The 57,671-nt window shown below is 68.2% G+C and carries 49 protein-coding genes and 1 riboswitch (2 of these 50 running past the window's edge); of the genes, 37 read left to right on the top strand and 12 right to left on the bottom strand.

What is annotated here, in order from left to right:
* The 9 genes from JI752_RS11870 to JI752_RS11830 form a co-directional block, all read left to right on the top strand.
* Positions 1 to 340, top strand: the end of a protein-coding gene (locus tag JI752_RS11870; protein ID WP_216964100.1) for a TonB-dependent receptor. It extends 2,072 nt beyond the left edge of the window; only the last 340 of its 2,412 coding nucleotides appear in the window; the start codon falls outside the window, past its left edge; it ends in the stop codon at positions 338 to 340.
* A gap of 197 nt (positions 341 to 537) precedes the next feature.
* Entirely contained in the window at positions 538 to 2,673 is a 2,136-nt protein-coding gene (recG, locus tag JI752_RS11865; protein ID WP_216964092.1) for an ATP-dependent DNA helicase RecG, read from the top strand.
* Positions 2,674 to 2,797: 124 nt separating this feature from the next.
* On the top strand, positions 2,798 to 3,829 hold the full coding sequence (locus tag JI752_RS11860; RefSeq protein ID WP_216964090.1) for a glucokinase: 1,032 nt from the start codon (positions 2,798 to 2,800) through the stop codon (positions 3,827 to 3,829).
* Positions 3,830 to 3,851: 22 nt separating this feature from the next.
* On the top strand, positions 3,852 to 4,856 hold the full coding sequence (locus JI752_RS11855; protein ID WP_216964088.1) for a N(4)-(beta-N-acetylglucosaminyl)-L-asparaginase: 1,005 nt from the start codon (positions 3,852 to 3,854) through the stop codon (positions 4,854 to 4,856).
* Positions 4,853 to 5,584, top strand: coding sequence for a copper homeostasis protein CutC (locus tag JI752_RS11850; protein WP_345777345.1), 732 nt, complete (start codon positions 4,853 to 4,855; stop codon positions 5,582 to 5,584). The genes JI752_RS11855 and JI752_RS11850 overlap by 4 nt, the downstream gene beginning before the upstream one ends.
* Positions 5,585 to 5,620: 36 nt before the next feature.
* Positions 5,621 to 6,553 (top strand): nucleoside hydrolase, encoded by a 933-nt coding sequence (locus JI752_RS11845; RefSeq protein WP_216964086.1) that lies wholly within the window; start codon positions 5,621 to 5,623, stop codon positions 6,551 to 6,553.
* A 71-nt stretch (positions 6,554 to 6,624) separates the two neighbouring features.
* A complete protein-coding gene (locus JI752_RS11840; RefSeq protein WP_216964337.1) occupies positions 6,625 to 6,870 on the top strand; it encodes a type B 50S ribosomal protein L31 in 246 nt (81 codons plus the stop codon).
* Positions 6,871 to 7,321: 451 nt separating this feature from the next.
* Positions 7,322 to 8,626 carry a citrate synthase gene (locus JI752_RS11835; RefSeq protein WP_216964084.1) on the top strand — a complete coding sequence of 435 codons (1,305 nt, stop codon included), beginning with the start codon at positions 7,322 to 7,324 and terminating at the stop codon, positions 8,624 to 8,626.
* 9 nt (positions 8,627 to 8,635) lie between these two features.
* Complete coding sequence (locus JI752_RS11830; RefSeq protein WP_216964076.1) at positions 8,636 to 9,247, top strand: hypothetical protein; 612 nt, start codon at positions 8,636 to 8,638, stop codon at positions 9,245 to 9,247.
* Between the two features lie 3 nt (positions 9,248 to 9,250).
* On the opposite strand, the gene JI752_RS11825 is transcribed toward JI752_RS11830, so the two are convergent.
* Both JI752_RS11825 and JI752_RS11820 read right to left on the bottom strand, forming a co-directional pair.
* On the bottom strand, positions 9,251 to 9,919 hold the full coding sequence (locus JI752_RS11825; protein WP_216964074.1) for a hypothetical protein: 669 nt from the start codon (positions 9,917 to 9,919) through the stop codon (positions 9,251 to 9,253).
* Positions 9,920 to 10,141: 222 nt separating this feature from the next.
* Positions 10,142 to 12,634 (bottom strand): penicillin-binding protein 1A, encoded by a 2,493-nt coding sequence (locus JI752_RS11820; RefSeq protein WP_216964072.1) that lies wholly within the window; start codon positions 12,632 to 12,634, stop codon positions 10,142 to 10,144.
* A 246-nt stretch (positions 12,635 to 12,880) separates the two neighbouring features.
* Between JI752_RS11820 and JI752_RS11815 the strand changes: the two genes are divergently transcribed.
* The 14 genes from JI752_RS11815 (at position 12,881) to JI752_RS11750 (ending at position 29,890) form a co-directional block, all read left to right on the top strand.
* Positions 12,881 to 13,939 carry a pilus assembly protein PilM gene (locus tag JI752_RS11815; RefSeq protein WP_216964071.1) on the top strand — a complete coding sequence of 353 codons (1,059 nt, stop codon included), beginning with the start codon at positions 12,881 to 12,883 and terminating at the stop codon, positions 13,937 to 13,939.
* Complete coding sequence (locus JI752_RS11810; protein ID WP_216964069.1) at positions 13,939 to 14,721, top strand: PilN domain-containing protein; 783 nt, start codon at positions 13,939 to 13,941, stop codon at positions 14,719 to 14,721. The genes JI752_RS11815 and JI752_RS11810 overlap by 1 nt, the downstream gene beginning before the upstream one ends.
* Complete coding sequence (gene pilO / locus JI752_RS11805) at positions 14,718 to 15,392, top strand: type 4a pilus biogenesis protein PilO (protein ID WP_216964067.1); 675 nt, start codon at positions 14,718 to 14,720, stop codon at positions 15,390 to 15,392. Before JI752_RS11810 ends, pilO begins: the two co-directional genes overlap by 4 nt.
* A 1-nt stretch (position 15,393) precedes the next feature.
* The gene (locus JI752_RS11800; RefSeq protein ID WP_216964066.1) at positions 15,394 to 15,948 is read left to right on the top strand and encodes a pilus assembly protein PilP; all 555 of its coding nucleotides are present in this window, start codon (positions 15,394 to 15,396) and stop codon (positions 15,946 to 15,948) included.
* Between the two features lie 19 nt (positions 15,949 to 15,967).
* Positions 15,968 to 17,902, top strand: coding sequence for a type IV pilus secretin PilQ family protein (locus JI752_RS11795; RefSeq protein ID WP_216964064.1), 1,935 nt, complete (start codon positions 15,968 to 15,970; stop codon positions 17,900 to 17,902).
* Between the two features lie 544 nt (positions 17,903 to 18,446).
* Positions 18,447 to 19,439, top strand: a complete 993-nt coding sequence (locus JI752_RS11790) for a MoxR family ATPase (RefSeq protein ID WP_216964062.1) — start codon at positions 18,447 to 18,449, stop codon at positions 19,437 to 19,439.
* Positions 19,440 to 19,607: 168 nt separating this feature from the next.
* The gene (locus JI752_RS11785) at positions 19,608 to 20,537 is read left to right on the top strand and encodes a DUF58 domain-containing protein (protein ID WP_216964060.1); all 930 of its coding nucleotides are present in this window, start codon (positions 19,608 to 19,610) and stop codon (positions 20,535 to 20,537) included.
* Positions 20,537 to 21,013 carry a DUF4381 domain-containing protein gene (locus JI752_RS11780; RefSeq protein ID WP_216964335.1) on the top strand — a complete coding sequence of 159 codons (477 nt, stop codon included), beginning with the start codon at positions 20,537 to 20,539 and terminating at the stop codon, positions 21,011 to 21,013. Before JI752_RS11785 ends, JI752_RS11780 begins: the two co-directional genes overlap by 1 nt.
* Positions 21,013 to 22,032: a VWA domain-containing protein gene (locus JI752_RS11775; RefSeq protein ID WP_216964058.1), complete on the top strand. Its 1,020-nt coding sequence runs from the start codon at positions 21,013 to 21,015 to the stop codon at positions 22,030 to 22,032. The genes JI752_RS11780 and JI752_RS11775 overlap by 1 nt, the downstream gene beginning before the upstream one ends.
* Positions 22,029 to 23,759, top strand: coding sequence for a VWA domain-containing protein (locus tag JI752_RS11770; protein WP_216964056.1), 1,731 nt, complete (start codon positions 22,029 to 22,031; stop codon positions 23,757 to 23,759). The genes JI752_RS11775 and JI752_RS11770 overlap by 4 nt, the downstream gene beginning before the upstream one ends.
* A complete protein-coding gene (locus JI752_RS11765) occupies positions 23,756 to 25,474 on the top strand; it encodes a BatD family protein (protein WP_216964054.1) in 1,719 nt (572 codons plus the stop codon). The genes JI752_RS11770 and JI752_RS11765 overlap by 4 nt, the downstream gene beginning before the upstream one ends.
* A gap of 86 nt (positions 25,475 to 25,560) precedes the next feature.
* A complete protein-coding gene (locus tag JI752_RS11760; protein WP_216964052.1) occupies positions 25,561 to 26,883 on the top strand; it encodes a dicarboxylate/amino acid:cation symporter in 1,323 nt (440 codons plus the stop codon).
* Positions 26,884 to 27,022: 139 nt separating this feature from the next.
* A complete protein-coding gene (tkt, locus tag JI752_RS11755; protein WP_216964050.1) occupies positions 27,023 to 29,008 on the top strand; it encodes a transketolase in 1,986 nt (661 codons plus the stop codon).
* Positions 29,009 to 29,170: 162 nt separating this feature from the next.
* A complete protein-coding gene (locus JI752_RS11750) occupies positions 29,171 to 29,890 on the top strand; it encodes a GAP family protein (RefSeq protein WP_216964048.1) in 720 nt (239 codons plus the stop codon).
* On the opposite strand, the gene JI752_RS11745 is transcribed toward JI752_RS11750, so the two are convergent.
* The 6 genes from JI752_RS11745 to JI752_RS11720 form a co-directional block, all read right to left on the bottom strand.
* Positions 29,862 to 31,796: an acetyl-CoA hydrolase/transferase C-terminal domain-containing protein gene (locus tag JI752_RS11745; RefSeq protein WP_216964046.1), complete on the bottom strand. Its 1,935-nt coding sequence runs from the start codon at positions 31,794 to 31,796 to the stop codon at positions 29,862 to 29,864. The two genes, JI752_RS11750 and JI752_RS11745, sit on opposite strands and share 29 nt — an antisense overlap.
* Before the next feature lie 121 nt (positions 31,797 to 31,917).
* A complete protein-coding gene (locus JI752_RS11740; RefSeq protein ID WP_345777344.1) occupies positions 31,918 to 32,337 on the bottom strand; it encodes a YeeE/YedE family protein in 420 nt (139 codons plus the stop codon).
* Complete coding sequence (locus tag JI752_RS11735) at positions 32,334 to 32,759, bottom strand: YeeE/YedE family protein (protein WP_216964044.1); 426 nt, start codon at positions 32,757 to 32,759, stop codon at positions 32,334 to 32,336. Before JI752_RS11735 ends, JI752_RS11740 begins: the two co-directional genes overlap by 4 nt.
* Positions 32,760 to 32,766: 7 nt before the next feature.
* Positions 32,767 to 33,633 (bottom strand): MBL fold metallo-hydrolase, encoded by an 867-nt coding sequence (locus JI752_RS11730; RefSeq protein WP_216964042.1) that lies wholly within the window; start codon positions 33,631 to 33,633, stop codon positions 32,767 to 32,769.
* A gap of 86 nt (positions 33,634 to 33,719) precedes the next feature.
* Positions 33,720 to 34,520: a S1/P1 nuclease gene (locus JI752_RS11725; RefSeq protein ID WP_216964040.1), complete on the bottom strand. Its 801-nt coding sequence runs from the start codon at positions 34,518 to 34,520 to the stop codon at positions 33,720 to 33,722.
* A gap of 82 nt (positions 34,521 to 34,602) precedes the next feature.
* Positions 34,603 to 35,226, bottom strand: coding sequence for an OmpW family outer membrane protein (locus JI752_RS11720; protein WP_216964038.1), 624 nt, complete (start codon positions 35,224 to 35,226; stop codon positions 34,603 to 34,605).
* A 211-nt stretch (positions 35,227 to 35,437) separates the two neighbouring features.
* Here JI752_RS11720 and gap point away from each other — a divergent pair, with 211 nt between their 5' ends.
* From gap to JI752_RS11700, 4 genes are all read left to right on the top strand, one after another.
* The gene (gene gap / locus JI752_RS11715; protein WP_216964036.1) at positions 35,438 to 36,439 is read left to right on the top strand and encodes a type I glyceraldehyde-3-phosphate dehydrogenase; all 1,002 of its coding nucleotides are present in this window, start codon (positions 35,438 to 35,440) and stop codon (positions 36,437 to 36,439) included.
* A gap of 78 nt (positions 36,440 to 36,517) precedes the next feature.
* A complete protein-coding gene (locus tag JI752_RS11710) occupies positions 36,518 to 36,946 on the top strand; it encodes a group III truncated hemoglobin (protein WP_216964035.1) in 429 nt (142 codons plus the stop codon).
* Positions 36,947 to 37,118: 172 nt separating this feature from the next.
* Complete coding sequence (locus JI752_RS11705; RefSeq protein WP_216964033.1) at positions 37,119 to 39,770, top strand: DUF2339 domain-containing protein; 2,652 nt, start codon at positions 37,119 to 37,121, stop codon at positions 39,768 to 39,770.
* The gene (locus tag JI752_RS11700; protein WP_254200567.1) at positions 39,767 to 41,125 is read left to right on the top strand and encodes a DUF3999 domain-containing protein; all 1,359 of its coding nucleotides are present in this window, start codon (positions 39,767 to 39,769) and stop codon (positions 41,123 to 41,125) included. The genes JI752_RS11705 and JI752_RS11700 overlap by 4 nt, the downstream gene beginning before the upstream one ends.
* Positions 41,126 to 41,143: 18 nt before the next feature.
* Here the strand turns inward: JI752_RS11700 and JI752_RS11695 are convergent, their stop codons facing one another.
* From JI752_RS11695 to JI752_RS11685, 3 genes are all read right to left on the bottom strand, one after another.
* A complete protein-coding gene (locus tag JI752_RS11695) occupies positions 41,144 to 41,617 on the bottom strand; it encodes a DUF4019 domain-containing protein (protein ID WP_216964031.1) in 474 nt (157 codons plus the stop codon).
* Between the two features lie 68 nt (positions 41,618 to 41,685).
* Positions 41,686 to 42,699 carry a ribonucleotide-diphosphate reductase subunit beta gene (locus JI752_RS11690; RefSeq protein WP_216964030.1) on the bottom strand — a complete coding sequence of 338 codons (1,014 nt, stop codon included), beginning with the start codon at positions 42,697 to 42,699 and terminating at the stop codon, positions 41,686 to 41,688.
* 361 nt (positions 42,700 to 43,060) lie between these two features.
* On the bottom strand, positions 43,061 to 45,424 hold the full coding sequence (locus JI752_RS11685; RefSeq protein WP_254200710.1) for a ribonucleoside-diphosphate reductase subunit alpha: 2,364 nt from the start codon (positions 45,422 to 45,424) through the stop codon (positions 43,061 to 43,063).
* 311 nt (positions 45,425 to 45,735) lie between these two features.
* A riboswitch (cobalamin riboswitch) is annotated at positions 45,736 to 45,947 on the bottom strand.
* Positions 45,948 to 46,132: 185 nt separating this feature from the next.
* Here JI752_RS11685 and JI752_RS11680 point away from each other — a divergent pair.
* The 5 genes from JI752_RS11680 (at position 46,133) to JI752_RS11660 (ending at position 51,796) form a co-directional block, all read left to right on the top strand.
* Positions 46,133 to 47,308, top strand: a complete 1,176-nt coding sequence (locus JI752_RS11680; protein ID WP_216964026.1) for a phosphoglycerate kinase — start codon at positions 46,133 to 46,135, stop codon at positions 47,306 to 47,308.
* Between the two features lie 192 nt (positions 47,309 to 47,500).
* Complete coding sequence (locus JI752_RS11675) at positions 47,501 to 48,139, top strand: HAD hydrolase-like protein (protein WP_216964024.1); 639 nt, start codon at positions 47,501 to 47,503, stop codon at positions 48,137 to 48,139.
* Between the two features lie 208 nt (positions 48,140 to 48,347).
* On the top strand, positions 48,348 to 49,814 hold the full coding sequence (gene pyk / locus JI752_RS11670; protein WP_216964022.1) for a pyruvate kinase: 1,467 nt from the start codon (positions 48,348 to 48,350) through the stop codon (positions 49,812 to 49,814).
* A gap of 156 nt (positions 49,815 to 49,970) precedes the next feature.
* Positions 49,971 to 50,618, top strand: coding sequence for a hypothetical protein (locus JI752_RS11665; protein WP_216964020.1), 648 nt, complete (start codon positions 49,971 to 49,973; stop codon positions 50,616 to 50,618).
* Between the two features lie 167 nt (positions 50,619 to 50,785).
* Positions 50,786 to 51,796 (top strand): class I fructose-bisphosphate aldolase, encoded by a 1,011-nt coding sequence (locus JI752_RS11660; RefSeq protein ID WP_216964019.1) that lies wholly within the window; start codon positions 50,786 to 50,788, stop codon positions 51,794 to 51,796.
* A 55-nt stretch (positions 51,797 to 51,851) separates the two neighbouring features.
* Here the strand turns inward: JI752_RS11660 and JI752_RS11655 are convergent, their stop codons facing one another.
* The gene (locus JI752_RS11655) at positions 51,852 to 53,519 is read right to left on the bottom strand and encodes a M14 family zinc carboxypeptidase (RefSeq protein ID WP_216964018.1); all 1,668 of its coding nucleotides are present in this window, start codon (positions 53,517 to 53,519) and stop codon (positions 51,852 to 51,854) included.
* A gap of 252 nt (positions 53,520 to 53,771) precedes the next feature.
* On the opposite strand from JI752_RS11655, the gene JI752_RS11650 reads away from it, so the two are divergent.
* The 5 genes in view from JI752_RS11650 to JI752_RS11630 are tightly spaced (at most 10 nt apart) and all read left to right on the top strand, a layout consistent with a single transcriptional unit that may run on beyond the window.
* Positions 53,772 to 53,936 (top strand): periplasmic nitrate reductase, NapE protein, encoded by a 165-nt coding sequence (locus tag JI752_RS11650; protein ID WP_216964017.1) that lies wholly within the window; start codon positions 53,772 to 53,774, stop codon positions 53,934 to 53,936.
* Position 53,937: 1 nt separating this feature from the next.
* Positions 53,938 to 54,441 carry a ferredoxin-type protein NapF gene (napF, locus tag JI752_RS11645; protein ID WP_216964015.1) on the top strand — a complete coding sequence of 168 codons (504 nt, stop codon included), beginning with the start codon at positions 53,938 to 53,940 and terminating at the stop codon, positions 54,439 to 54,441.
* Positions 54,438 to 54,752, top strand: coding sequence for a chaperone NapD (locus JI752_RS11640; protein ID WP_216964013.1), 315 nt, complete (start codon positions 54,438 to 54,440; stop codon positions 54,750 to 54,752). Before napF ends, JI752_RS11640 begins: the two co-directional genes overlap by 4 nt.
* Positions 54,749 to 57,241, top strand: a complete 2,493-nt coding sequence (napA, locus tag JI752_RS11635) for a periplasmic nitrate reductase subunit alpha (protein WP_216964011.1) — start codon at positions 54,749 to 54,751, stop codon at positions 57,239 to 57,241. Before JI752_RS11640 ends, napA begins: the two co-directional genes overlap by 4 nt.
* Positions 57,242 to 57,251: 10 nt before the next feature.
* On the top strand, positions 57,252 to 57,671 hold the 5' portion of the coding sequence (locus JI752_RS11630; RefSeq protein WP_254200564.1) for a nitrate reductase cytochrome c-type subunit. It continues 192 nt past the right edge of the window; 420 of the gene's 612 nt are visible here — the first part of the coding sequence; the start codon lies at positions 57,252 to 57,254; its stop codon lies off the right edge, out of view.

Here is a 57,671-nt window from a genome sequence, read left to right as displayed (position 1 = left end):
TGCGAACTACGTCTGGCGTCTGGCGGATGCGGGCGACGTGCGTGCGGCGATGCGCTACTCGTACGTGGGCAAGTGCCGCAGCAACGATGAGTCGGTGTCGGTGCTGGGTTGCGGCCGCTTCGGCCAGGCCGAGGCGGGCGAGGCGCAGGAGATCCTCGATGCGCGCATCGGCTGGACCTCGGCGAACGGCCACTGGGGCTTCGCGGTGTACGGGAACAACCTGCTCGACAACCAGTACGTGAATTCCTTCGGCACCTACGGCATGACCGTGCTGGGCGCCGTCGGCGCGCGCCTGACGCAGCCGCGCACGTACGGCGTGGAGTTCTCGGCGAACTTCTGATCGGGTGTTTGGCTCCTCCCCCTGCTTGCAGGGGGAGGTCGGGAGGGGGCAGTAAGGCGCGACAGCGCCGAGCTCGCCGCGATGCGGCTTCGCACTCCTCCCCAACCCTCCCCTGCACGCAGGGGAGGGAGTAACCGACACCCCACCGCGCCATTCCCCTCTTTGTCGAACCGCGCCTTTCACGGCATCCTTTCGCGATGCCGATTCGCAAGGGCGGGCTGTCCGTCGATCTCCAGCAGCAGCCGATCAGCGCCCTGAAGGGCGTCGGGCCGCGCGTGGCCGAGAAGCTCGCCGCACGCGGGCTGGCCACGCTGCAGGACCTGTGGCTGCAGCTTCCCCGCCAGTACGAGGACCGCACGGCGATCACGCCGGTCAGCCTGCTGCAGCCCGGTGTAGCGGCGCAGGTGGAAGGTCGCGTGGAGGCGGTCGAGCGTGGCTTCCGCTACCGGCCGATGCTGCGCGTGGCGATCGGCGACGACTCGCACGGCACGCTCGTCCTGCGCTTCTTCCACTTCCGCGCGGCGCAGGTGGCGCAATTCCAGGTCGGTGCGCGCGTGCGCTGCTACGGCACGCCGCGGCCGGGCCAGCACGGGCTGGAGATCGTGCATCCCAGCTATCGCCTGCTCGACGACGCCGGCGACGATGCGCTCGGGAGCAGCCTGGACCCGGTGTATCCGGCGATCGAAGGGCTCGGTCCGGTGTCGCTGCGGCGACTGATCGGCCAGGCACTCGACCGCCTGCCCGACGAGGATGCGCTGGAATTGTTGCCGCGCGAACTGCGCGACGCCTTCCGCCTGCCCGGCGGCGGACGCGTGCCGTCGCTGCGAGAAGCGCTGCTGACCGTGCATCGCCCGCCGCAGGACGCCGATGTCGCCGCGCTGCTGGCCGGACGTCATCCCGCACAGCGCCGGCTGGCGCTGGAAGAACTGCTCGCCCACCACCTGAGCCTGCGTCGCCAGCGCATCGCACAACAGGCGCACGCCGCGCCCGTGCTTCGCGACGTCGTACTGGCCGGCAAGCTGCGCGAGCGCCTTCCGTTCGCGCTGACCGGCGCGCAGGAGCGCGTGTTCGCGCAGATTCAGGCCGATCTCACCCAGCCGCATCCGATGCTGCGCCTCGTGCAGGGCGACGTGGGCAGCGGCAAGACCGTCGTCGCCGCGCTGGCCGCGATGAACGCCGTGGACGCCGGCAAGCAGGCCGCGCTGATGGCGCCCACCGAACTGCTCGCCGAGCAGCACCTCAACAACCTGCGCGGATGGCTGGAACCGCTGGGCGTGCGTGTGGCGTGGCTGGCCGGCAAGGTCACCGGCAAGGCGCGCGCGAAGGTGTTGGAGGAAGTGGCTTCCGGTGAGGCGCAGGTCGTCGTGGGCACGCACGCGCTGATGCAGGAAGGCGTGGCGTTCCGCGATCTTGCCCTCGCCATCGTCGACGAACAGCACCGCTTCGGCGTGCACCAGCGCCTGGCGCTGCGCGACAAGGGCACCGGGGGCGGCGGCAACGGCGACGCCATCGTTCCGCACCAGCTGGTGATGACCGCCACGCCGATCCCGCGAACGCTGGCGATGGCCGCGTATGCGGACCTGGACGTTTCGGCCATCGACGAACTCCCGCCCGGCCGCACGCCGGTGCAGACGGTGGCGCTGAGCGCCGAGCGCCGGCCGGAACTGGTCGAACGCATCCGCAAGGCCTGCGCCGAGGGCCGCCAGGCGTACTGGGTCTGCACGTTGATCGACGACAGCGACGAAGTCGTCGCGCAGGCCGCGCAGTCCACCTTCGAGGATCTGTCCAAGCGCCTGCCCGAGCTGCGCGTCGGCCTCGTCCACGGCCGCATGAAAGCCGCCGAGAAGCAGGCGACCATGCGCGCGTTCAAGGACGGGGAGATCGGCCTGCTCGTGGCGACGACCGTCATCGAAGTCGGCGTCGACGTGCCCAATGCCTCGCTGATGATCATCGAGAACGCCGAGCGCCTGGGCCTGGCGCAGCTGCACCAGTTGCGCGGGCGCGTCGGCCGCGGCAGCGCGGCGTCGAGCTGCGTGATGCTCTACCAGGCGCCGCTGTCGCAGATGGCGCGGCAGCGTCTGGAGACGATGCGGGAGACCAACGACGGCTTCGTCATCGCCGAGAAGGACCTGGAACTGCGCGGCCCCGGCGAACTGCTCGGCACGCGCCAGACCGGCCTGGCGCAATTCCGCGTGGCGGACCTGGCGCGCGATGCGGACCTGCTTCCGCAGGTGCATGAGCTGGGCGAGCGGCTGCTGCGCGAATCGCCGGAACTGGCCGAGCGCATCGTCGCGCGCTGGGTCGGCGGCGCGGTCCGCTTCGCCTCGGCGTAAGGCGCGCTGCGCTGTTTGGAGGCAGCCGGGCCGAGAATCGGGCCTCTCCTCGCCCGTCGTGTGAAGGCCCGGACTGACGCCCCCTCGCCGAATTGGGCATCATGAACGCCCTCCGTCCGTTCCGATGCCGCCGATCGTGATTCCCGCTCCAACCGAACATCCCGTCGGGCGGCACGATGCCCAACCCTTCATCGCCGCCGATGTCGGCGGTACGCACGCCCGCCTGGGTCTCGTCCAGGTCCGGCCCGGCGGCAAAGTCGACGTGCTTGCCTACCATCGCTATGCCTGCGGCGAATTCCCCTCGCTCGCGGCGATCATCGACGACTTCGTTACCGCCCACGGCGCTGACAGGACCCACGCCGTGGTCGCCATCGCCGGTCGGCTGGAAGGCGACACGCTGATCAACAGCAACCTGCAGTGGCCGGTGTCGGTGGAGCGCACGCGCCGCGAGGCACGGATCGCCTACCTCGCGCTGCTGAACGATTTCGAGGCCGTGGCCTGCGCCATGCCTTACATCGACGTGGCCGCCATGACGCGCGTCTGCGGCCCGCTGCAGGCGGGCGAGGGGCCGGCGCTGGTGCTGGGCCCGGGCACCGGTTTCGGTGCATCGCTGTGCCTGCCCCGCACGTTGCAGCAGGGCGTTCCGCTGCGCGTGCTCGCCAGCGAGGCCGGGCATGCCTCGCTCGCCGCCGGCAACGCGCGCGAACTCGCCCTGATCGCGCGCCTGCTCGAACGTTGGCCGCACGTCGACAACGAACGTGTCCTCTCCGGACCCGGACTGGTCAACACCTACACCGCGTTGTGCGAGATCGACGGCGCCACGCCGCGCCTGGACACGCCGGAAGCGATCGTCACGGCCGCCCAGGCCGGCGGCGATCGGCACGCGCAGGAGGCGCTGCGCATGTTCTGCGGCCTGCTGGGCAGCCTGGCAGGCGACCTCGCGCTGACCTTCGGCGCCGACGCGGTGTATCTGGCCGGCGGCATTCCCGCGCAGATCCGTCCCTTCCTGCTCGAAAGCGACTTCGCGCAGCGTTTCCGCAACAAGGGCGTGCTGGGCGAAGTGCTGGCGCGCGTGCCGGTGTGGCTGGTGGACCATGGGCAGCTCGGACTGGTGGGCGCGGCGGCCTGGTATTACGAGCGTCACTCCGGCTTCTGACCCGACTTCGCGGACATCATTGATGGGCAATCGCCGACAGCTCCTCCAGGCATCGTTGCTTGCGGCCGGCGCGGCCGCGCTTCCCCGCGTCGAAAGCGCTCCTGCCGTCGGCGCGCGTGTCGTGTCGACCTGGGACTTCGGCGTAGGCGCCAATGCCGTGGCGTGGCCTGTGCTCGCACGCGGCGGCAGCGCACTGGACGCGGTGGAGGCCGGCGCGCGCTGGGCCGAAGCCGACCTGTGCAATCCCACCGTCGGCCGTTGCGGCAATCCGGATCGCGACGGCGTGCTGACGCTGGACGCCAGCATCATGGACGGCGACGGCCGCTGCGGCGCGGTCGCGGCGCTGCAGGACATCGCGCATCCGGTGTCCGTCGCGCGCGCGGTGATGGAGAAGACGCCGCACGTCATGCTGGTGGGCGAGGGCGCGCAGCAGTTCGCCATCGCGCAGGGTTTCGAGAAGACGCCGCTGCTCACCGAGCAGGCCCGCGCTGCCTGGCGCGAATGGCTGAAGACGTCGAAGTACGAACCGCAGATCAACGCCGAACGGCGCATGCGCCCGGGCGATTCGAGCAACCACGACACGCTGGGCATCCTCGCGCGTGACGCGCAGGGTCGGCTTGCTGGCGCGTGCACGACCAGCGGCATGGCGTGGAAGCTGCACGGCCGCGTGGGCGACAGCCCGATCGTCGGCGCGGGGCTGTACGTCGACAACGATGTCGGCGCCGCCACCGCCTCGGGCGTGGGCGAGGAGATGATCCGCAACGCCGCCAGCTTCCTGGTCGTGGAACTGATGCGTCAGGGGCGTTCGCCGGTGGATGCATGCCGCGAGGCGATCGACCGCGTGGTGCGCAAGCGGCCGGAGGCGAGCAAGCGTCTGCAGGTGTGCTTCCTCGCGATGAACAAGGCCGGCGAAGTCGGCGCGTTCGCGTTGCATCGCGGCTTCGTCTACGCGGTGCAGGACGGCACGCCCGGCCCGCACGATCGCCTGCACGATGCGGCTTCGGTGTATCGGACCGAACAGACGTGAGCCAGGCGCGCGTGCGGCTGGAGATCGCGGCCAACTCGCTGGCCTCGGCGCTGGCCGCGCAGGAAGGCGGCGCGGACCGCATCGAACTGTGCGAGAACCTCGGCGAAGGCGGCTGCACACCGTCCTACGGCACGTTGGCAATGGCGCGCGAACGACTGCGCATTGCGCTGTACGTGCTGATCCGGCCGCGCGCCGGCGACTTCCTCTACGACACGCTCGAGCGCGAGACGATGCTGCGCGACGTCGAGATGTGCGCGCGGCTGGGCTGCGACGGCATCGTCATCGGTGCGCTGGATGCAGACGGTGTGGTCGACGCCCCGCTGTGCCGCGAACTGATAGCCGCGGCCGGAACGCTCGGCGTCACGTTCCACCGTGCGCTCGACGTCGCGCGCGATCCGTGCGAAGCCCTGGAAAGCGCCATCGCGCTGGGCTGCGAGCGCGTGCTCACATCAGGCGCGAGCGCCAGCGCGATCGACGGCGTCGACACCATCGCCGGCCTCGTGCAGCGGGCCGCAGGCCGCATCGGCGTCATGGCCGGGGCAGGGGTGACCTCGGCCAACGTCGGCGAACTGGTGCGACGCACCGGCGTGCAGGACGTACACGCCTCGGCGAAGGCGCTGCGCCCATCGCACATGCGCCTGCACCGCGAACTGCCTGGCCTGGCGCCGGAACACTGGCGCAGCGATGCCGCCGTCGTGCGCGCGCTGCGCGAAGCGCTGGGAAACTGAAAAGCGAACGCAACCGTTCATGGAGATAATCGGTCGATGGACAAGATTCCCCTGCTGATCGACACCGACCCCGGCGTGGACGACGCGCTGGCCCTGCTGATGGCTTTCAACGACCCGCGCCATCAGGTCGTCGGACTGACCATCGCCGCCGGCAACGTCGGCCTCAGGCACACCGTCGCCAACGCACTGAAGCTGTGCGAAGTGGCCGGAGTGGACGCGCCGGTATTCGCCGGCTGCCCGGGCCCGCTGCTGCACCCCGCGCCGGATGCCGGCTACGTGCACGGGCAGGACGGTTTCGGCGATGTCGGTTACGAGCCGGCGCAACGCACCGCGCAAGCCGAACACGCCGCGCAGGCGATCCTGCGCCTGTCGCACGAGCACGCCGGCAGGCTGCTGCTGGTTGCACTGGGGCCGCTGACCAACGTCGCGCTCGCGCTGAAGCTGGATCCGACATTGCCCGAGCGTGTCGCCCGGCTGGTCGTGATGGCCGGTGCGGTGACGGGCCACGGCAACATCACACCGGCGGCGGAGTTCAACGTGTTCTTCGATCCGGAAGCGGCGCACATCGTGTTCGAGGGGTTCCCGCAGATCGATCTGGCCGACTGGGAAGGCACCATCGCGCACGGCCTGCTGCACGACAGCGTGCTGGAATGGCTGGCCGCGGATTCGCCGCGCGCGCGCTTCTACGAACGCATTTCGAAGAAGACCCGCGAGTGGTCGGCCGATCGCCGTGGCGAGTACTGGCACTCCGCCGATGCACTGGCGATGGCCTTCGCGCTGGAACCCGACGGTGTGACGCAGGACGTGCATCGGCCGGTGGTCGTGGAACTCGGCCATGGCCACGCGCGTGGCATGACCGTGGTCGACTGGAACCGGCAGAGCGGCCAGGCGGACCGGTTCAGGATCCTCATGCGCTACGACCAGGACCGACTGGACGGACTGATCCGCGCGGCATTGGCCGGTCGGTGAGCAGAGAGCTTGCGCGAGGCGGGGACCGTCGCTATACTTCCGCGCTTTCCCCGAATCCTTTGGTGAGTGCCATGAAGGCCGGCATCCATCCCGACTACCGCGACGTCATTTTCCAGGACGTCACCACCGACTTCCAGTTCCTGACGCGTTCGACCCTTGGCAGCAAGGAGACGATCAAGTGGGAAGACGGTAACGAGTACCCGCTGATCAAGGTCGATATCAGCTCTGCTTCGCATCCGTTCTACACGGGCAAGCACAAGATCGTCGACACCAGCGGTCGCGTCGACAAGTTCCGCAAGCGCTACGCGCAGAAGTAAGGTTCGGTCCGCGCTCAGGCGCGGTCCTTCCCGATTTCTGCCGCGTCGCAATCGCATCACGCGATTCGCGCCGCTAAGCGATCCCCGACGGCTGCCGAAAGGCGGCCGTTGGCGTTTCCGGTGTTTTCGCGAAAGTTGGCATGCCTGGGCGCATGTCGGCGACGCGGAGTAATACCTGCCCGGAAGAGTCCCTGACGGCTGCCGAAAGGCAGCCGTTGGCGTATCCGGGCGTCCTCTCGCGGACCCGCTCGGCCTGGTCAGATTTTTCGGTTTCTGGCGGTTCCATTCGTGGAATGGTCCGGCCCGCCGCCCGAGGCGCCTGCCACCAAAGTCCGAGTCAGCGCTCGGGGACGTTGTGCGATAATTCACGGTTCGCGGCCCTGCCCGCGAACCCCGTCCCCGCCTCCTGCCGCGGCCCGCTCCGCCGGCATGCTGACATGAGGAGTGTTTCGTGTCCGATTCGACCAAACCTGGCTTCGACCAGGTCACCCTGACCGCCGGCGACAAGAGCGCCACCCTTCCGGTCCAGTATCCGACGCTCGGCACGCCGTGCATCGACATCGCCAAGCTGACCAAGGAAACCGGCTGCTTCACCTACGACCCCGGTTTCGGTGCCACCGCCAGCTGCAAGTCGGCGATCACCTACATCGACGGCGACGCCGGCGTGCTGCTGTACCGCGGCTACCCGATCGAGCAGCTGGCCGAGAAGTCCAACTTCCTCGAAGTCGCCTACCTGCTCATGAACGGTGAGCTGCCGAACAAGGACGAGTTCTCCGCGTTCGAGCACGAGGTCACGCATCACACGATGATGCACGAGGCCTTCCGCACCTTCCTGTACGGCTTCCGCCACGACGCCCACCCGATGGCGATGCTGACCGGCATGCTCGGTTCGCTGGCGAGCTTCTACCACAACGATCTCGACCTCGAGGATCCGGAACAGCGCCGTCTGGCCGCGATCCGCCTGATCGCCAAGGTGCCGACGATCGCCGCCGCCTGCTACCGCTATTCCATCGGCTGGCCGATCCGCTACCCGCGCAACAACCTCGAATACACCACGCGCTTCCTGCACATGCTGAAGGAAGTGCCGAGCGAGCCGCTGGAGCTGAGTCCGGTCGCCGCCAAGGCGATGGACCTGCTCTTCATCCTGCACGCCGATCACGAGCAGAACGCCTCGACCTCGACCGTGCGTCTGGTCGGTTCCACCGGCGCCAACCCGTACGTGAGCGTCGCCGCCGGCGTCGCCGCGCTGTGGGGCCCGGCGCACGGCGGTGCCAACGAAGCCGTGCTGAAGATGCTGGAAGAGATCGGCCGTCCGGAGAACGTCAATTCCGCCATCGCCAAGGCGAAGGACAAGGAATCGGGCTTCCGCCTGATGGGCTTCGGCCACCGCGTCTACAAGAACTTCGACCCGCGCGCCAAGATCATCCGCGAGATGACCCACAAGGTGCTGGGCGAGCTGGGCATCAACGACCCGCTGCTCGAAGTGGCGATGAAGCTGGAAGAGGCCGCGCTGAAGGACGAGTACTTCGTGCAGCGCAAGCTCTACCCGAACGTCGACTTCTACTCCGGCATCATCTACAAGGCGCTGGGCATTCCGGTGGAGATGTTCACCGTGATGTTCGCCATCGCCCGCACCGCCGGCTGGGTCTCGCACTGGCTGGAACAGCAGAACGATCCGGAAAACCGCATCGGTCGCCCGCGCCAGATCTACACCGGTTCGGCGCAGCGCGACTACGTCGATTTCGGCAAGCGCTGAGGTCTACGCGTGGCCGGCGTCCGCGCCGACACACCTTCGAAGCCGCGGCCCCGCCGCGGCTTCGTCGTATTCAAATGGACGATCTACGCGCTGCTGGCCCTCGACGTCGCGCTGTACGCACGCTACGGCCGCCTCACCGAGCTGATCGACACCGCCGCGTGGCTGGTCCTGCTGCTCTTGTTCGAATGGGAAACCGGCGGCTGGCGGCTCCCCGCGCGCTGGGTGCCGGCGCTGCACGGCGTCCGCCTGCTGGCGAGCGCGGCGGTCGTCGTCGCCGTGGCCGGCTACGCGCTGGAGCGCGTGTGGCTGGACTTCTTCAATGAAATGACCTGGCTCGGCGTGGTCGCGCTGCTGGAGCTGGAAGTCCGCCTGCCGCCGAACGCCATGCGCCTGCACCGGCTGCGCCGCATGGCCGCCGCGGCGCTGTACCTGGCGCTGGTCGGATTCCTACTGACCTGGGCCGTGATGGGCTTCGGCGATGACGACCCGCGTGCCGCGTGGCTCGATACCTGGGATGCGTTGCTGTGGCTGGTTGCCTTCGTGGTGATCGAGCTCAACGTCTTCGGCGCCGATACGGACCGACGTGCGCGACGGGCCCGCGCGATCGAACCGTCGCGCTGACCTTCAGCGCGACGCGTCGTTTCCGGCCTCGTAGCCCAGGATTTCTTCCTGCGCGAGCAGCTCCCGCAGTTGCGCAGCGCTGGCGCGCTTCATCGGCTTCTCGTCGGTGTTCGACAGCGGTGCCTGGCGCAGGCCATCCAGCGGCAGGATGGTGAGGTCGAAGGCCAGATCCTCGGCGGTGAATACCCAGACCGGCACTTCGGCCACGCGCTCCCGATCCAGCCGCAGGCGGCGGCTGCGCGCCTCGGCCGGAATGCCGTGCTGTTCGAGATAGCGTGGCGCCGCATCCGGGTCGTCGCTGAAAAGGTGCAACGCGACCGGGCTTCGCGTGTCGGCGGTGCCATCGAGCACTGTGCCGACCAGGCGCGGCTGGAACTGCCGGAAGAACTCCATCGCGCGCAGCGCGGCCTCGCGCCGGTGGCGCAGCGCGGGCACGTTCTCGCGCTGGAACAGGCGCTGGTACTCGCGCAACGCATCTTCGATCTCGCGGTTACGCGGCAGCGATGCGTCGTCGAAGATGCCCAGTCGCTCGGCGGCCTTGAGCTTGGCCTGGTGGTAATCGCGAATGCCACCTTCGGCCATCAGGCGGGCGGCTTCGTTGGCGAGACGGTGCCGGCGTTCGCGGGTACGCGTGAGTGCATGCTGATGAGCGTGCTGTCGGTCGTGGGGCATGAGAACCTCCGCGGCTGGCACGACGGCGGGATTTCGCCGCGGCCGGTATCACCGGCACGGCGAAACTAGCATGTTTCTTTGGGCCCGGACGTTACGCCGCGTGGCGTGTCGGAAACGTGGATGCGGCGCCTGCTGCATGAACGCCGGCCATCCGGCCCCCGGCATACGAAAAACGCCGGGCAGGGCCCGGCGTTTTCGTGTGTCGCGGATGGCGCGAAAGCGTCAGAAGATGTCGAAGGCTTCTTCGGCCGGCGCGGCTTCCTGCGGGCCGTAGTCGACATAGGTCTGCATGCGGTCCAGGTCCTCGGCCTTGACCCACTCGACGATGCCACCTTCGCCCCCCGGGATCAGCGCGCCGTTGCCCGACACCGAGACCTTGATCATGCCCTCCGGCGGATCGTTCGCCGCCAGCGGCTGGTCCTTCAGTGCCACGCGCATGTAGTCGATCCAGATCGGCAGCGCGGCCTTGCCGCCGTATTCGCGGTAGCCCAGCGACTTGTAGTTGTCGCGGCCCACCCAGACCGTGGTGACGTACGGGCCGCCCACACCGGAAAACCACGCGTCGCGGTGGTCGTTGGTCGAACCGGTCTTGCCGCCGATGTCGTCGCGTTCGAGCACCTTCGCCGGCGTGCCCGTACCGCGCTTCACCACGTCGCGCAGCATCGAGACGATCTGGTAGGCGATGCGGCCGTCGATCGCGCGCGGCGCGAGCACCATGTTGCTGGTGTCGATGGCCGGCTTCTTCGGCTCGTCCTTCGGTGCTTCCGGCTTCTGTTCCGGCGTGCCCGATGCGGTCGGGCCAAGGTTGAAGCCGTCGACCACGGCGGTGTTCTGCACCGCGCGGCTGACGCCGCCGGCCGTGCCGCATTCCGGGCAGGCCACGGCCGGCTTTTCCTTGAACACCACCGCGCCCTCGCGGTCCTTCACTTCGTCGATGAACCACGGCGTGATGCGGAAGCCGCCATTGGCGAACGCGGCGAAACCGCGCGCCACCGACAGCGGCGTGAGCGAGGCGGTGCCCAGCGACATCGACAGGTTCGGCGGCAGCTCGGCTTCGTCGAAACCGAAGTGGCTGATGTACTTGCGCGCGTAGTCCACGCCGATGGCGTCGAGCAGGCGCACCGAGACCAGGTTGCGCGACTGCACCATCGCCTCGCGCAGGCGCATGGGGCCGGCGAAGTTGCCGGTGTCGTTCTGCGGGCGCCAGATGTGGCCGCGACGGTCCTTGAACACTACCGGCGCATCCAGCACCACCGAAGCCGGGTTGAAGCCGCGTTCGAACGAGGCCGCGTAGACGAACGGCTTGAAGCTCGAGCCCGGCTGGCGGCGTGCCTGCGTGGCGCGGTTGAACTTGGCGCCGGCGTAGCTGTAACCGCCGGACAGGGCGCGCAGCGCACCGTTGGACGGTTCCAGCGAAACCAGCGCGGCCTGTGCCTGCGGCACCTGGTCCAGGCGGTAGCGCGCCGGCGGCGGAACCTCGCCCGGCTTGGGCGGATTGGCCGGTTCGATGCGGCTCACGCGCACCAGATCGCCGCGCTTGACCAGGCTGGCCGGCGCGCGGCCGCCCCAACCCTGATCGCCGCCCAGCTCGACCGGCGTGCCGTCGGCCAGCACCAACTGCACCTGGCTGCCGCTCACGCCCAGCACGATCGCCGGCTGCAGGGCGGCCTGCGCCGGAACGTTGCGCAGGCGCGCGCGCACGGTGGCAGCGTCCTCGTTCGGGGCGAGGTCGAAATGCTGTTCGACGCCGTGCCAGCCGTGGCGACGGTCGTACACCGCCAGGCCGTCGCGCACCGCCTTGTCGGCCGCGGTCTGCAGCACCGGATCGATGGTGGTGGTGACGTGGTAGCCCTTGGTCAGGGCTTCGTTGCCGAAGCGGGCGACCATCTCCTGGCGCACCATCTCCGCCACGTACGGCGCGTAGACCTCAACCGGCCGCTCGTGCGGCGTGGCGTGCATCGGCACGGCCTTGGCCTGCGCCGCTTCGTCGGGGCTGATGTACTTCAGCTCCACCATGCGATCGAGGATGTAGTCGCGACGCACTTTCGCGCGTTCGGGATTGCTCAGCGGATTGCCGCTGGACGGGAACTTCGGAATGCCGGCAAGCGACGCCATTTCGTCCAGCGAAAGCTCGCCCAGCTTCTTGCCGTAATAGAACTCCGCCGCCGCGCCGACGCCGTAGGCGCGGTTGCCGAAGAAGCTCTTGTTCAAGTACAGCTCGAAGATCTCGTCCTTGCTCAGCTCACGCTCCATGCGCATCGCCGTGAGCATCTCGGCCAGCTTGCGCGTGTAGCTGTATTCGTTGCTGAGGAAGAACTGGCGCGCGACCTGCTGGGTGATCGTCGAGCCGCCCGGCACGCGCTTGGCATCGGTGGTGGCGATCAGCCACACCGCACGCGCCACGCCCTTGAAGTCCACGCCGTGGTGCTTGTAGAAGCGCGCGTCCTCGATGGCGAGGAAAGCCTGCTTCAGGCGCTCGGGGACGTCCTGGATGGAAACGGGGTAGCGGCGGGTCTCGCCGAACAGCGCCATCAGGCGACCGTCCTTGGCGTAGACGTACATCGGCTCCTGCATTTCGACCGCGCGAAGGGTCTCCACGTCAGGCAGCTTGGGGGCGACCAGGTAGTACAAAGTGCCCAGCGCAATGGCGCCAAGCAGGGCCAGGCCGGCCAGCGCGAACAGCGCCCAGCGCAGCAGGCGGCGTAAACGGGGCATCAAGCAGATTCCGATTGCGGGTGTAGTGGGCGTGGAGTATAGAGGAGCCGGGGATAGGGAATTTTAGCGGTGGCACACCGGGGATCCGGGGGACGGATCGACCCACCCGAGGGGCGCCGCGGCAGGTTGGAAAGTGACGCAGTAAGGCAATTCCGAATGAAAAGGTTGCCAGCCTGTGCAAACTTGGTTATTTAAAGCGGGGTCACACGAAGCGCATGTAAGCGCCTGTGACAAGGGGAGAATATCGTGGGGATCGTCACAAAAAGCCAGCCGGCAGTCGTCGGCGTGGACATCAGTTCGACTGCCGTAAAGCTGTTGCAGCTCTCCCGGGCCGGCAACCGCTACCGCGTCGAGCATTACGCGGTCGAACCGCTGCCGCCGAACGCCGTCGTCGAGAAGAGCATCGTCGAGGTCGAGGCCGTGGGCGAGGCGATCCGGCGCGCCGTTGCGCGGTCGGGCACGCGGGCCAAGCACGCCGCCGCCGCCGTGGCCGGCTCGTCGGTCATCACCAAGGTCATCCCGATGCCGGGCGACCTGGATGACGACGACCTGGAGTCGCAGGTCGAGCTGGAGGCGGTGAACTACGTCCCGTACCCCATCGAGGAAGTCAATCACGATTTCGAGGTGCTGGGCCCGATGCCCGGCAGCCCGGACATGCTGCAGGTCCTGCTCGCCGCCTCACGTTCGGAGAACGTGGAAGTGCGCGCCTCGGCGCTGGAGATCGGCGGCCTCACCCCGAAGGTGATGGACGTTGAAGCCTTCGCGCTGGAGAACGCCTTCGCGCTGGTCGCCGACCAGCTCGGCGGTCCGCGCGATGGCCTGGTCGCCCTGGTCGATTCCGGCGCGACGATGACCACGCTCAACGTGCTTCGCAACGGCCGCAGCCTGTACGCCCGCGAGCAGGTGTTCGGCGGCAAGCAGCTCACCGACGAAGTCATGCGCCGCTACGGCCTGAGCTACGAGGAAGCCGGTCTGGCCAAGCGCCAGGGCGGACTGCCGGAGAGCTACGAAGCCGAAGTCCTGGAGCCCTTCAAGGAGGCGATGGTCCAGCAGATCAGCCGCCTGCTGCAGTTCTTCTACGCCGGCAGCGAGTTCAACCGCGTCGACCAGATCGTGCTGGCCGGCGGTTGCGCCTCCATCGCCGGCATCGCCGAGATGGTCGAGGAGCAGCTCGGCGTGCCGACCACCATCGCCAACCCGCTCGCCCACATGACCCTCGGGCCGCGCGTGCAGGCACATGCTTTGGCCCAGGACGCACCGGCGCTGATGATCGCCTGCGGTCTCGCCCTGAGGAGCTTCGACTGATGGCACGCATCAACCTCCTCCCGTGGCGCGAAGAGCGCCGCAAGCAGCGGCAGAAGGAAACCGGGCTGATGCTCGGCGCGGCGGCCATCGGCGCGCTCCTGCTGTCGTTCATCATCGTCAGCTACTACAACGGCCAGATCGACGGCCAGAACGAGCGCAACACGTTCCTCCAGGACCAGATCGCCGAGGTCAAGAAGAAGAACGAGGAGATCAAGCAGCTCGAAGAGAAGAAGGCCAAGCTGCTGGCGCGCAAGGAAGTGATCGAGAAGCTGCAGGCGAACCGCTCGCAGATGGTGCACTTGTTCGATTCGCTGGTGCGCACGATCCCCGACGGCGCGGTGCTGACCTCGATCAAGCAGGACAACGAGACGCTCACGCTGGAAGGCCGCGCGCAGTCCAACGCCCGCGTCAGTACCTACATGCGCAACCTCGAAGGCTCGGGCTGGATGACCAATCCGGACCTGTCGATCATCGAAGCCAAGGGTGGCGACAAGGGCCTGCCGTACCAGTTCAAGTTGCAGGTCAAGCTGGCCAATCCGAACGCACCGAAGGACGAGGACGGCGACGGCGTGCCTGACGCGCCGGTCGCACCGGCAGCGCAGATCGCCCAGTCGGGCGAAGCCGCCACCGCAGGTGCCGCACCGGCTGCCGGCACGCCGGTGACCACGCCCGTCACGCCGTCCGGCGCTGCCGCGCCGGCGCCGGCCGCGACCCCGGCCGCAACGCCCGCCACTGCGCCTCCGGCGCCGAATGCCACGCCGGCCAAGGGAGCGGCGTCATGAGCAAGAAGAAATCGATCAAGCTCAACGAGCTGGACTTCAACAACATCGGCGGCTGGCCGCAGCAGGCCAAGATCGGCCTGTGCGCGGTGATCGTCGTGGTGATCGTGGGCCTGGCCTGGTACCTGTTCGTCAGCGACAAGCGCAGCGAACTGGAAGGGCTCGAAGCGCAGGAAGCCACGCTGCGCGCCGAGTACGAGAAGGAACAGGGCAAGGCCGCCAACCTGGAACCGCTGCGCCAGCAGCTGGCCCAGATGGAACAGCAGCTCCAGCAGATGCTGCGCCAGCTGCCCAGCAAGACCGAAATGCCCGACCTGATCGTCGACATCTCGCAGACGGCGCTGGCCACCGGCATCACCAACGAACTGTTCCAGCCCGGCGCCGAAGAACCCAAGGAGTTCTACGCCGAGAAGCCGATCGCGCTGCGCATGATCGGCAGCTACCACCAGTTCGGCGGTTTCGTCAGCGGCGTGGCATCGCTGCCGCGCGTGGTCATCATGACCATGCACGACATCTCGCTGAAGCCGCGCGGCAAGGAAGGCGAGGCGATCACGCCCAACAGCCCGCTCGAGCTGGCCGGCACGGTGAAGACCTACCGCTACCTCGACGAGGAAGAAGTCCAGAAGCAGGAAGAGGCCGCGGCTGCCTCGGACGGCAAGAAGGGAGGGGCCTGAGATGCGCGCAATCCTTAACCGTGAAGGCGCATCGCCTGTGCGCGCCATGACGGCGATCGCGCTGGCGCTCGGTCTGGCCGCGTGCTCGCGCGGCATCACCAGCACGCCGGGCGAGGCGCCCAACCTGGAAAAGTGGATCGCCGAGGTCAAGGCGCGTCCTGCGCCGCCGCTGGATCCGCTGCCGGTAATGCAGCAGTTCGAGACGTTCGAATACAACGCCTACGCGCTGCGTGATCCGTTCAGCACGGCCTTCACCGACGACGGCGGCGGCAACGGTCCGCGTCCGGACGCCGGTCGCCGCAAGCAGACGCTGGAGCAGTTTCCGCTCGACAGCCTCGACATGGTCGGCACGCTGGGCAAGGGGAATGGCGTGATCGCGCTGGTGATGGCACCGGACAAGGTGACCTACCGCGTGACCGCGGGGAATTATCTGGGGCAAAGCGACGGTCGCGTGACCGGCGTGTTCGAAGACCGCATCGAGCTGGTGGAACTGGTACCGGATGGCGCGGGTGGATGGTTGGAGCGTCCGGCCACGGTCGCGTTGGAAGATCAATAAGATTCTGGGGGAATGCACGATGACCGTTTTTGAACCGGGTAGCCTAAGCGCACGCGCTGACCGTCGCCCCCTGCTGCGCAGTGGGTCGATCGGCCTGCTGATCGGCGCCATCGCCGCCGTCAGCGCCGTCCACGCCGCCACGCCCGCACCGGCCGCCGCTCCGGCGGTCGTCGCGCCGCCGGCAAGCCTGGACCCGGCCAAGCAGCTGCCGGGCACCGTCGAGGTGTCCAACATCGACTTCAAGCGCGGCAGTGACGGCTCCGGCCGCCTGGTCGTGAAGTTCAGCGGCGACGGCGCCTCTCCGGACCTGCGCAATCAGGGCCAGAGCGTCGTCGTCAACGTCGGCAACGCCAAGTTGCCCGACTCGCTGCGCAAGCCGCTCAACGTGGTCGACTTTGCCACGCCGGTGCAGCGCATCGACGCGCGCAACTCCGGCGCGGGGACGCAGCTCGTGCTCGACATGAGCGGCAACTTCGAGTCGATGGCGTACCAGACCGGTCGCGAATACATCGTCGAGATCGTGCCGCGCACCGGCGCCGCCAACGGCCGCGCCGTCGGCCAGTCGACCACCGGCAAGACGACCGCCGCCGCAGGCGGCGTGCGCAACTACGCCGGCCGCCCGGTGACGTTCAACTTCCAGGACGTGCCAGTGCGCACCGTCCTGCAGCTGATCGCCGAGGAATCGGGCCTGAACGTGGTCGCCGCCGACACCGTCAGCGGCAACGTCACGCTGCGCCTGACCAATGTGCCGTGGGACCAGGCGCTGGACATCGTCCTGCAGGCCAAGGGCCTGGACAAGCGCCGCAGCGGCAACGTCGTGTGGGTCGCCCCGCAGGCCGAGATTGCCAAGTACGAGCAGGACAAGGAAGACGCGCGCATCGCGCTGGACAACCGCGTCGACCTGTCCACCGAGTACATCCAGATCAACTACCACAACGCCGCGCAGATCTATAAGGCGCTGACCGAGGCCAAGGGCATCGGCGGCAACACCGGCGGCGGCCAGAACAGCGGTTCGAGCAGCACCGACAGCGGCTTCCTCTCGCCGCGTGGTCGCCTGGTCGCCGACGAACGCACCAACACGCTGATGATCAGCGACATCCCGAAGAAGGTCGCGGAGATGAAGCAGCTGATCCACGTGATCGACCGCCCGGTCGACCAGGTGCTGATCGAAGGCCGCGTCGTCATCGCGCAGGACACCTTCGCCCGCGAGCTCGGTGCGCGCTTCGGCATCGCCGGCACGAAGGACGGCAAGTACTTCTTCAACGACACCATCGAGAACAACGACGCCACGCGTGGCTCGCTCGCCGAGGCCAGCCAGTCGGGTGACATCCCGACGCTGTTCAAGGGGCCGATGAGCAACCTGGGCGTGCTGAACCCGGCCGGTTCGGTGGCGTTGCAGATCCTCAATGCCGGCTACGCGCTGGACGTCGAGCTGTCGGCGATGCAGGAAGAAGGCCGCGGCGAAGTGATCTCCAACCCGCGCATCGTCACCAGCAACCAGCGCGAGGCGGTGATCCGCCAGGGCCAGGAAGTGGGCTACGTGACGATCTCGCCGTCGCAGGGCAGCACCACGATTCCGATCCCGAACGTGCAGTTCAAGGACGTGCTGCTGGAGCTGAAGGTCACCCCGACCATCACCCACGACGGCCGCGTGTTCCTGAACATGAACGTCAAGAAGGACGAGGTCGAAGGGTTCGTCGACACCTCCATCGGCCAGGTGCCGACCATCGCCAAGCGCGAGGTCAACACCGCCGTGCTGGTCGAGGACGGGCAGACCGTGGTCATCGGCGGCGTGTACGAGTTCCGTGATCGCAGCGACATCTCGAAGGTGCCGTTCCTGGGCGACATCCCCTTCCTGGGCACTTTGTTCAAGAAGAAGGGTCGCAGCAAGGACAAGGCTGAACTGCTGATCATGGTCACCCCGAAGGTGATGAAGGTCGAACAGCGGGGGTGAGGCAGGCCGCTAACGCGGCACTGCCGCGTGGCCTGCCGAACGACCGACCACGGAGGGTCGGGCCGGGCGATCCGAAGCCCGCAACGCTTCGCCATGGATGGCAGCCACGAGGTTGTCGAAGCCGGTGCTAACGCGGCACTGCCGCGTGGCCTGCCGAACGACCGACCACGGAGGGTCGGGCCGGGCGATCCGAAGCCCGCAACGATTCGCCATGGATGGCAGCCACGAGGTTGTCGAAGCCGGTGCTAACGCGGCACTGCCGCGTGGCCTGCCGAACGACCGACCACGGAGGGTCGGGCCGGGCGATCCGAAGCCCGTAACGCTTCGCCATGGATGGCAGCCACGAGGTTGTCGAAGCCGGTGCCGCGCGGTACCGGCACCGACAACGACACTGGCGCGACCTGCCCCATGACACGGGCGCAAGCAGTACCCCAAGGGCCCCTCCGGGGCCCTTTCGCTTTTCGTGGCTGAATGGACTGCCCGGGCCGTGAACCTCCACCGCCGACTTCGGTCAAACTGGCCCCGATCCCCCACCGAGACCGCCATGGACCGCCGTAGCGACGATCTGCCCCGCCTGCACGACGCCTTCCGCGCCCTGCGCGAGGCGCTATCGGCCGAGATCGTCGGCCAGGCGGCCCTCATCAACCGGTTGCTCATCGCCCTGCTGGCCGACGGCCACCTGCTGGTGGAAGGCGCCCCGGGCCTGGCCAAGACCAGCGCGATCCGCGCCCTGGCCGCGCGCCTGGAGGCCGACTTCGCTCGCGTCCAGTTCACCCCCGACCTGCTGCCCGCCGACCTCACCGGCACCGAAGTGTGGCGCCCGCAGGAAGGCCGCTTCGAGTTTCAGGCCGGCCCGATCTTCCACCCCATCCTCCTGGCCGACGAGATCAACCGCGCGCCCGCCAAGGTCCAGTCCGCGCTGCTGGAAGCGATGGGCGAGCGGCAGGTCACCGTCGGCCGCGCGACCTACGCGCTGCCGCCGCTGTTCCTGGTCATGGCCACGCAGAACCCGATCGAGCAGGAAGGCACGTTCCCGCTGCCGGAGGCGCAGCTCGACCGCTTCCTGATGTACGTGCGCATCGGCTACCCGCAGGCGGCGGCCGAGACCGAAATCCTCCGCCTCGCCCGCGACCGCGCGCGCCAGGCGACGCAGCACGTCGCGCCCGCCATCGAACGCATGTCGATGGAGAACGTATTCGCCGCGCGCAATGCCGTGCTCGACCTGCACCTGGCGCCGGTCGTGGAGCGCTATCTGGTCGAACTCGTCCTGGCCTCGCGCGATGCCGCGCGCTACGACGAAGCGCTGGCACGTCGCATCGCGTGGGGCGCAAGCCCGCGCGGTTCGATCGCGCTGGAGCGTTGCGCGCGTGCGCATGCGTGGCTGGCCGGGCGCGATTTCGTCACGCCGGACGACGTGCGCGCCGTCGCGCCGGACGTGCTGCGCCATCGCATCCTGCCCAGCTACGAAGCCACCGCCGAAGGCTGGGACGGCGAACGCCTGGTGGCCGAGTTGCTGCAGCGCGTGCCGCTGCCGTAAGCGGCGCGACCGGACGGGTCAACAGAACCAGCAGCGGGAACGGCACGCGGATGAACACGAACAGCGCGACGCACTTCGATCGGCGACACACCGCGATGCGTGCATCCGTTCGCATTCCATTTCCGGCCCGCGATACCGCATCCACCTGCACGCTTTCTCTTTCGATCCATGGCTGACGAAGCGCATCCTCGCGACGAAGGACCCGGCAACGGCGTCGTGCCGACGCTGCCGGAGCTGGTCGCCTTGCGGCAGGCTGTCGCGGGACGTCGTCCCGCCATGCGCGGCCGCTTCGGCGTCAGCGGGCACGCGCTCTCGCCGCTGCGCGGGCGCGGCATGGAGTACGCCGAATCGCGCGAGTACGTCGCCGGCGACGACGCACGCCACATCGACTGGCGCCTCACTGCACGCACCGGTCGCGCGCACACCAAGCTGTTCCAGGCCGAACGCGAACGCCTGAGCCTGATCGTCGCCGACACCGCGCCGACCCTGTACTTCGGCACTCGCGTGCGCTTCAAGTCGGTGCAGGCGGCGCGCGCGGGCGCGGTGGCCGCGTGGGCGGCGGTGCGCGATGGCGATCGCATCGCCGCATTGCGCGGCAGCCGCCGCGAAGCGCCGATCGCACCGGCCGCCGGACCGCGCGGTGCATTGCGCGTGCTCGATGCGCTGACGCGCTGGTACGCGCATGCGCCGGACGATGATGCCGGGCTCGGCGTCGCGCTCGATCATGCACAGCGCCTGCTGCGACCCGGTTCGCGCCTGGTCGTGCTGGCCGATCCGCAGAGCGTGGCGGCACTGCCCGCACAACGTTGGCCGGCGCTGGCGCATCACCACGAGGTGATCGTGCTGCTGCTCACCGATCCGCTGGAAACCGCACCGCCGAAGGCATCCCTGCCGTTCGAGGACGAATCGCACCGCGTCGACGTCGACCTGTCCGTCGCCGCACAACGCCAAGCCTGGCGCAACGAATTCGTGCGGCCGCTCGACGCCGCGCTCGCGCAACTGCCTGCGCGCGGCGTGCGCGTGCAGGCCTTGTCCACCGAAGCCGAAAGCGGGGCGTGGCTGCCGCTGCTCGGCCGCAACCCGCCGTTGGTGGCGTGATGGCGGGCGGCGGACTCGTGCTGCGCGACATCCATGCCGCCGCGGCGCCGTCGTGGTGGCCGCCGGCACCGGGTTGGTGGGTGCTGGCGGGCGTGGCGATCGCGGCCATCGTGTTGCTTGCGTGGTGGCGCGCACGCGCTCGCCGACGGCGCGTGGCGATCGTGCGCTTGTTCGACCACCAGGTCGAAGCGGCGCCGACACCGCCGCAGCAGGTCGCGGCCATCTCCGAGCTGCTGCGCCGCGCAGCACGTCGTCGCGACGCAGCGGCGGACACCTTGCAGGGCGAGGCCTGGCTGCTGCATCTGGACGCCGCCACGAAGCGCCCGCGCAAGGCGCCGATGCGCACGGATTTCTCGCAGGGGCCGGGACGGCTGCTGCTCGATGGCGGCTTCCGGCGCGATGTCGATCCCGCTGAGGTCGACGCACTGCGTGCGCTGGCGCGCGAGCGCTTCCTTCAATGGATGGACGCGACCTGATGGACGCGTTCCTGGCTCCGTTCCTCGAGTTGCACGACGCCTTCGCGTGGCCGTGGATGCTGCTGGCGCTGCCGCTGCCGTTGTTCGCGCGCTGGCTGCTGCCTGCGGCGAAGCAGCCGTCATCGGCCGCGCTGCGCGTGCCGTTCGGCGATCGCCTCGATCGCGTCGCGCATGCAGGCGGTCGCACCGCGTTCGGTTCGCGCGCGGGTTGGCTCGTCTGGTTGGGCTGGATACTGCTCTGCATCGCCGCCGCAAGACCGCAGCAACTGGGGGACGCGGTGCAGCCGCCGCAAGTGGGCCGCGACCTGATGCTGGCGCTCGACCTGTCCGGCAGCATGCGCGAACCCGACATGGAACTGGGCGGACGCACCGTCGATCGCCTCACCGCCGCGAAGGCGGTGCTCGCGGATTTCCTCGATCGCCGACGCGGCGATCGCGTCGGATTGATCGTATTCGGGCGCCGCGCGTACGCGCTCACGCCGCTCACGCTCGACCTGGCCTCGGTGCGCCAGCAACTGGAAGACAGCGTGATCGGCCTGGCCGGGCAGGAGACCGCCATCGGCGACACCATCGCGCTGGCGGTCAAGCGCCTGCGCGGGCAGCCGACGGAGCAGCGCGTGCTGGTGCTGCTCACCGACGGCGTCAACACCGCAGGCTTGCTCGAACCGAAGAAGGCGGCCGAGATCGCGAAGGCCGAGGGCGTGCGCATCCACACCATCGCCTTCGGCGGCGAAGGCACGATGTCGCTGTTCGGCCTGCCCGTGCCGATGCCGGGCGGCGGCGACGAGATCGACGAAGCCACGCTGCGCGAGATCGCGCGCAGCACCGGCGGCCACTTCTTCCGCGCCCGCGACACCTCGCAACTGGCCGGTATTTACGCGGAAATCGACCGGCTCGAACCGATCGAGCGCCCGGGGCAGGCGGTGCGTCCGCGCATCGAGCGCTATCCGTGGCCGCTCGGCGCCGCATTCGCCTTCGCGTTGCTGGCGTTCGCCTGGCCGTCGCGGAGGAAGGCATGAACGCGCTGGCCGACTTCTCGCTCGCGTCACTGCACCTGCTTCGCCCGCAGTGGCTGTGGGCATTGCTTGCGCTGCCGGTGCTGGTCGGGTTGTGGCGGGTGCGTCGTCGTCGCAGCAGCGTGTGGCGCGAGAACGTCGATGCGCACCTGCTGCCGCACCTGCTGGTCGAGCGCGGCAATGCGCGAGTGCGCTGGGGCGTGTCGATTGCGATGGTTGCGTACGTGCTGGCGGTGCTGGCGCTTGCGGGGCCGAGCTGGCGCCAGACCCCGCAGCCGCTCTGGCAAAGCCGCACGCCGTTGGTGGTCGCGGTCGATCTCTCCAGCGCCGCGCTTGCGGCCGACCTGCCGCCGTCACGCCTCGCGCAGGCGCGCGCCAAGCTCTCCACGCTGCTGCGCGAACGCGAGGGTGGGCAGGTCGCGCTGGTCGCATTCGCCGACGACGCCTTCACCGTCGCGCCTCTCACGGAAGACGCGGCCAACGTCGCCTTGTTCCTCGACGCGCTGTCGCCGGAAGTGATGCCTGTCGACGGCCAGCGCGTGGATCGGGCGATCGCGTGGTCGGCGCAGTTGCTGAAGCAGTCAGGTTTCGATCGCGGCCGCATCCTGGTGATGAGCGACCACGCCGACGATGCCGCAAACAACGCGGCCGCGAGCGCGGCACGACAGGGGTATCGCGTGGACGTGCTCGGTCTTGGCAGCCAGGCGGGTGCGCCGTTCCGTCGCGGCGACGGCACGTTTGCGACGGCGCGCCTCGATGGCGGCTCGCTGCGCGGGCTTGCCTCCGCCGGCGGGGGGCGCTACGCGGACATCGCCGCGGACGATGGCGACCTGCGCGCGCTGGGCGTGCTCGATCCCGGCACCGTCGACGACGCGACCCGCGTTGACGGCGCGCGTGGCAACGCATGGCGGGACGAAGGCTACTGGCTGCTGCCGCCGTTGATGCTGCTGGCGCTGCTCGCATTCCGACGTCGTGCTGCTCTGGCCGTCATCGCGATGTGCGTGTTGTGGACGCCGGCGAAAGCCGCCGACTGGTGGCGGCGTGCCGACCAGGTGGAACACGCACGCGTCGACGAAGGCAATGCCGCCTACCGTCGCGGCGACTTCGCGGCGGCGGCACAGGAGTACCAACGCGCCGACAGCGCCGACGCGCACTACAACCGCGGCAACGCGCTGGCGAAGTCGGGCCAGCTTCCGCAGGCGATCGCGGCCTACGATGAAGCGCTCAAGCGCCAGCCGGACATGCCCGATGCACTCGCCAACAAGCGCGCGGTGCAAGCGGCGATGAAGAAGAAGCCACCGTCCGGCGGCGCGGGCGATAAATCTTCGCAGTCCAAGGACAATCAGCCCAAGTCCGGACAGAGCCCGTCCGACCAGCAACAACAGCCGCAAGAGCCGCAGCAGAAACAGGCGCAACAGCCCAATCCGCAGAGCGGCCAGCAACCGCCCGAGCCGAATCCCGAAGGCGCGCCGGCCGACGCCGACGCACAACGCCAGGCCGACGCCGCCCAGCGCGAACGCATGCAGCGTGCACTGGAGCAGCAGCGCGGCGCCACCGGCCAACCGCGCGAGCCCGGCGAAGTACGCAACGAGACACCGCAGCAACGCGAGCAGCGCCTGGCGAACGAAGCCTGGCTGCGCCGCGTGCCGGACGACCCGGGCGGCCTGCTGCGCGAGAAGTTCCGCATCGAGCACGAACGTCGCCGTTCCACGGGCGAGGGCAACGAATGAACACCGCGATTCCCGACACCGCGCGCCGCGCCATTGCACGTCTGCTCCCGCGCGTCGCACTGCTGATATTGCTGGCGATGATCAGTCTGGACGCCTCCGCGCAGGTGCGCGCGTGGCTGGACCGCGATCGCATCGCGATGGGCGAAACGGTCACGCTCAACATCGAGAGCACCGCGGCGACCACCGCAAGTGAACCCGACTACGCGCCGCTGCTCACCGATTTCTTCGTCAGCGGTCGCACGAGCCGTCGCGAATTCCTGATGAACAACGGCCGCAGCACGATCCGCACGCTGTACGCGGTAGCGCTGCGTCCGCGCCGCGATGGCGTGATCACGATCCCCGCGCTCAACGTCGGCAGCCTGCGCACGCAGCCGATCCCGATCACCGTCGCGCCTGCCGCCGCACCGTCGGCCACGCGCACGGAGGACGTGTTCATCGAAAGCGAAGCGGACGATCCCGATCCCTACGTGCAGCAATCGGTGGGCTGGGTGGTGCGGCTGTATTCGGCGACGCCGCTGATCTCCGGGCAGCTCGATCAGGACGCGCCGGAAGGCGCCTCGCTGCAGCGTGTCGGCGACGATGCGCAGTACCAGCGCGACATCGGCGGGCGCCGTTACCACATCGTCGAACGCCGCTTCCTGCTGGTGCCCGAGCGCAGCGGCGTGCTGACGATTCCGCCCGCGCGTTTCGAAGGGCGCGGCGCGGGCGGCTTCTTCGACGATCTGCTCGGCGGCCGTGGCGGCGCACTGGAAGCGCAGGGCACGCCGCGCAAGCTCGACGTGCAAGCGGCGCCGGCCAACGCACCGCAGCCGTGGCTGCCGTTGCAGAACCTCACGCTGCGTTACCAGTCCAATCCGCAGGAACTGCGCGTGGGCAGCGCGGCCACGGTCACCGTCGAAGCGCTCGCCGATGGCGCGATGGCGGCGCAGATGCCCGAACTCCAGCTGCCGCCGATCGACGGCGTGCAGGTGTTCGCCGAGCCCGTGCAGGCCGACGAGCGTTTCGTCGATGGACGTCCGCGCGTGAAGCTCACGCGCCGTTTCTCGCTCGTGCCCGCCCGCGAAGGCAACGTGCAACTGGCCGGCATGCAGATGCGCTGGTGGAACGTGCGCGACGGCAGCGCGCAGACCACGGCGCTGCCGCCGCTGTCATGGACCGTGTTGCCCGGTACGTCGACGGCATCGACGAACGGCACGCCCGCGCCGAACGCCGCACCGTCGTCCGGCGTCGACATCGCCGCTCGCGCGCCGGTGTCGTCGTTCGCGGACCTGGGCGGCGCCAATCGCATCTGGGTGCTCGCCGCACTGCTGTTCGCGGCGTTGTGGCTGTTCACGCTGGTGTGGGGCCTGCATCGCAGCGATGCGGCGAAGGTCGCGGCGGTGCCGCGTGCCGACGAACCTCCGTCGCCGGGCCAGCACATCGACCTCAAGCGCCTGATCGACCGCGGCGACCTGGGCGACGTGGCCGACGCGTTGTGCGCGCTCGCGCGCCCACCGGCGCGCGACCTCGACACCGTGCGCGCACGCCTGGCCGATCCGCGCCAGCGCGAAGCCCTCGATGTCCTGCAGCACGCGCGCTGGGGCGGCGGCAGCGCGGTGACCGCGCGCGAACATCTGCGCCAAGCGTTCGCGCAGGGGCCGAAGTGGCATGCGCAGGCCGCGACCGAGCCCTCCCCGCTGGCGCCGTTGTATCCGCCTGAACGCGGGCGAGGCTGATCCGGCCGTCCACGGCACACGGCCCGGAAAGGGCTTTTTGCTAAGCTCGCCGGGTTTTTCCGCATCACGCCCTGGGGAACCCGCGAATGACCGATACGAAGACCGGCGCCGGCAAGTCCAAGATGCCGCTGCACTGGAAGATGGCGATCGGCTTCGCCACGGGCCTGGTGCTGGGCCTCGTCGCGCATTACACCTCCGGCGCCCACGCCGGCTGGGTGGAGTGGCTCACGACCTACGTCACGCAGCCGGCCGGCACGCTGTTCCTGCGTCTGATCTTCATGCTCGTCATCCCGCTGCTGTTCTCGGCGCTCGTCATGGGCGTGGCGGAGATGGGCGATGTGCGTTCGCTCGGACGCATCGGCTGGCGGACGCTGGCCTATACGATCGTCGTGTCGGGCATCGCGGTCCTGCTCGGCCTGCTGCTGGTGAACTGGCTGCAGCCGGGCGCGGGCATCGACCCGGCGCGCGCGCAGCTGTTGCTCAACGAAGGTGCCGAACGCGCCAGCGCCATCGTCGGCAGTGCCGGCAACCAGCCCAAGGGGCTGGACATGCTGATCTCGATCGTCCCCGACAATGTGGTGAAGGCCGCCGCCGACAACACCATCCTGGCGGTGATGTTCTTCGCGCTGATGCTCGGCATCGGCCTGGTGCTCACGCGCACCAAGGCGACCGAAACCCTGCAGCGCGGCATCGAAGGGCTCTTCCAGGTGTCGATGACGCTGATCGGCCTGGTGATCCGCCTCGCGCCGTATGCGGTGTTCTGCTTCATGTTCAACCTGGCGGCGCTGTTCGGCTGGGAGCTGCTGCGCAGCCTGGGCGCGTACGTCGGCGTGGTGGTGCTGGCACTGGCGCTGCACCAGTTCGTGGTCTATTCGCTGGTGCTGAAGTTCGCCGGCGGCTACTCGCCCATTGCCTTCTTCAAGGGCATCCAGGAAGCGATGGTGATGGCGTTCTCCACGGCATCGTCGAACGCGACGCTGCCGACGTCGCTGCGCGTGGCCGACGAGAAGCTGCACCTGCCCAACCGCGTCTCGCGCTTCGTGCTGACGGTGGGCGCCACCGCGAACCAGAACGGCACGGCGCTGTTCGAAGGCGTGACGGTGCTGTTCCTGGCGCAGTTCTTCGGCGTGGAGCTGACCCTGGCGCAGCAGTTCACGGTGATGTTCGTGTGCATCCTCGGCGGCATCGGCACGGCCGGCGTGCCGGCGGGCTCGCTGCCGGTGGTCGCGCTGATCTGCGGCATGGTGGGCGTTCCGCCGGAGGGCATCGGCCTGATCCTGGGCGTGGACCGCTTCCTCGACATGTGCCGCACCACGCTCAACGTGACCGGCGACCTGATGCTGGCGACCGTCGTTTCGAAGGGCGAAGCCGACGCACCGTCCGAGTTGCCGCCCGCCACCGAGGCCTGATCGCCGCCTCCGGCTTGTCCGGCGCAGCCACGGGGCGACATCCAGGCTGAGGGGTGGGAGAATGGGCGGCCGCCCGGCCCGGCGCATGCCCGGGCCACCGCGCGGCCCCTTCCCCGCAGCCGAAGACCGCCCGACGCCCATGACGACGCCCAGCCGCCGCGACCTCGCCAACGCCATCCGATTCCTCGCCATCGACGCGGTGCAGGCCGCCAACTCCGGCCACCCCGGCATGCCGATGGGCATGGCGGACATCGCCGAAGTGCTGTGGAACGACTACCTGCGCCACAACCCGGCCAATCCGGACTGGTTCAATCGCGACCACTTCGTGCTGTCCAACGGCCACGGCTCGATGCTGCAGTACGCGCTGCTGCACCTGTCGGGTTACGACCTGTCGATCGACGAGCTGAAGAACTTCCGCCAGCTGCATTCCAAGACGCCGGGCCATCCGGAAAACTTCATGACGCCCGGCATCGAGACCACCACCGGTCCGCTCGGCCAGGGCTTCGCCAATTCGGTCGGCATGGCGCTGGCGGAGAAGCTGCTCGCGCAGCGCTTCAACCGTGAAGGCTTCCCGGTCGTCGACAGCCGCACGTGGGTGTTCATGGGCGATGGCTGCCTGATGGAAGGCATCTCGCACGAAGCCGCGTCGCTGGCCGGCACCTGGGGCCTGCACAAGCTGGTCGCCTTCTGGGACGACAACCACATCTCCATCGACGGCAACACCGACGGCTGGTTCACCGACGACACGCCCAAGCGTTTCGAAGCCTACGGCTGGAACGTGATCCGCGGCGTCGACGGTCATGACGGCGAGAAGATCAAGGCCGCCATCGAGCAGGCGCTGAAGTCCACCGACAAGCCCACGCTGATCTGCTGCCGCACCACGATCGGTTTCGGTTCGCCGAACAAGGCCGGCAAGGAGTCCTCGCACGGCGCGCCGCTGGGCAAGGACGAAGCGGCCGCCACGCGCGCCGCGCTGGGCTGGAACTACGGCGAGTTCGAGATTCCGCAGGCCATCTACGACGGCTGGCGCAAGCGCGACCACGCCGCGGAAGAAAAGGCCTGGAACCAGCTGTTCGACGCCTACGCCAAGCAGTTCCCGGAACCGGCCGCCGAACTCACGCGCCGTTCGCGCGGCAAGCTGCCGGACGGCTTCATCAAGGCCGCCGACGAGTACATCGCCAAGGTGCAGGCCGATGGCCAGACGATCGCCTCGCGCAAGGCCTCGCAGATGGCCATCGAGACCTTCGCGCCGCTGCTGCCGGAACTGATCGGCGGTTCGGCCGACCTGGCGCATTCCAACCTCACGCTGTGGAAGGCCAGCAAGTCCGTCGCCACCGACGACCCCAACGCCAACTACGTCTATTACGGCGTGCGCGAATTCGCGATGACCGCGATCAGCAACGGCCTGGGCCTGCACGAGTGCTTCATCCCGTTCGATGCGACCTTCCTGGTGTTCAGCGACTACGCGCGCAACGCCGTGCGCATGAGCGCGCTGATGGGTGCGCATGCCATCCACGTCTACACGCACGACTCCATCGGCCTGGGCGAGGACGGCCCGACGCACCAGCCGATCGAACACCTCGCCTCGCTGCGCTACATCCCGCACAACGACTTGTGGCGTCCGTGCGACGCGGTGGAATCGGCCGCGTGCTGGAAGGCCGCGATCGTGCGCCACGACGGCCCGAGCTGCCTCGTCTTCTCGCGCCAGAACCTGCCGCACCAGACGCGCGACGCGCAGCAGATCGCCAACATCGAACGCGGCGGTTACGTGCTGAAGGATTCGGTGGGCGCACCGGAAATCATCCTGATCGCGACGGGCTCGGAAGTCGGCCTGGCGATGGACGCGGCCAAGCAGCTCGGCGACAAGGTGCGTGTGGTGTCGATGCCGTCGACCAACGTATTCGACCGCCAGGACGCGGCCTACCGCGAATCCGTGCTGCCCAACGCCTGCCGCAAGCGCGTGGCGATCGAGGCCGGCGTCACCGGTTTCTGGCGCAAGTACGTGGGTCTGGACGGTGCGGTGATCGGCATCGACGAGTTCGGTGCTTCGGCGCCGGCGGAGAAGCTGTTCCCGTACTTCGGCTTCACGGTGGAGAAGGTGGTCGAGGCGGCGAAGGCGCTGTAAACGGCGCCCGCCATCGACGATTGCGAAAGAAGCGGCTTCGGCCGCTTCTTTCGTTTGGGGCCCGGGAGCCGCGGGTCGTCGAAAGAAAGTAACTTCCGGCACGGACACCGTGGCGTGCGGTATCACTAGACTGCCGCCAAACCTCACTCGCAGGGCGCAGACATGGAAAGCCTCGCCATCCCCGTGCTTGGTCTGGCGGTCATCGATTCCATCAACCCGTCCGCGCTCGCGGTGGCGCTGTGGTGGCTGGCGCGACCCGGTGCGACCTCGCGCCTGCTGGCGTACATCGCCGGCATCTTCGTCGCGTACCTGTCGATGGGCATCGCGCTGATGCTCGGCGCGGGCGCGGTGGTGCGCCGGTTCGGCGATGCGCTGGACCATCCGGTGGTGTTGGCGGTGCAACTGGCGATCGGTCTGTCGCTGTTCGCCTACGCCGTGCTTGCGCCCAATGTCTCGGTCGCCGCGGATACGCAACGCGAACCGCGCGTCGGTGGACTGCTTGGCATGGCGCTGCTGGGTGCGACGGTCACGCTGGAAGAGCTGACGACCGCGCTGCCGTACTTCGCCGCCGTCGCGCTGATGACCGCCGAGGGGATCGCGGCAACACGATGGCTGCCGTTGCTGCTCGTCTACAACCTTATTTTCGTCGCGCCGCCGCTGTTGCTCGTCGGCCTGAACCTGGCGTTCGGACGGCATCTGCAGGGACGCTTCGCGCACTGGCGCGTGCGCCTCCAGGCGGGCGCGCGCGAGGCCGGGCTTTGGGTCATGGCGATGGCGGGCATCGCGCTCAGCGGCGATGCGATCACGCGCTACCTCGGCCAGCGCGACACCACGGCGCCGCGCGCCGAAACGGTCAGCGCGTCGCCGCGAGCGCCAGGCTGACCAGCTTTGCTTCCAGACGCTCGCCGAAACTGTTTGGCGAGTCCAGCTGCATGCGCTGCAGGGCCTCGGAATCCTCCGCGCGTGCCGACAACGCCCGCCATACCGTGCGCAGCTTTGCGCCGCGCGTGGCGGTGTTCGCCTTCAGCCACGCCAGCGCCTTCACCAATCGCTGCTCCACCGGCGTGAAATCGCTGCCGAGCGGGTAGTCGGGCAACGCGCCGTTCTTGCGGAACGGTCGTAGCGCCGCGCCGAGGCGCTCGGGCGTGTTGCGCGTCGCGTTGGCCGGCGGCGTGAAATCCGCGCGCAACTTGCCGTTTTGCTTGGCTGTGTCGAGCAGTGCCGCCTGGAATCGCGAATCGGTGATGGCCGCCATCGCCGTCACGCAGTCCTCGTCGGCGCGACCCCGCACGTCGGCGATGCCGTACTCGCTGATGTACGTGTCGCGAAGGTGGCGCGGGATGGTCGTGTGGCCGTAGTTCCAGACCACGTTCGACGTGACCTCTCCGCGAGCCTCGCGGGTAGCGCGCAGCATCAGCACCGAGCGCGAGTCCGGCAGCGCATGCGACATCGCCACGAAGTTGTATTGCCCGCCGACGCCGGAGACGACGCGGCCGTCTTCCAGTGCATCGGACACCGCCGCGCCGAGTGCGGTGGCCATCATGCAGGTATTGAAGAAGCGCGCGTCGCGGCGTTGCAGGCGTTCCAGGGCGATGTCGCCGATCAGGTCGTTCACTTCGCCCACGCGCTTCATGCCGATGCAGCGGCGCACGTCGGGCGGCAGGTCGCGCAGCCAGCCGTAGAACTCCGGCGAGCCGAGGTAGAACGCGCCGTGCAGGAACTCGCCTTTCTCCTCCAGCAGCGCGAGGTCGTGCGCACTGGGTCCGCCGCGTTCGATGCGCTGCATCGCCGCCAGGTCGTCCACCACGCGGCGCTTGATCACTCCGACTTCCACCAGCTTGCGGAAGCCCTCGTTGATCATCTCGCTGCAGCCGTACAGGCCGCGCTCGAACGGGGCCAGCGCCGCGTCGTCCGCGTTCGGGCAATTCAGGGCGCGCAGCACGCCGCGATAGGCGTCGTTGTCGACGTGGCGCAGCACCAGGGCATGGCACAGCGCATCGGCCAGCGCGCCGATGCCGATCTGCAGCGTCCCGCCATCCAGCACCCGCGTGCTGGCATGGAAGCCGATGGCGTAGTCGGCGTCGTTCACCGGCTGGCGCGGCAGGCCGAACAGCTTCGGATACGGCCCCGGCGGCATCACGATGGCATCGAAGAACTCCGGCGCCACCGTCGCGCTGCCGCCCAGCCAGGGCAGGCGCGGGTCGATCTCGGCGATCAGCACCGGACGCGGCAGGCCGCGTTCGGCGATGGCGTCCAGCGCGTCGAAGGTGAGGTCGGTATTGCACGACAGCGACAGCCGGGCGCCATCGGGCGAACGCGCGACTTTCTGCACGATCGCATTGAGCTTGCGGTCGGCGAGGGCACGCGCGACATGCGTGTAGTTCAGGCTTGCGTAGCGGCGCTGCACCGGCACCGAATTCAGCAGCGCGCCGCCCTGGAGGTAGAACTCCTCGATCTCGATGTGCGCCGGCAGCGCATTGCGCTTGAGCGCCTGCACGTAGGCCAGGCGCGGAAAGTCGGCGCCGAAATGGCGCTCGACGAACGGCTTGAGGAAACGCGCTTCCAGCCCCTTGCCGCCACTCGGCGGATCGAGCGAGAGCGCGGTGTACAGGTGCAGCGGTCGCGAGGCATCGCCTTCGGCGCGCGCGTAAAGCGCATTGAGCAGCCGGTGCGGCTTGCCCAGCCCCAGCGGGGCGCCGATATGCAGCGGCCCCTCGATGCGCGTGAACAGAAACTCGACGGCGGCATCGAGCGAATCGAACTGAAGGGGAGCGGGGCGCGGTTCCATGGCGAGAGCTTAGCGAGGGCGATGGCGATCGGTCACGGCGATTTCGCCGCATCGTCGTCGATGCGGATCGCGACGGGCGCGGTGAAGGCCAGCAGAGCCAGCATCACGGAGAAGGAACGCGTCATGGGCGGAGTTCCGGAAGAAGTCGTGCAAGTTGCGAGCCTGCCAGCATCGCGACGACGAACACAATCGCATCGGCGCTGCCGTGCGCCAGGTTGGCCAGCGCAGGCCCCGGGCAGTAGCCCGCCAGTCCCCAGCCGATGCCGAACAGCGCGCTGCCGATCAGCAAACGGCGGTCGATGCGCGCGGCGGGCGGCGCGGGCAGGGAGCCGCCGTCGAGCGTGCATCCGCGCGAGCGCAACCAGGCGAATCCGGGCATCGCCACGGCGAGTGCACCGCCCATCACCAGCGCCAGGGATGGATCCCACTGACCGGTGAGGTCGAGGAAGTTGAGCACCTTGTCCGGGCTGGTCATCTGCGACACGGCGAGCCCGAGGCCGAACACCGCACCGGCCACGAGCGCATGGAGGATGCGCCTCACGGCGATGCTCCCGCGACGTGTCGCACCAGATACACGGTCACGAACGCGCTGCCCATGAACACCGCTACCGCCCACAGCGAACGCTTCGAGAACCGCGCCAGCCCGCAGATGCCGTGGCCGCTGGTGCAGCCGTTGCCCAGCCGCGTACCGAAGCCGACCAGCAGCCCGGCGATCACCAGCCATGCCCACGGGAAGTCCGTGCGCGGCACGGCGCCCGACCATGCGAACCACGCCCCCGCCGCCGCCACCATTCCGACGAGGAAGGCGAGCCGCCAGCCGCGTTCCTCGCGCCGGTCGACCGCCGCGTTGACGATGCCGCTGATGCCCGCGATGCGGCCCAGCGTGGCGAGGAGATACGTGGCAGCCAGTCCGATCAGCGCGCCGCCGATCAGTGCGGAAACCGGAGTGAATGAGGTCGGCATGAGTGAGTCAGAGGCGGTCGATCGGAATCTTGAGGTAGCGCACGCCGTTGGACTCCGGCGAAGGCAACGCACCGGCGCGGATGTTGGTCTGCACGGCGGGCAGGATCAGCGCCGGCATCGCCAGCGTCGCATCGCGCGCGGTGCGCAGCGCGACGTAGTCGTCCTCGCCGGTGCCGTCGCGCACGTGGATGTTCTCGCGCCGCTGCGCGCCGATGGTCGTTTCGCACGCGACCTCGCGCCCGCCGGGGCCGTAGTCGTGGCAGACGAAGACGCGCGTGTCGTCGGGCAGCATGTCGAACAGGCGCCGGATCGAGCGGAACAGCACACGCGCGTCGCCACCCGGGAAATCGCAGCGCGCAGTGCCGCCGTCGGGCATGAACAACGAGTCGCCGGTGAACAGCGCATCGCCGATCAGGTAAGCGCAGCTGTCGCTGGTGTGGCCGGGCACGGCGATCACGCGCGCTTCGATCGCGCCGATGCGGAAGCTGTCGCCGTCGCGGAACAGGCGATCGAACTGCGAGCCATCCGCAGTGAATCCGTCGTCGAGGTTGAACACCGGCGCGAACGCCTTCTGCACCTCGCGGATGCCTTCGCCGATGGCGACTTTCGCGCCGGGCCACTGCGCCTTGAGCCACTGCGCCGCGCTCAGGTGATCGGCGTGCGCGTGGCTCTCGATGATCCACTGCACGTGCAGGCCGTTCCCGCGGACGACGTCGACCAGTTGCTGCGCCGACTGCGTGGACGTGCGCGCGGCCTTGGCGTCGAAGTCGAGCACCGGATCGATGATCGCGGCGGCGGGGCCCGACGGATCGCGGACGAGGTAGGTCCAGGTGTTGCTGTCGGCGTGGAAGAACGGATGGACGTCGGGGATCATCGAAGGCCTCCGCATCCGGGCCGGAGGGCCCGTCGCGCCAAATCTAGCCGATCGGTGCGGCCGAAGTGATCGCCGCGCGTGAAGGCTCAGCGCGCCAGCGCGGCGTTGAGCATGACCGCCAGTTGGGTGCCGCCGCGTCGCAGTTGCTCTTCGGCCAGCGGCAGCCAGGTCTGCGCGTAGTCCGGGCCGATCGACGCCTTCGCCGGATAGAAGCCCGGACGCAGGACGATCCGGCACGAGGCTTCCGCCCACTGCGTCGCCGGCGGCCGCAGCGGCGGGCTCGGCAGTTTCACCGCCAGCGGCAGCGAGCGCAGGCGCTGCAGCCAGGCTGCCTCTTCCAGGCCGGCGTCCTTGAGCATGCCGCTGTCCCACAGCGAATGCAGGTTGGTGCCGCGGCTGTCGAGATTGAGCTGGAAATCGTTGCCGCCCTTGTCGCGCCCGAACCCGGCGTGCAGCGGCTGATGGACGTCGCCGACGAAATGCACCACGAACTTCAGTGCCTGCAGGCGCTCGGCCTTCGGTCGCTTCGTGTCGGCGAGGATCGCCGTCTGCGCGCGGATCGCTTCGACCACGCAGTCGCCGTTCGCGCAGTGCTTCGCCGCGTCGTAGTGGCAGTCGTCCTCGGCGATGTTCACGTAATGCCAGCGGCTGGTCTTCTTGCCCAGTTGCGGGTCGTTGTCGCGCAGTTCGTCGGCCCAGCTGGCGATGCCGGGCAGGGTGGGATCGGCTTCGCCTTCCAGCAGCGAGGTGATTTGCGCGCGCGCCTGCGGCGTCAGGTCGTCCCAGGCGAGGGCGGCGACCAGGCGATGGCCGAGGCGGCCCCAGGCGAAGGCCTCATGCGGGACGAGGAAGGAGGCGAGGGCAAGGGCGAAAAGAAGTCGGGCCATGCCGGCCACTTTAGCCGACACAGCCCGTTCCCCGGATTGCCGGCCGAGCGCTTTCGCGCGTCGGCCTGCGCTTCGGCGTGGATCAGAACTTCATGACATACGCCGCGCCGTACACGATCGGGTCGATGTTGACCGTGCCGATGCCCGCGCCGTTGAGCTTCACGTCGGTGTCGATGTCGATCCAGCGTGCGTCGACGCGGATCGCGCTGCGCTCGCCGACGGCGAAATCCAGGCCCGCGTGAGCGGCCAGGCCCCACGAGTCGTCCAGCTTGATGCGGGCGCCTTCAAGTGCGCCGCGCGTGTCTTCGCTGAAGAAGGTCGTGTAGTTGATGCCCGCGCCCAGGAACGGCGAGACTTTGCCCTTGCTGTTGAAGTGGTACTGCAGCGACACCGTCGGCGGCAGCTGCTTGGTGCTGCCCACGTTGCCCAGGCCCGCGATCGCGATGTCGTGCTCGAACGGCCATGCGGCGATCACCTCGATGCCCAGGTTGTCGCGCACGAAGTATTCGAAGGTGAGGGTCGGCTTGACGTCGGTGTCGACGTCCACCTTGAGCGCGCCGTCGGCCAGGCGGCCGTTATCGGATTTCGGGTCGACCGCGTGGATGCCGACGCCCAGCGTCCAATCGCCCTGGGACTGGGCGAAGGCGGGCGAAACGGCGGCGCCCAGGACCAGGGCGACGGCGCAGGCGAGGAGGGGCTTTTGCATGGAAGTGCCTCGTATGGGCTCGGTGTGGGAACGCTTACAAGTCTCCGCGCGGCACCAAACGGGCGTTTGATCATGATCAATTCAGCTCTCGGAACGGGTCCCTGCGGCCGGCCCGATGCCTCGCTGCTAGAATGAGCGCTCCCCGCTGTCCCCATTCGGGCTTGTCCCGTCCACCCGCCGCGCCGGGCGCGGCCGCAGGAGCTTGCAACTCATGACCATCAAGGTTGGCATCAATGGCTTCGGCCGCATCGGGCGCAACGTGCTGCGCTCGGCCGTGCAGAACTTCGCTGGCGAGATCGAGATCGTCGCCATCAACGACCTGCTGGAGCCGGATTACCTGGCCTACATGCTCAGCTACGACTCCGTGCACGGCCGCTTCAAGGGCGACGTGAAGGTCGAAGGCAACACGCTCATCGTCAACGGCAAGAAGATCCGCCTCACGCAGGAACGCGATCCGGCGAACCTGAAGTGGGACGAGGTCGGCGCCGATGTCGTCATCGAATCCACCGGCCTGTTCCTCGACAAGACCACCGCGCAGAAGCACCTGGATGCCGGCGCGAAAAAGGTCGTGCTGTCGGCCCCGTCGAAGGACGACACGCCGATGTTCGTCTACGGCGTGAACCACACCAAGTACAACGGCGAGGCGATCATCTCCAACGCTTCGTGCACCACCAATTGCCTCGCGCCGCTGGCCAAGGTGCTCAACGACAAGTGGGGCATCAAGCGTGGCCTGATGACCACCGTGCACGCCGCCACCGCGACGCAGAAGACCGTCGACGGCCCGTCCAACAAGGACTGGCGCGGCGGCCGCGGCATTCTGGAGAACATCATTCCGTCCAGCACGGGCGCGGCGAAGGCCGTGGGCGTGGTGATTCCGGAGCTCAACAAGAAGCTCACGGGCATGGCGTTCCGCGTGCCGACGTCGGACGTGTCGGTGGTCGATCTGACCGTGGAACTCGACAAGTCCGCTACGTACGCCGAGATCTGCGCTGAAATGAAGGCGCAGTCGGAAGGCGCGCTGAAGGGCATCCTGGGCTACACCGAGGACAAGGTCGTCGCCACCGATTTCCGCGGCGACACGCGCACCTCGATCTTCGACGCCGAAGCCGGCATCGCGCTCGACGGCACCTTCGTCAAGCTGGTCAGCTGGTACGACAACGAGTGGGGCTACTCGAACAAGTGCCTGGAAATGGTCAAGGTCGTCGCGAAGTAATCCGCGACGCATGATCAACGACGAGGGCCGGCACATGCCGGCCCTTGTTTTTTCATGCTCCGGCCCCACAACCCAGCCATGAACGACACGCCCGAACCCGACACCGGCGAAGCCGTCGACGGACTCACCCCGCAGCACCTTGCGACGCTGGTCGATCGCTTCTACGAGCAGGTCCGCGCCGATCCCGAACTCGGCCCCGTCTTCAACGCCGCCATCGACGACTGGCCCGAACACAAGCGCATGCTGACGGAGTTCTGGTCGTCGGTCGCGCTGGGCACGCGCAGTTATCGCGGCAATCCGATGGCCGCGCATCGTCCGCATCCCATCCGCCTGGAACACTTCGACCGCTGGCTCTCGCTGTGGCGTTCCACCGCGCGCGAGGTGCTGCCGCCCGAGCAGGTCGAGCGCGTGTGCGCCTACGCCGAGAAGATCGGCTACAGCCTGCGCTACGGCCTGGGCCTGCTGGAGAAGAAGGGCACCTTGCCGCTCGGTCTGCCGACGGTCTGATCGGTCGGGACGGTCCGTGGGCGGCATCGAGGCGATAGCCGCGCCGTAAGTCCACAGGGCTTTTTCCAGCACCGGGCTGGTTGCAATGCGTGTGGGTTTCGTCGAGGCTGCGATCCGGATGGGGCCGGATCATGAGACCGCCGCCCGGCGGTGACCGGCCAGGGGAAACCGCATGGAAGGACTGTTGGTCCTGTTGGTGCTCGCGGTGCTGGCGCTGCCGGTACTGGTGATCGTGGCGCTGGTGTCGCTGAGTGGATTGAAGGCGCGCGTCGCCGATCTCGAACACCAGCTTGATGCATTGCGTCGCACGAGCACTCCGCCTCGCGCTCCCGTCCACGCTCCTGCGCCCGACTCGCCGCCGCGCGTCGCCGAACCCGTGCGCGCCGCTGCGCCGCCACCGCCGCGCCGCGAGGCGCCGCCCATCACGGCCGCGTCGGGGATGGAAACGCCTGCGATGCCGCAGGTCGAACGCCCGCGCATGCCTCCACGCCCCGCGGCCGCGCCACCGCGCCCGGATCCCATCACGTTGGGCCTGCGTGCGGTGAAACGCTGGTTCATGACGGGCAATGTGCCCGTCAAGATCGGCATCCTCGTGCTCTTCGCCGGTGTCGCATCGCTGCTGAAGTACGCCAGCGACCAGGGCTGGATGCGCATGCCCATCGAGCTGCGCCTGGCCGGGATCGCGGCCGCCGCGCTCGCCGCGCTCGTGTTCGCATGGCGCAAGCGCGAACACAACCGCAGCTTCGCGCTGAGCCTGCAGGGCGGCGCGATCGGCATCCTGCTGTTGACGGTGTTCGCGGCGTTCAAACTCTACGGTTTGCTCGACGTGGGGCCCGCGTTCGCGCTGAGCATGCTGCTGGTGGCCGGCGCCGGAGCGCTCGCCGTGTTGCAGGACGCCAAGGCGCTGGCCGTGTTCGCGCTGCTCGCGGGTTTCCTCGCGCCGATCTGGCTGTCGACGGGCAGCGGCAACCACGTCGCGCTGTTCTCGTACTACGCCGTGCTCAATCTCGCCATCGTCGGCGTCGCCTGGTGGAAATCGTGGCGCGTGCTCAACCTGCTTGGTTTCGTCTTCACTTTCGGCATCGGCGCGATGTGGGGCGTGTTCGACTACCGGCCTGAGAAATTCACGACCACCGAACCCTTCCTGCTGCTGTTCTTCGCGCTGTACCTGGCGATCCCGTTGCTGCACGCACGCCGGCAGCCGGAAAGCCGCCGCGGATTGGTCGAAGGTTGTCTCGTCTTCGGCATGCCGCTGGTGGCGTTCTCGATGCAGGCCGCGTTGTTGGCGGGCGACCGCCTGCCGCTCGCGTTCAACGCGCTGGGGCTGGCGGCGATCTACGCGCTGCTGGCGGCATGGCTGCGGCGGCGTGCGGGCTATGCCGCACTGGTGCCGATGTACGCGCTGCTGGCGGTCGGATTCGCGACGCTGGCGGTGCCGCTGGCCTTGTCGGCGCGCGCGACGGCGTCCGTATTCGCGCTCGAAGGTGCCGCGCTGGTGTGGCTCGGCCTGCGCCAGCAGCGCCGCTTCCCGCAGGTCGGCGGTGCTGCGTTGCAGGTGCTGGCGGCGGTGGCGTTCACCCAGGGCGTGTCGCTGGATGTCACGGCCATCGCCAACCCTGCGTTCATGAGCGCGCTGCTCATCGCACTGGCGGGTTTCGCGAGCGCGTGGAGTTATCGCAGGCATTCGAGCGGCTCGCCGATGGCGCTCGCGTTCTACGCGTGGGGCCTGGCCTGGTGGATGGGCAATGCGGTGCACGAGGTTTCGCGTTTCGTGTTGCACGAACACCGCGTCGATGTCGTCTTCGTGGTGATCGCCGCCACCGGCTGGATTGCGGCGGAAGTGCAGCGTCGCCATGCCTGGGCGGCGCTCGCGTTGACGACGCTGGCTGCCATCGCCTGCGCGGTGCCCGTCGCGATCGAACAGACGAATGTCCACGGGCATCCGTTCGCAGGTTACGGCGCGGCCGCCTGGCTCATGTATGCGGTGCTCGGCGTGCGCAGTCTGGTCTGCCTGCGCCATAGCGAACACACGCTGGCCGCATGGGCGCAGTTCGTCTGGTGGCTGGTGTGGCCACTGTCGCTGTCGCTGTTGCTGGAGTGGGTGAGCGAGCGCTTCGGGCTTGCAGGCGGATGGCGTGCGCTGGGGTTGGCATTGCCGTGGTGCGTGCTTGCGGCGCTGAGCCTGTTCCGCTGGTCGTGGCTGTCGGTGCCGCTGGGAGAACGCTTCGACGCGTATCGCCAGGCGCTGCAATCCAGCTACTTCGCCGTGTTGGCCCTGGGCTGGGTGATCGCGCTGTTCATGGCCGACGGCGGTGCGCCGCTGCCGTGGATCCCGCTGCTCAATCCGCTCGAACTGGCGCAACTGGCGGTGCTCGTGCTGCTGGCGCGCTGGTTGTGGTCCGACGAGGCGCCGGATGCACTACGCAGCCGGCGACCGCTGGGCCTGTCGTTGGCCGGCTTCCTGCTGATCACCCTGAGCGTGCTGCGCACCGTGCACCACTGGGGCGGTGTCGCATGGGACGGCCATCTGTTGTCGACCAGCCTCGCGCAGACCAGCCTGAGCGTGACGTGGAGCGTGCTCGGCGTGATCGGCTGGGTGCTCGGCTCGCGTCGCGGCCAGCGCGGCCTGTGGCTCGCGGGCGCGGTGCTGATGGGCGTGGTGCTGGCCAAGCTGCTGCTGGTGGATCGCAGCAATCTGGGCAACGTGCTGGGCATCGCATCGTTCATCGCATACGGCCTGTTGTGCACCGTGGTGGGCTACATCGCGCCGGTGCCCCCGAGGCATGACGACGACACCGCTTCCGCACAGGGCGAACCCGCATGAAGAAGGCACCTCGCATGAAGGCACTGCTTGCGCTCCTGCTGATGCCGTTGGCGGCGAACGCGGGTGCCCAGTACGCGCGGCAATGGCCGTTGCGCCTGGATTCGCCGGATGCAGGCGCCTATCGCGTCGTGCTGGACGAATCGGTGTACCGGCAGTTGCAGTCGCCCATGCTTGCCGACCTTGATGTGCTCGATGCACAAGCCCGGGCCGTGCCCGCGGCGCTGCTCGATCCTTCGTCGCCGGAAACACCGCGTACACGCACCGTCGAGCTTCCCTGGTTCCCGCTGCCCGCGCAGCGTCGTGGCGCACCGGACATCGCCTCGATCAGCGAGATCGCCACCGATGGCAGCCTTCGCCGCGTCGAATGGCGAAGCGGCAACGGCGGCACCGTTGTGGGAAACGGCTTCGTGCTGGACGCCAGCCGCGTGGACGCGCCGATCCAGGCGCTGCGCATCCGCTGGACGGACACACAGACACTGTTCGATCTGTCCGTGCGCGTGGACGCATCGGACGATCTGCGTGAGTGGCGCACGGTCGCCGAGGACGCGCATCTGGTCGAGCTGGCCAACGCCGGACAACGCATCGTGCGCGATCGCATCGAAATCCAGCCGGTGAAAGCGCGCTATCTGCGCGTACTGCCAACCGACAGGGATGCCAAGGCGTTGCAGTTGAGCGGCATCACCGCCGAACTCCAGACCGTGGCGCCGACGCCGCAATGGCAGTGGCGCGTACTCACCGGACAGCGCGTTGAGGACGCCGACAAGCGCGTGCACTACGAGTTCGCGCTCGACGGACGCTTCCCGGTGGCGCAGGCCGACCTATCGCTGCCCGGCAACAGCACCGGTGCCTGGCGCTTGCAGGCGCGCGACGACGCCACGGCACCGTGGCGCGATGTAGCGCAGCCGTGGACGGCGTACCGCCTGGGATCGGATGCTTCGCCGCCGCAACCGCTGCACGCCGTGCATCGCGACCGTCTCTGGCGCCTGACGCCGATGAGTGGCGCGAGCCAGGGCGACGCGCCGCGGCTGCGACTGGGATATCGGCCCGAAGCGCTGGTCTTCGTCGCGCAGGGCACGGAACCCTTCGTTCTCGTCGCCGGCAGTGCACGCGCCGCGCGCGCCGATGCGCCGCTTGCCACCACCATCGAGGCCATGCGCGCGCAGCGCGGTGCGCAATGGCAGCCGGCCACGGCGACGCTGGGTGCATCGGCCGCACTCGCAGGTCCGTCCGCGCTCACGCCCGCGCCGGCCCCGCGCGATTGGAAAACGTGGCTGCTGTGGGCGCTGCTGGTGGCGGGCGCGCTGCTGGTCGCCGGCTTCGCGATCAGCCTGTTGCGCGAGAAACCCGCGGCCTGAGGTCGCGGGCGGGAGCGGTTACTTGATCCAGTAGCCGCTCAGTCGCCAGGTGCTGTCTTCGTCGTAGCGGAACGAGAACAGCTCTTCCGCGATCCGGTTGCCCGCGAAGTGCGTTTCGAAGCGTGCGCTCACGTACATGCCGCTTGGTACCGTCTTGTCGCCCTGCACCGCGTTGCGCGTCACCGCGATCCAGTGGCGCGAGGTCGGCGCACCGAGCGGCTTGCGCTGCGCGTTGACCTCGGCGACGAACTTGTCACGCGTGATCGCGCGCTGGCTGACCGGCGAAGAGCCGTCCCACACTTCGGCAATGCGCCCGCCGTCGATCAGTTGCGCCACCTCGGTCGCGGCCTGCACGACATTCGACGGGCCGATGTCGGTCGCCGGTGCGCGGGATGCGGCCGGCGCCGCGCGCTGCGGCGCCGGTTGCGATGCCACCGCGAATGCGATGCCCGCCAGCGCGGTGGCGAAGAGGGCTTGCTTGAGCGGATGCATGGCGGCTACTCCGGCGTGACGGGCGCGCGGAGTATCCACCGCCGGCCGTGAAGCCGGTCGTGACGCGGTCAGAACGCCGCGTCGAACGCCACTTCGCCTTCGACGCCGACCTGGTAGGCCGAGACGCGCCGCTCGAAGAAGTTGGTCACTTCCTGCACGTCCTGCAGATCCATGAACGCGAACGGGTTGGTCGCGCCGAAATGCTTGGGCAGGCCCAGTTGCGCCAGGCGTTGGTCGGCGCAGTACTGCAGGTACTGGCGCATGTCCTTGGGCGAGAGCCCGGCGACGCCGCCGGAGAGCACGTCCTGTGCGAACTGCATCTCGCACTCCACGGCTTCTTCCAGCATCCGCACGACCTGCGCCTTCAGCTCGTCGTCGAACAGCTCCGGCTCCTCCGCGCGCGCGGTGTCGATCACTTCGAACGCGAACGCCATGTGGCAGCTCTCGTCGCGAAACACCCAGTTCGTGCCCGACGCGAGCCCATGCATCAGGCCGCGCGAACGCAGGTAATAGACGTAGGCGAAGGCCGCGAAGAAGAACAAGCCCTCGATGCAGCAGGCGAAGCAGATCAGGTTCAGCAGGAACTGGCGGCGCTGCGCGGTCGTCTCGATGCGCTGCAGGTCCTGGATCGAATCGATCCACTTGAAGCAGAACTCCGCCTTGGCGCGGATGGACGGAATGTTCTCCACCGCCGCGAACGCCTTCGCGCGCGCGACCGGATCGGGCAGATACGTGTCGAGCAGGGTGAGGTAGAACTGCACGTGAAGCGCTTCCTCGTACAGCTGACGCGAGAGGTACATGCGCGCTTCGGGCGCGTTGATGTGCTGGTAGAGGTTCAGCACCAGGTTGTTGGCGACGATCGAATCGCCGGTGGCGAAGAACGCGACCAGTCGCTCGATCAGGTGGCGCTCGGCGGGGCCGAGCTTGTGCTTGAGGTCGTTGACGTCCAGCGAGAAATCGACCTCCTCGACCGTCCACGTGTTGCGGATCGCGTCGCGGTACATCTCGTAGAACTGCGGGTAGCGCATCGGCCGCAGGGTGAGGTCGAAGCCCGGGTCGAGCAGGCGGTTGCGTTCGGTCATGGCGCTCTCGGCTTGAACCTTGTCCTCCAGCCGCGGGACGCCACGACCTCCATCAGGGGAGGGAGTGCAGGTCTTTGGCGCCGAGCGGCTGGAGGAACAAGTGAGGAAGAACTTAAGATTGTTCGAATCAGGTTTTGCGGCGGTTGTAAGGCGCCTGATTCGTAGGTTTCAGCGAAACCCCCAAGTCAGCTGCCTTCCCGCGAACGGAGTCTTCCGTTCGACCCAACTTCAGACCCATTACGCGCGTGGGGGTGTTTCCGCCTGCGAGACTCTTCAGTTCCGACTCTTGCTTCGGAGTCCAGGCCTTGCCGTGGTTTTCGGGCTTCTTTGCCATTTCACACTCCTGTTGCTGGGGGACGAATTATTGGCAGGCCTCACAGGCCTCGGGATTCTCGAGCGAACAGGCGACAGCCTCCGTCGGCGTATATGCCGGCGCAGGCGACTGCGCGGCCGCGCCGCTCACCGTCGCCTTGGCGATCTTGGTGGCTGGGCGCGAACGCAGGTAATACGTCGTCTTCAGGCCCTTCTTCCAGGCGTACATGTACATCGACGACAGCTGGCCGATGTTGGGGCTCTCGATGAAGAGGTTGAGCGACTGGCTCTGATCGATGAAGGCGCCGCGATCGGCGGCCATGTCGATCAGCGAACGCATCGGCAGCTCCCACGCGGTGCGGTACACCGCACGCAGCGATTCGGGGATCGCTTCGACGCCCTGGATCGAGCCTTCCGACATCTTGATGCGGTCGCGCAGTTCCGGCGTCCACAGGCCCAGCGTCTTGAGCTCATCGACGAGGTAACGGTTCACGACGAGGAAATCACCCGACAGCGTCTCGCGCTTGAACAGGTTGGACACCTGCGGCTCGATGCACTCGTAGCAGCCGGCGATCGACGCGATCGTCGCCGTCGGCGCGATGGCGATCAACAGCGAGTTGCGCAGCCCGTGCTCGGCGATGCGCGAACGCAGGCCGTCCCAGCGCTCCATGTCCTCGGGCTCCACGCCCCAGGCCTGGAACTGAAGTTCGCCCTGTGCCGCGCGCGTGTCGGCGAAGCTTGGGTGGCGTCCGCGTTCCATCGCCAGTTCGTTGGATGCACACAGCGCGTGGAAATAGATGTTCTCGGCGATCTTCCTCGACAGCGCACGCGCCGGTTCGGAGTCGAACGGCAGTCGCAGCTTGAAGAACACGTCCTGCAGGCCCATCACGCCCAGGCCCACCGGGCGCCACTTCAGGTTCGCGCGGCGCGCGGTTTCGATCGGATAGAAGTTGAGGTCGATGACGCGGTCGAGCTGACGCACGGCCAGTCGCACGGTCTCGGCGAGCTTGTCGAAATCGAAGCGGCCGGATTCGCCGTGAACCGGGCCTTCCTCGAAGAGTTCGACGTGGTGCGAGAGGTTGATCGAGCCCAGGTTGCACACCGCCGTCTCGTCCTGCGAGGTGACCTCCAGGATCTCCGTGCACAGGTTCGACAGGTGCACGACGTTGCCCTCGCGCAGTGTCTGGTTGCACGCGCGGTTGGACTTGTCCTTGAAGTTCATCCAGCCGTTGCCGGTCTGCGCGAGCGTGCGCATCATCCGCGCGTACAGGTCGCGCGCCTTCACCTTCTTCGTCGCCAGGCCCGCCGCTTCGGCGGCGTGGTAGGCGCGCTCGAATGCGTCGCCCCACAGGTCGGTCAACTGCGGAACCTTCGCCGGATCGAACAGCGACCACTCGCCGTCGCTCTCGACGCGGCGCATGAACTCGTCGGGAATCCAGTTCGACAGGTTGAGGTTGTGCGTGCGGCGCGCCTCGTCGCCGGTGTTGTCGCGCAGCTCGAGGAATTCCTCCACGTCCGCGTGCCACGGCTCCAGGTACACGCAGGCCGCGCCCTTGCGCTTGCCGCCCTGGTTCACCGCCGCGACGGACGCGTCCAGCGTCTTCAGCCACGGCACGATGCCGTTGCTCAGGCCGTTGGTGGAACGGATCAGCGAGCCGCGCGAACGGATGCGCGTGTACGACAGGCCGATGCCGCCGCTGAACTTGGAGAGCTTGGCCACGTCCATGTAGCGCTTGTAGATGCCTTCCAGCGAGTCGTCGGGCGAGTCCAGCAGGAAGCAGCTCGACAGCTGCTCATGCGTGGTGCCGGAGTTGAACAGCGTCGGCGAGGACGGGATGTAGTCCAGCTGCGCCATACGCCGATACAGCGACAGCGCCTCGCTCACGTCCTCGCTCAGCGCACAGGCGATGCGCAGGAAGAACTGCTGCGGCGTCTCGATCACCGTGCGCGCGGTCGGGTGGCGCAGCAGGTAGCGGTCGTACAGCGTGCGCAGGCCGAAGTAGTCGAAGCGCGCGTTGAGCGACTGGTCGATCGCGTCGTTGAGCTTGCGCGCGTTGGCCTGCACGAAGGTCAGCAGGCGGTCGTTGATCAGGCCCAGCTCGTGCCCGCGCTGCACCGATTGCGAGAACGCGTGGATCTCCAGCCCGGCGACTTCCTTCTCGATCACGCCCGCGAGCAGGCGCGCGGCCAGGCGACCGTATTCGGGCTCTTCGGCGGTGAGCAGGGCGGCGGTGCGGATCGACAGTTCATCCAGCTCGCGCGTGCTGGCGCCGTCGTACAGGCCGGAGATGGTGCGTGTGGCCACGCGCATCGGATCGACGGAGAACAGTCCTTCGCCGTTGCGCGTCACCGCGCGCACGATCTTGTTGAGATCGACCGGCTCGCGGCGGCCGCTGCGCTTGGTCACCGTCATGGTGAGGTTGGCCGCGGGCGGGGTCAGGGCGAAGCCGGCGGGCGCGTGGTCGGCGGGCGCGCGCTGCGGTGCGGCGTCGGTCGGCGAGGCGACGGCGGGCGCTTGCGTGGTGATGGTCATGGCGACTCCAGTGCGTGGGCGCACGTCTGGCCGTCCTTTCCCTCGAAGGACGACGCGGGCGCGGGAGCCTGGATGATGTGGACGGGGTGTCGCGCAGCCCGAGACGGCGGGCGCGATGGCGGCAGAACGCCGTCATCGATGCGACACCGACCGTCTTCCCTCCGAAGACTCCCTGGCCGGCACCGCGCGGTGTGCAACGCGCGGTTGTCGGCAGGTCTTCGGACTCGGGACGCGAGGCGGTATCGCCTCTTCCTACGGAGCCTCTTCCCGGGCGTTTGCCCAGTGGCATGGCTCGTTCGTTTCCCTTACCGCTGCGGGGCAGTGCCGGCCTTGGACGTTCGTCCGCACCGGGCTTCCCTTTTAAGCCGACCGCGAGGTCGGCACCGACGGGCCACAACATAGTGGGGGTTCGGTGATACGTCAACGCTAAATGTTGTGGATAACCGTGGAACATGCGGGCGCGCCGATTTGCCGCGGCGCGTCCACGCGGGGGACAATGCCGCCCCACGCGCGGCGCACCGACGTGCGCCCGTGCGATCGACCACCCTCCCATTTCCCCTCGACGAGAGGGCCCAAAGGCGACCGCCCATGTCCATCCTCCGCATGTCCGACCTCGACCTCCAAGGCAAGCGCGTGCTGATCCGCGAGGATCTCAACGTGCCCATCGACGACGGCCGCATCACGTCCGAACAGCGCATCACCGCCGCGCTGCCGACGATGAAGCTGGCGCTTTCGATGGGCGCCGCGGTGATGGTCACCTCGCACCTGGGCCGCCCGAAGGAGGGCACCTGGACGCAGGAGGACTCGCTGGCGCCGGTGGCGAAGCGTCTTTCGGAGCTGCTCGGCATCGACGTGCCGCTGGTGAAGGACTGGGTCGACGGCGTCGAGGTGAAGCCGGGCCAGCTCGTGCTGCTGGAGAACTGCCGCATGAACGTCGGCGAGGGCAAGGACGACGAAGCGCTGTCGAAGAAGTACGCCGCGCTGTGCGACGTGTACGTCATGGACGCCTTCGGCACCGCGCACCGCGCGCAGGCTTCCACGCACGGCGCCATCAAGTTCGCGAAAGTGGCTGCGGGCGGCCCGCTGCTGATGGCCGAACTCGACGCCCTCGCCAAGGCGCTGGACAACCCGGCGCGTCCGCTGCTGGCCATCGTTGCCGGCTCGAAGGTCTCCACCAAGCTGGAGCTGTTGTCGTCGCTGGTGTCCAAGGTCGATCAGCTGATCGTCGGTGGCGGCATCGCCAACACCTTCATCGCCGCGATGGGTCACAGCGTCGGCAAATCGCTGGTCGAGATGGATCTCATCGATACCGCGAAGAAGATCATGGCCGACGCCAAGGCGCGTGGCGCCGACATTCCCGTGCCCACCGACGTCGTCGTCGCGCCGGCCTTCGCCGCCGATGCGCCGGCCACGGTCAAGGCCGTCGACGCCGTGGGCGCGGACGACATGATCCTCGACATCGGCCCGCAGACCGCCGCGCGTTACGCCGAGCTCATCAAGGCCGCCGGCACGGTCGTGTGGAACGGCCCGGTCGGCGTGTTCGAGTTCGACGCCTTCGGCAAGGGCACGGAAACGCTGGCGCGCGCGATCGCGTCGTCGAAGGCGTTCTCCATCGCCGGCGGCGGCGACACGCTCGCGGCCGTGGACAAGTACGGCATCGAGAACGACGTGTCGTACATCTCCACCGGTGGCGGCGCGTTCCTGGAGTTCCTGGAAGGCAAGGAACTGCCGGCGGTGACGGCGTTGAAGGCGCGCGCGGCGTAACGCCGGAGGCTTGTTCCCTGCACCGTTCGCCCTGAGCGTAGGCGCGCAGCGCCGAAGTCGAAGGGCGAGCGGCCGGGAGCGTCCGACCCGTCCATCCTTCGACTCCGCTTCGCTACGCTCAGGACGAACGGTGTGCCGTGCAGGGGCGAGCGAAATCTGCGGTACCACACGGCCTGTAAGGACTGAATACGCATGGCAACGCTCTTCTTCGACATGGACGGCACGCTGATCGACTCCGCGATCGGCATCACCCGCTGCGTCGAGCACGCGCTGGTCGCGATGGACCTGCCGGTGCCGCCGCACGAGGAGCTGCGGCGCTGGATCGGCCCCGCGTTGCGCACCAGCTTCGGTCCGTTGTTGAACGACGAGGCGAAGGTCGAGCAAGCCGTGCTGCATTACCGCGACCGCTTCGAAACCCACGGCTGGGCCGAGCACGAGGTCTACGCCGGCATCGGCGAAACCATCGAATCGCTGCACGGCGCCGGCTACACGCTGGCCGTGGTCACCGCCAAGAACGAGCCGCACGCACGCAAGATCGTCGACCACCTGCCGTTCGGGCATCGCTTCGTCGACGTGATCGGCGCCACGCTGGACGGAAGCATCAGCCACAAGGACCAGCTCATCGCCGAGGCCCTGCGCCGCTTCGATCTGCCCGCCGGCGAGTGCTGGATGATCGGCGACCGCCGCATGGACATCGAAGGCGCGCGCCACCACGGCATGCGCAACATCGGCGTGCTGTGGGGCTTTGGCGGCGAGACTGAACTGCGCGAGGCCGGTGCGCTTCACCTGGCGTCCACGCCGCAGGACCTGCCCGGACTGCTGGCCGCCTGAGCCGGCGGCGGTCTCTCGAGGTTTCGCGCAGCGACACGGTGCGGGACCGCCCCGAGGCGGCCTCGCGGCGCGCGGTGGTCTGCTTTCGGGTGGGGGATATCAGACCACTTTCGCGGATGCGCCGCGGTATGGCGGGCCTGCGGATGGAGTCAAACCGAAAGTACGAAGAGCTGTGTTAGCGTCCAAGGGTTCTCTGGACCTGCATTCGATGACGACCACAAGACGCCGCACCAAGATCCTCGCCACCCTCGGCCCGGCCACTGATCCGCCGGGCGTCCTCGACGCACTGCTCACCGCCGGCGTCGACGTTGTCCGCCTCAATTTCTCCCACGGCGATCCGTCTTCGCAGATCGCCCGCGCCAACGCCGTGCGCGAAGCCGCGCAACGCGTCGGCGTGGAAGTCGGCATCCTCGCCGACCTTCCCGGCCCGAAGATCCGCATCGAGCGCTTCGCCGAAGGCCGCGTGCTGCTCAAGACCGGCGACCGCTTCGACCTGGTCGCCAGCAACGACGCGCCGCTGGGCAACCTGCGCGAGGTCGGCGTGAGCTACCTCGGCCTGCCCAACGACGTTCGCCCCGGCGACGTGCTCCTGCTCGACGACGGCCTGTTGCAACTGCGCGTGGGCGCGGTGGAAGGTGAGCGCATCGTCACCACCGTCCTCAACGACGGCGCGCTGTCGGATCGCAAGGGACTGAACAAGCTCGGCGGCGGCCTGTCGCTGGGCGCGCTGACCGAACGCGACAAGGAACTCATCAAGGTCGCCGCCGAACTGGGCGCGGACTTCATCGCCGTGTCGTTCTGCCGCAATGCCGCCGACATGAACGAAGCGCGCCGCATCGCGCGCGAGAACGGCAGCGATGCCGCGCTCGTCGCCAAGGTCGAACGCGCCGAGGCGATCGAGAACCTGACCGAGATCGTCGATGCCTCCGACGTGGTGATGGTCGCGCGCGGCGACCTGGGCGTGGAGATCGGCGACGCCGAGCTTCCGGGCCTGCAGAAGAAGATCATCCGCGAGGCGCTGGAGCGCAACAAGGTTGTCATCACCGCCACGCAGATGTTGCAGTCGATGGTGGACAGCCCGATCCCGACGCGCGCCGAAGTACTCGACGTCGCCAACGCCGTCATCGACGGCACCGATGCGGTGATGCTGTCGCAGGAATCCGCGGCGGGTCGCTATCCGGTCAAGGCGGTGGAGGCGATGGCGCGCATCTGCCTGGGCGCCGAACGCCAGTTCAACCACGACACCGATTTCGAAGCCGCACCGCGTAACCTCGAACGCGCCGACCAGGCCATCGCCATGGCGGCGATGTTCCTGTCCGAGCACATCGGCGTGCGCGCGATCATCGCCATGACCGAATCCGGCGGCACGGCGCGCTTCCTGTCGCGCTTCCGTTCGCAGGTACCGATCTACGCGCTCTCGCGCCACGACGGCGCGCGCCGGCGCATGGGCCTGATGCGCGACGTGGTGGCGCACGACTTCGACAGCCGCGGCCTGAGCTCGCGCGATGCCGCGCGCAAGGCGGTCAAGGAACTGTTCGACCTGAACCTGCTCAGCGTGGGCGAACGCGTGATGTTCACCAGCGGCGACCACATGGAGCAGCTCGGCGCGACCAACACCCTGCGCCTGCTGCAGGTGGGCGAGGGCGGCACGGCCGAGGGGCTGGGCGAGCTCTGATCTGCGCGCCGGGCCCAGGCTCGGCGCTATCTTTTCCTTCGCCTAATTTCCATGAGAATCTTTCGCGCAGCGGTTCACGCCGTGAACCAGTTGCGGGGGGGGGCTGTCATGGCAAGCGAGGGGCGGTCGGCGGTTGCACGCTTCAGGATCGTAGTGGTGGTCATGCTGGCGCTGTGGATGGCCGGCTGTACCAGCGTCGGCATGCACACGCGCGAACGCTTTGCCCACGATTACGGACCGCCGATGCAGCTGCGCGTCTGCGTGCTGCATACCGACGACGTGACGCCGCAGCGCATCGACACGCTCATCGCGGCGGTCAACAAGGAGTTCAGGTCCTACGGCATCGATGTCGTCGTCCCGTGGGCGCGCCCGTGGCAACGCGCCGGCTTCACCCATGAGCGTCTGTTCGACGACATCGTGCGCCGCGAAGTGGAAGCGCCCTGCGACCGCCTGGTGGCCTTCGTCGACCGCAATGCCGGCGACGCACTGTGGGGCCTGGTTATGCCGGAGGTGCTCGGCATGGTTGACGACCCGACGCACACGCGCGGCTACGTGGTGGCGACGCGAGTGTCGTTGAACCAGGTCTTCACTTCGCCCGCGAAGGCGACCGTGCACGAGTTCTACCACCTCCTCGGCTGCCCGCACGCGGAGTCGATGGACGCCTGTTACACCCGGATCGTGGCGCTCAAGAACGCGCGGTTGGCCGATGCTGACTTCGTCCCGGGCATCGACGAGGACGGCGCTTTCCTGCGCACGCGCGAGTCGGCCAACCGGGTCATGCGCGAGGCGCTCGCCGGGCCCTGACGGGACGGCATACCGTTCGGCGGCCATGTAACCGCATACACCCCAAGTGGTATTGGATTCGGGGGTGTCTGGTCTGCAAGTGGTTGATTTCTAGTCCTGCGGCCCGTCCGGGAACGGAACGCTGCGGCTATAATGTCGGGCTTCCCACCGCTCCCGCAGGACGACCCATGAGCATCGAACAGCTTGCCGAAACCGCCCAGGCAATGATGGCCCCGGGCAAGGGCATCATCGCCATCGACGAGTCGGGCGCGACCTGCGCCAAGCGTTTCGCCGGCGTCGGCATCGAGAACACCGAAGAGAACCGCCGCCGCTACCGCGAGCTGCTGCTGACCACGCCGAAGCTCAACGAGTACATCTCCGGCGCGATCCTGTTCGACGAGACCATCCGCCAGTCCACCAGCGACGGCGTGCCGTTCGCCAAGTACATGGCCGACAACGGCATGATCCCGGGCATCAAGGTCGACAAGGGCACGCACAACCTCGCCGGTTTCCCGGGCGAAGTGGTGACCGAGGGCCTGGACGGCCTGCGCGCCCGCCTGGAGGAGTACTACAAGCTCGGCGCCCGCTTCGCCAAGTGGCGCGCGGTGATCAACATCGGCGACGACATTCCGTCGGGCACCTGCATCGACGCCAACGCCCACGCGCTGGCCCGCTACGCCGCGCTTTGCCAGGAGCAGGGCCTGGTGCCGATGGTCGAGCCGGAAGTGATCATGGACGGCAGCCACGACCTGGAAACCTGCTTCGAGGTCACCGAAGTCTCGCTGCGTTCGCTGTTCGCTTCGCTGTACGAGCACAACGTGCTGCTGGAAGGCACCATCCTGAAGGCCTCGATGGTCGTGCCGGGCACCACCAGCGGCGAAGACGTGGGCTACGACGAAGTGGCCGCCGCGACGCTGCAGTGCCTGAAGTCGACCGTGCCGGCCACGCTGCCGGGCATCGTGTTCCTCTCGGGCGGCCAGTCGGACGAGGCCGCCACCGCGCACCTCAACGCGATGAACCAGATGGGCCCGAACCCGTGGCCGCTGTCGTTCTCCTACGGCCGCGCCATGCAGGCCGCCGCGCTGAAGCTGTGGTCGCAGGACCTGGTGAACAACTTCGCCCGCGCGCAGCAGACCGTGTACGAGCGCGCCCGCGACAACGGCCTGGCCGCGCTGGGCCAGTGGAAGCAGGCCGCGTAAGCGCAGGCGTCCATTGCTGTTACGAAGAAAGCCGGCCTCGCGCCGGCTTTCTTTTTCAGGGCACGACGGTGAAGTACGCCGCGTTTGGCGTCCCCACCGCACCGGAGGCATCGCCGCCGCGCACGAACACCGCGTGTCGGCCGGGCGCCAGGCCGTTCGTGGCGAGCGTGGCGCGCACGGTTTCACGGCTCGCGTCGAAGGCGCCGTCGCCGGCCTGCATTGCGATGCGCACCGCGCCGGCGCTCCACGGTCGCTGGTTCAGATAGGCCGAGGCGGCGGTGACGGTGTGCACCGCTTCCGTGCCGTTGCTCTGCTTGTAGCGGCTGTCGTCGAGAACCGCGGTGACGATGACCGGCTGCCCCGCGCGCACGCTCGCGGGCGACACGCTCACCGAAACCGCATCGGGTCCGCCCGGATACAGGTAGGGCGCGGTGAGGTTGCGTGCGGCATAGCGCAACGCGGCGAGGTTGCGCGGCAGCGTGGTGTTCTGGAAAGTCGTGCAGCTTTCGAAGAAGGCCACGCCCATTTCGATCGTGTAGCTCGGCACGCCGAGCAGGCCGTACATCGTGTCGGTGGTGGTGCCGTCGGCGATGTACAGGCCGACCCACTGCCGTGGCGCGTAGTCGTTGAACCACGCCAGGCGCCGGCCGAGCGTGCGCAGTTCCCGGTAGTTGGCACTGGCCGAGGCCGTGTGCGACCACGGCCACAGCACGAGCTTGGAGTAGCTGTGCAGGTCGATGAAGAGGCCGCGATAGTCGGCCGGCGCGGGCGATGAGGCGGCATCGCCGCGACGATCGGGAAACAGCCCGCCGCGATAGACGCCGCCGGCATCGGGCACGCCCGCGGCGTAGCGCAGCAGGTTCAGCGTTTCCGGCTCGGATGCGCCTTGCGGGCCACGGTAGGTGCCCGCGCAGGGATTGCCACTGGACCCGTCGACCGCACCGTTCCAGCGGAACGGGAAATTGCGGTTGAGGTCGACACCGTAATCGTCCGGCGAGCACGAACCGTTGCGGTCGTTGACGTTCTTGCGCCACGAGGCTCCGGACTGCGCGCGTTCGCGTCCATCCGGATTGGCCTGCAGCACCAGGTGGAAGCGGTAGGTGTCCATCAGCCACGTCGCTTCGGGATCGCGACCGTACTCGTCCACCAGCCATTCGCCGAACCGCGTGAGCAGCTCGGCCGGCGTGTACTCGCGCGCGTGGATCGCGCCGTACACGAGCATGCTGGGCTTGTTGGCGATCTGCGCGTCGGTCGCCGCGTTGCCGAGCACCAGCGCCCGCATGCGATAGCCCGTGTTCGCATCGCGCGTGCGCAGCCAGCTCGGTCCGATGTCGACCACTCGGGCCAGATCGGGCCGCTGCGTGGCCAGGCGGTCCATCGTGGCGTAGGTTTCCTCCACCGTGCGATAGCAGGCGAAACCGGTGATCGCGTCGGCCCCTACGTGCAGGGCAGGCTCCGAAGCGCGCAGCCGCGCGGTGCCGGCCTCGTCGATGCGCACGTCCAGGCCCTCGCGGCGCAAGGCCAGAATCTCTTCGCGGGTCGCTTCCCAGCGTGCGGTGCGGGTGGTCTCGTCCACCAGCACATGCTGGAACCGCCCGGCGATGCGCTGCAGCGCGGCGCGGTCGGCGTAGTGCGCCGAGACGAACAGCGGCGCGTCATCCGGATCGGCCGCGCGCACGTCGGCGCACAGGGCGAGCATCAGGGCGAGGGCGGCGGTACGCATGGATTCCTCCCTGCCGCACTATCGGCCATCGGTGCCCGGCCGCGATGAACACGCCTTCGGCCATGCCGCGTCTGCACATCTTCTATACGCGGCTTGCACGTCCCGTAGATCACGATGCGGCGCGGGAAGTGCAGGGCCGCGTTTGGCCCTTGACCTAGGTCAAGGCGCGTGGCGCGCAGGCCCCGGCAGACTGAGTGTCATGGACGGCGCACGAAGCGGCGTCCATGCACCGGCGATACTCAGGAGCGCGCCATGGACCAGCCAGATGACGCCGTCATCAAGCGACGTGAGCGAACGGCCTTCCTCCTCCTCACGGCGGTGGTGTTCCCGCTGGTGACGATCATCATCGTGGCGGCCTACGGCTTCATCGTGTGGTTCTGGCAGATGTTCGTCTCCGGCCCGCCGACGGGGCACTGACATGGCGGCCCAGCCGAACTCCGCGCGTCGTGCCCTGCTGTTCGGCCGTCGTGCTGCCACGCCACCGTTGCGACCGCCCTGGGCGTTGGACGAAGCGGCCTTCCTCGATGCCTGCACCGCCTGCGGCGCATGCGTGGAACGCTGCCCCGAGCGCGTTCTCGTGCGCGGTGCCGCGGGCTACGCGGTGTTCGATCCGCGCCTGGGCGAGTGCACGTTCTGCGGCGAATGCGAGCGCGCCTGCAAGCCGCGCGCGTTGGCGCGCGACGTTTCGGCCGAACCCTGGCAGCTGCGCGCGCTGGCTGGCGAGGCCTGCCTGCCGCGCCACGGCGTCGTGTGCTCCAGCTGCCGCGATGCCTGCCCGGAGCGCGCGATCGCATTTCCTTTGACCGCACGCGTCCCGCTGCCCACGGTGGACGTCGATCGCTGCAACGGCTGCGGTGCCTGCGTCGGCGTTTGCCCGGTGGGCGCGATGGCGCTTTCCAGGCACGCCACGGAGGCGGCATGAAGCCCGACGAAAACGCAGACGTCCACATCGCCAGCTTCGTCGTCCAGCACCGGGCCGAGGCGATCGACGCGATGGTGGCGCACATCGACGCCACGGCCGATCTCGAACTCGCCCTGCGCGGCGACATCCGCAGCGTCGTGCTGTGCGAGTGCGCCGACCAGTACGCGGTGCTCGATCGCATGGACGCACTGCGCGCGCTGCCCGGCGTGCTCAACGTCGCGCTCGTCTACCACCACGCCGAACCGCGCGAGGCGCTCGACGCGCCCGTGCAGACCGCCCCAGACATCGCCGCACCCGGAGTCGCGCCATGACCACCCGTCGCGAGTTCATCCGCAACACCGCCGTCGCCACTGCCGCCGCCGCTGCCGGCATGCCGCTGCCCGGCGGGACCGCAAACATCGTTACCGAAGGCGACCTCACCACGTTGAAATGGAGCAAGGCGCCGTGCCGTTTCTGCGGCACCGGTTGCGGCGTCAACGTCGCGGTGAAGGAAGGCCGCGTCGTCGCCACGCACGGTGATGTTCACGCCGAGGTGAACCGCGGAATCAACTGCGTCAAGGGCTACTTCCTGTCGAAGATCATGTACGGCAGCGACCGCTTGACCATGCCGCTGCTGCGCAAGAAGAACGGCGTGTACGCCAAGGACGGGGAGTTCACGCAGGTGAGCTGGGACGAGGCCTTCGACGTGATGGCCGCGCAGTTCAAGAAGGTGCTGAAGGAGAAAGGCGCCGACTACATCGGCATGTTCGGTTCGGGCCAGTGGACGATCTTCGAAGGCTACGCGGCCAACAAGCTGATGAAGGCCGGCTTCCGCAGCAACCACATCGATCCCAACGCGCGCCATTGCATGGCCTCGGCGGTGATGGGCTTCATGCGCACCTTCGGCATGGACGAACCGATGGGCTGCTACGACGACATCGAGGCCGCCGACGCGTTCGTGCTGTGGGGCTCGAACATGGCCGAGATGCATCCGATCCTGTGGACGCGCGTCACCGACCGCCGTCTGTCGCATCCGCATGTGAAGGTGGCGGTCCTGTCGACCTTCGAGCACCGCAGCTTCGAACTGGCCGACATCCCGATCGTCTTCAAGCCGCAGACCGACCTGGTCATGCTCAACTACATCGCCAACCACATCATCACCAGCGGCAACGTCAACAAGGATTTCGTCAGCAAGCACACCTCCTTCAAGCGCGGCAACGACGACATCGGTTACGGCCTGCGCCCGGACAATCCACTGGAACTGAAGGCCAAGAACGCCAAGGACGCCAACGGCGGTCAGCCGATCACGTTCGAGGAGTTCGCCGCGTTCGTGCGTCCCTACACGCTGGACAAGGCGGTGGAGATGACCGGCGTGGAGCGCGGCTGGCTGGAGAAGCTGGCGCAGCTGTATGCCGATCCGAAGACGAAGGTGATGTCGTTCTGGACCATGGGCTTCAACCAGCACACGCGCGGTGTGTGGTGCAACAACATGGTCTACAACATCCACCTGTTGACGGGGAAGATCTCCACGCCCGGAAACAGCCCGTTCTCGCTCACCGGACAGCCGTCCGCGTGCGGGACCGCGCGCGAGGTCGGAACCTTCAGCCATCGCCTGCCGGCCGACATGCTTGTGGCCAATCCCGAGCACCGCAAGCACGCCGAGGAAATCTGGAAGATTCCGCACGGCATCATCAATCCCAAGCCGGGTTACCACGCGGTTGAGCAGAACCGCATGCTGCGCGACGGCAAGCTCAACGCCTACTGGGTGCAGGTCAACAACAACATGCAGGCGGCGGCCAACCTCTACGAGGAGACCTGGCCGGGCTATCGCAATCCGGAAAACTTCATCGTCGTGTCCGATGCGTATCCCACGGTCACCGCGCAGGCGGCCGATCTGATCCTGCCGGCGGCAATGTGGGTGGAGAAGGAAGGCGCCTACGGCAACGCCGAACGCCGCACGCAGTTCTGGCACCAGTTGGTGAACGCGCCCGCGCAGGCGCGCTCGGATCTGTGGCAGCTGATGGAATTCTCCAAGCGCTTCACCACCGATGAGTGCTGGCCGGCGGAGATCCTCGCCGCGAATCCGCAGTTCAAGGGCAAGACGCTGTTCGACGTGCTGTTCAAGAACGGCAATGTCGACCGCTTCCCCGTCTCCGACATCGAGCCGGGCTACGCCAACGACGAGTCGCACCACTTCGGCTTCTACGTGCAGAAGGGCCTGTTCGAGGAATACGCCGTGTTCGGCCGCGGCCACGGCCACGACCTGGCGCCGTTCGACGATTACCACCGCGCACACGGACTGCGCTGGCCTGTCGTCAACGGGCGCGAGACGCGCTGGCGCTATCGCGAAGGTGCCGACCCGTACGTGAAGGCTGGCACGGGGTTCCAGTTCTACGGAAACAAGGACGGACGCGCGGTGATCTGGGCGCTGCCGTACGAGCCGGCGGCGGAATCGCCGGACGAAGAGTTCGACCTGTGGCTCGTCACCGGCCGCGTGCTGGAGCATTGGCATTCGGGTTCGATGACCATGCGCGTGCCGGAGCTGTTCCGCAGCTTTCCTACGGCGATGATCTTCATGAACCCCGATGATGCACGCAAGCGTGGTTTCAAGCGCGGCGACGACGTGCGCGTCGTGTCGCGTCGCGGCGAGATGCGCACGCGCGTGGAGACGCGCGGTCGCAACCGCATGCCGCCGGGCGTGGTGTTCGTGCCGTGGTTCGACGCGGGCCAGCTGATCAACAAGGTGACGCTGGACGCGACCGACCCGATCTCCAAGCAGACCGACTACAAGAAGTGCGCGGTCAAGGTGCTGGGCGCATAGGAGCGATGCCATGAGCAACTCATTCACGCGCAACCGACCGCTGTGGATCGCCGGTGGGATCACGGTGGGCTTGATGGTGCTGGTGTTCATCGCCGGCTGGCTGTTCGGCCGTGCCGACGAAAAGAAGCATGAACGCCCGCGCGAGGTGGCCGCCACGCAGCCCGCGCGCGCCGATTCCGCGCTGGGCCGTACCGACCTGCGCCAGCTCGACGGACTGCGTCGCGGCATACCGGTGGACCAGGAAGCCGCACCGCAGCCGCTGTGGCGCGTGCAGAACGCGGATGTCAGGCGCGTGCGCGCCTACCCGATGCAGCCGCCGACGATTCCGCACGCCATCGATGGCTATCAGGTCGACAAGAACTCCAACCGCTGCATGCTCTGCCACGCGCGCGCGAATGCGGAGAAGTTCCAGGCGCCGCCAGTCAGCGTG

The sequence above is a fragment of the Lysobacter sp. MMG2 genome (genome assembly GCF_016735495.2).
Taxonomy (GTDB): Bacteria; Pseudomonadota; Gammaproteobacteria; order Xanthomonadales; family Xanthomonadaceae; genus Lysobacter_J.
The sequence above is the reverse complement of the archived record's forward strand: the minus strand, read 5'-3'. Positions and strand labels throughout refer to the sequence as shown.

Bases quoted from the DNA above. Each gene is read 5' to 3' on its own strand.
- recG (WP_216964092.1), top strand. From the start codon at position 538: ATGCCGATTCGCAAGGGCGGGCTGTCCGTCGATCTCCAGCAGCAGCCG.
- JI752_RS11860 (WP_216964090.1), top strand. From the start codon at position 2,798: ATGCCGCCGATCGTGATTCCCGCTCCAACCGAACATCCCGTCGGGCGG.
- JI752_RS11855 (WP_216964088.1), top strand. From the start codon at position 3,852: ATGGGCAATCGCCGACAGCTCCTCCAGGCATCGTTGCTTGCGGCCGGC.
- JI752_RS11845 (WP_216964086.1), top strand. From the start codon at position 5,621: ATGGACAAGATTCCCCTGCTGATCGACACCGACCCCGGCGTGGACGAC.
- JI752_RS11840 (WP_216964337.1), top strand. From the start codon at position 6,625: ATGAAGGCCGGCATCCATCCCGACTACCGCGACGTCATTTTCCAGGAC.
- JI752_RS11825 (WP_216964074.1), bottom strand. From the start codon at position 9,919: ATGCCCCACGACCGACAGCACGCTCATCAGCATGCACTCACGCGTACC.
- JI752_RS11820 (WP_216964072.1), bottom strand. From the start codon at position 12,634: ATGCCCCGTTTACGCCGCCTGCTGCGCTGGGCGCTGTTCGCGCTGGCC.
- JI752_RS11810 (WP_216964069.1), top strand. From the start codon at position 13,939: ATGGCACGCATCAACCTCCTCCCGTGGCGCGAAGAGCGCCGCAAGCAG.
- pilO (WP_216964067.1), top strand. From the start codon at position 14,718: ATGAGCAAGAAGAAATCGATCAAGCTCAACGAGCTGGACTTCAACAAC.
- JI752_RS11800 (WP_216964066.1), top strand. From the start codon at position 15,394: ATGCGCGCAATCCTTAACCGTGAAGGCGCATCGCCTGTGCGCGCCATG.
- JI752_RS11795 (WP_216964064.1), top strand. From the start codon at position 15,968: ATGACCGTTTTTGAACCGGGTAGCCTAAGCGCACGCGCTGACCGTCGC.
- JI752_RS11790 (WP_216964062.1), top strand. From the start codon at position 18,447: ATGGACCGCCGTAGCGACGATCTGCCCCGCCTGCACGACGCCTTCCGC.
- JI752_RS11785 (WP_216964060.1), top strand. From the start codon at position 19,608: ATGGCTGACGAAGCGCATCCTCGCGACGAAGGACCCGGCAACGGCGTC.
- JI752_RS11780 (WP_216964335.1), top strand. From the start codon at position 20,537: ATGGCGGGCGGCGGACTCGTGCTGCGCGACATCCATGCCGCCGCGGCG.
- JI752_RS11775 (WP_216964058.1), top strand. From the start codon at position 21,013: ATGGACGCGTTCCTGGCTCCGTTCCTCGAGTTGCACGACGCCTTCGCG.
- JI752_RS11770 (WP_216964056.1), top strand. From the start codon at position 22,029: ATGAACGCGCTGGCCGACTTCTCGCTCGCGTCACTGCACCTGCTTCGC.
- JI752_RS11765 (WP_216964054.1), top strand. From the start codon at position 23,756: ATGAACACCGCGATTCCCGACACCGCGCGCCGCGCCATTGCACGTCTG.
- JI752_RS11760 (WP_216964052.1), top strand. From the start codon at position 25,561: ATGACCGATACGAAGACCGGCGCCGGCAAGTCCAAGATGCCGCTGCAC.
- tkt (WP_216964050.1), top strand. From the start codon at position 27,023: ATGACGACGCCCAGCCGCCGCGACCTCGCCAACGCCATCCGATTCCTC.
- JI752_RS11750 (WP_216964048.1), top strand. From the start codon at position 29,171: ATGGAAAGCCTCGCCATCCCCGTGCTTGGTCTGGCGGTCATCGATTCC.
- JI752_RS11745 (WP_216964046.1), bottom strand. From the start codon at position 31,796: ATGGAACCGCGCCCCGCTCCCCTTCAGTTCGATTCGCTCGATGCCGCC.
- JI752_RS11735 (WP_216964044.1), bottom strand. From the start codon at position 32,759: ATGCCGACCTCATTCACTCCGGTTTCCGCACTGATCGGCGGCGCGCTG.
- JI752_RS11730 (WP_216964042.1), bottom strand. From the start codon at position 33,633: ATGATCCCCGACGTCCATCCGTTCTTCCACGCCGACAGCAACACCTGG.
- JI752_RS11725 (WP_216964040.1), bottom strand. From the start codon at position 34,520: ATGGCCCGACTTCTTTTCGCCCTTGCCCTCGCCTCCTTCCTCGTCCCG.
- JI752_RS11720 (WP_216964038.1), bottom strand. From the start codon at position 35,226: ATGCAAAAGCCCCTCCTCGCCTGCGCCGTCGCCCTGGTCCTGGGCGCC.
- gap (WP_216964036.1), top strand. From the start codon at position 35,438: ATGACCATCAAGGTTGGCATCAATGGCTTCGGCCGCATCGGGCGCAAC.
- JI752_RS11710 (WP_216964035.1), top strand. From the start codon at position 36,518: ATGAACGACACGCCCGAACCCGACACCGGCGAAGCCGTCGACGGACTC.
- JI752_RS11705 (WP_216964033.1), top strand. From the start codon at position 37,119: ATGGAAGGACTGTTGGTCCTGTTGGTGCTCGCGGTGCTGGCGCTGCCG.
- JI752_RS11700 (WP_254200567.1), top strand. From the start codon at position 39,767: ATGAAGAAGGCACCTCGCATGAAGGCACTGCTTGCGCTCCTGCTGATG.
- JI752_RS11695 (WP_216964031.1), bottom strand. From the start codon at position 41,617: ATGCATCCGCTCAAGCAAGCCCTCTTCGCCACCGCGCTGGCGGGCATC.
- JI752_RS11690 (WP_216964030.1), bottom strand. From the start codon at position 42,699: ATGACCGAACGCAACCGCCTGCTCGACCCGGGCTTCGACCTCACCCTG.
- JI752_RS11685 (WP_254200710.1), bottom strand. From the start codon at position 45,424: ATGACGGTGACCAAGCGCAGCGGCCGCCGCGAGCCGGTCGATCTCAAC.
- JI752_RS11680 (WP_216964026.1), top strand. From the start codon at position 46,133: ATGTCCATCCTCCGCATGTCCGACCTCGACCTCCAAGGCAAGCGCGTG.
- JI752_RS11675 (WP_216964024.1), top strand. From the start codon at position 47,501: ATGGCAACGCTCTTCTTCGACATGGACGGCACGCTGATCGACTCCGCG.
- pyk (WP_216964022.1), top strand. From the start codon at position 48,348: ATGACGACCACAAGACGCCGCACCAAGATCCTCGCCACCCTCGGCCCG.
- JI752_RS11660 (WP_216964019.1), top strand. From the start codon at position 50,786: ATGAGCATCGAACAGCTTGCCGAAACCGCCCAGGCAATGATGGCCCCG.
- JI752_RS11655 (WP_216964018.1), bottom strand. From the start codon at position 53,519: ATGCGTACCGCCGCCCTCGCCCTGATGCTCGCCCTGTGCGCCGACGTG.
- JI752_RS11650 (WP_216964017.1), top strand. From the start codon at position 53,772: ATGGACCAGCCAGATGACGCCGTCATCAAGCGACGTGAGCGAACGGCC.
- napF (WP_216964015.1), top strand. From the start codon at position 53,938: ATGGCGGCCCAGCCGAACTCCGCGCGTCGTGCCCTGCTGTTCGGCCGT.
- JI752_RS11640 (WP_216964013.1), top strand. From the start codon at position 54,438: ATGAAGCCCGACGAAAACGCAGACGTCCACATCGCCAGCTTCGTCGTC.
- napA (WP_216964011.1), top strand. From the start codon at position 54,749: ATGACCACCCGTCGCGAGTTCATCCGCAACACCGCCGTCGCCACTGCC.